Consider the following 55,758-nt stretch of genomic DNA (forward strand, 5'->3'; position numbering starts at 1 on the left):
ATTTCGTCTTCCACTGTTCGTTCCGGTTCCATTGCCTGCGGCGGCTCGGTTATGGCACGCTGTTCATCTGCTTTGCTCTCGACTATCGATGCGGCAGCGAGTTTCGGTGTTTTTGCTGTCTTCTTCGGCGGCGTGAGGCCGGCGGAGCGCAGCGCCTTGCCGGCTTCCTTCGATTCCTTGATGGCTGCTTCCAGCCGCTCCCTGAGGCGGACGACATCCTGCGCGTGGCGCTCAATCGCGGTTTCCTTGTCGGCATTGCCGGCGATCTCGCGGTTGAGTCGTTCTTCGAGACGCTTGTTCTTGTCGCTTTCCTGACGCAGCGATTGTTCGGCATCCGTAGCGCGCAGTTTTGCCGCATTCAGATCCTGACGCAGCGTATCGCGCTCGTCGCGCAATGTGTTGATGCGCAGCTTCAGGCTCTCGATTTCGGTTTCGCGGGCTGCCAGATCGATCCTGAGATTATCGGCATCGGCACCCATTTTCGTCATCCGTTTGCGCAAGCTGTCGATATCTGCTTCCTTCTCCGCGCTGGCCTGCTCGGCGGCGTGGATGCTCGATTTCAGCTGACTGATATAGCTCTCTTCATGGCGCAGGCGCGAGCGCAGTTCGCCTGCCTGCACTTCCAGATCGTCGATGCGTGTCTGTAATTCCGAGCTTGCGGCGGAAAGACGGCTTGCTTCCTGCTGAAGCTTGCCGTTCTGAATCTGCAGCGCAACGGTCTTATCGCGTTCCTGCGTCAGAGCATGTTCTGTCCGCGCGTTTTCGGCCGCGAAGAGCGCGCGTGCCATGTCCTTCTGCGCGCGCACTTCCTGCGGGCTCAAGGGCATGGTCGCCTTCAGACGTTTCTCGGTGAACCAGACGATGCGACGATGGATTGCCGGCGCTATGAGAAAGACCAGTAGAGCGGCCGTCAGAAAGCCCAATCCGAACAAGAGAGCAAATTGAATCACGACGCAGCCAGTATCCTGGAGTTATGTTCGATCTTGGTAAAATGATTAATCATGGGTTAGCCATGCGGGCAAGCATTTAACGCGGATATGGTTTATCGGCGCGGGGACGAATTTACGGAAAGAAAAGGCCCGCAACTGAAGCGGGCCAAGGCGTGCGCTGCTTGGGAGATCGTATCAGAGATCGGTTCAGAAAGGATTCCAGGTCGGGTTCGGCGTGACCTTCAGATAACCCATGTTGATGCCGAGGCGTGCGCCAAGGCCGGTGCGGATCGGAACGAGCACGATATTGTTGTTCTTGAGGACCGTCATGCCAAAGCCGGCAACCACGAAGGCCTGGCCGCTGACGCCGCCGAAGCGCGTATAAACGCTGTTGATGCTCGGCAGATCGTAGACCAGCATCATGACGCGAGTGCCCTGGCCGCCATAGTCGAAGCCGAGCGAAGGTCCCTGCCAGTAGAGCGGATGCTCGCCGGCATTTTTCGTGTTCAACTGGCCTTCGCCGTAGGTGAGGCCCGCCAGGAAGGCGCCGGAGCCTTCCTGGCCAAGGATGTAGCCGTTTGGCAGGCCATATTGCTGGAAGGCACGTTCGACCACCTTGGCAAGGCCGCCGCTGGTGGAGCCGAAGAAGGAGTGGCCGGCATCGACGATTTCCTGGGCCGAATACTGATTGGTGGGCGCGGCCGCAGCCTGACGGACCGGCAACGCGAAACTCACGAATGCGACAATGGCCAGAATCAGGCCGAGGCCGAGCGTTCTGGTGCCGGGGCTTGGCATTCTCTTCAGGATTTCATAGCGCATGGAAGTCTTCCGTTCATCATGGTCGGTAGTCGGGGCAGGTAAGCACGACGCATTCGAAAAATTGCGCCAAGCACTGCGCACCCCTTATCTCAGACTTTCCACCCCTCCATCGCCGGACGATTCGCGTGCGAAAAAGTCTGATGGTGATGAATGCATTTTGCGTCGATGGTCTTAACAATCGGTTTACCAAATATGGTGTCATTATGGCGCGCGGTACACTGGCTGCGAAACCCTCGAGCAACCTTACCGTGGCAAGGTGGACCTATTCGCTTTGCCCTGGCAGCATTCAGGAGACAATGAATGTCGAAAAATCCCAATCTCGCTCTGACCGGACCGGATCTGGCCGCGCTGCTGTGCAGCCGCGTCTGCCATGATGTGATCTCGCCGGTCGGGGCGATCAACAATGGCCTGGAGCTGCTCGACGAGGGTGGTGCCGACGCCGACGCGATGGATCTGATCCGCACCAGTGCGCTCAACGCCTCCGTCCGCCTCAAATTCGCCCGCCTTGCCTTCGGTGCGTCCGGTTCGGTCGGCGCGTCGATCGACACCGGCGAAGCGGAGCGGGCCGCAAAGGATTTCGCCGCGGCCGAGAAGAAGACCGAGGTCACCTGGATCGGCCCGCGTGCGATCATCGCCAAGAACCGCGTGAAGCTGCTGCTCAATCTCTTCCTGGTTGCCTATGGCGCCATTCCGCGCGGCGGCAATATCGAGGTGACACTCGAAAATCCTGAGTTCGACGCCAAGTTCACGATCGCCGTCAAGGGCCGGCTGATGCGCGTGCCGCCGAAATTCGCCGAGATCTGCTCAGGCACGCTGGAGGAGGCGATCGACGCACATTCGATCCAGCCCTATTACACGGTGCTTCTTGCCGAGGAGAGCGGCATGGAACTTTCCTACAATGCGACGCCGGAGGAACTGACCTTCGTTGCGACTATGGCTGCCCAAGCCGCGCAATAAGCGGGTCGATCCATCGACGTTTTCGCCCGCAGTCGGTCATCGGCTGCGGGTTTATTATTTCGTGTATCGAAAATTCTGTGCAATCTTGAGGTTGTTCGCGCAATTGATAATGTAACGGTAACGAATCCTTAGCTTGCTGCTCCTATCGTTTCAATTTGAAGCCGACATCGATGATGGCGGCTGGTGCCAGGGGAGCTCACACATGCAGCGGTTCATGATAACGGACACGTCGGATGTCGTACGCAAGGTCGGCAAACGAATCCTGTCTGAGCTGGATTTTCTCGTGAGCGAAGCCGGAGATTCGCGTGAAGCGCTGATGCGCTGCCAGGCCGAAATGCCTGACTATCTGATCGTCGATGCCGGCATGGAAGGGGCGCTTGAGCTCATCGCAAGCATCCGCGCCATGCCTGATGGCAAGGACGTGAAGATCTATTACTGCGTAATCGAGGCCGATCTTCGCAAGCTGATGGCCGGAAAGCGCGCGGGCGCGACGGATTTTCTGCTGAAGCCCTTCGATCGCAAGATCCTGACGGCCATCTTCGGCAATCGCGCCGCCGCCGCCTGATTTCAACGAGACACATCGAGACAAGGATAGCCGCCCTTCGAGACGGCTATTATTTTGCGCTCCATTGAAGCCAATAAAAATCCCGCCTGAAGAGGCGGGATTTCTGTGTGTCGGCGGTAAAGGCGGGGAGGCGGCTCAGGCGCTTTCGGCGAAATCGTTGCTGTCGGGCTCGCGCAGCACATAGCCGCGGCCCCAAACGGTTTCGATGTAGTTGGCGCCGCCGGCGGCGTTTGCGAGCTTCTTGCGGAGCTTGCAGATGAAGACGTCGATGATCTTCAGCTCCGGCTCGTCCATGCCGCCATAAAGGTGGTTGAGGAACATTTCCTTGGTGAGCGTCGTGCCCTTGCGCAGCGAGAGCAGCTCCAGCATCTGATATTCCTTGCCGGTCAGATGCACACGCTGGCCGCCGACTTCGACGGTCTTGGCGTCGAGGTTGACGATGAGTTCGCCAGTCATGATCACCGACTGGGCGTGGCCCTTGGAGCGGCGGACGATGGCGTGAATGCGGGCGACCAGCTCATCCTTGTGGAATGGCTTGGTCATGTAGTCGTCGGCGCCGAAGCCGAGGCCGCGAACCTTGTCCTCGATGCCGGCCATGCCGGAGAGGATGAGGATCGGCGTCTTGACCTTCGAGAGGCGCAGCGTGCGCAGCACTTCGTAGCCAGACATATCGGGAAGATTGAGATCGAGAAGAATGATGTCGTAGTCGTAGAGCTTTCCGAGATCCACGCCTTCCTCACCGAGATCGGTGGTATAGACGTTGAAACTTTCGGATTTCAGCATCAGCTCGATGCTCTGCGCTGTCGCGCTATCGTCTTCAATGAGTAGAACCCGCATAATTGTCCCCTTTACCGCCGCCGAAAGGTCGTCAGCCCCTTAACGCGATACCGATCAAATCACTGCTTGATTTGGAAGCTGCCATGTAATGGTTAACAAATTCTGATTCACTCTGGCAAGTCGTATCGAATTTATTAAATAATTTTTCCATTGCACTGTTTTCCAACGACAATCAGTAAAATCGACTCCTAAAGTATCGCATTAACAACCAACGCCAAGTGATTCATCCGACTCACCAATGCCGATATGCCGAATTCCGACCACGACATTTACCGAGCCTTAAATCATTGCGCCTATCATTAACGATGCCCGTAAACGAAAGGTTACCAGCGGTAGGCTTTTATTAAGATCGCTGGAAATTTTTTTAACCAAGCCGTCCCAAAGCGGTTCGGCAAACGGGAATATCGAGAGCCGGGGTCTCGCATCACGGGAGTAATGCGTATGAAGTCACGTGAGAGCCTTGTTCGCCTGAAAGAGTTTCAGGTGAACGAAAAACGCCGTCAGCTGCAGCAACTGCAGATGATGATGGCGGAATTTGACCGCATGACGAAGGAGCTGGAAAGCCAGATCGTCGTCGAGGAGAAGAAGTCCGGCATTTCCGATCCGAGCCACTTCGCCTACCCGACCTTTGCCAAGGCTGCTCGCCAGCGTGCGGACAATCTGCAGGTGTCGATCCGCGAGCTGCAGGTTCAGGAAGAAGCGCTGGAAAATTCGCTCGAGGAAATGCAGGCCGAATATGCCAAGGCTGCAGCTCTCGAAGAGCGGGATGGTCCAGCACGGGCACGCGCCTGAGATCGCAATTCCGTCGCTCCTTCGGATCAAGCATCCAGATGTTGCGGTGCTGGGTCCATCTTCGGAGTGTGAAAGGTATAGCGGCGGTACTGAAAGCTGCGCATGACTGGCCGTGACGGGGCCGGCCATGCGCAGCTTTTGCATTTTCGGGAGTAATCCGGCCGATTGGACGGATTATTGCCTGTGCGTCAGAGATTGACGACGTCGCGCCAATCTTCATGGCGTTGTGCCTGAGCCTTGAAGAAGGGGCAGAGCGGGATGATCTTCCAGCCGCCGCGCCGCGCTTCCTCGACGGCGTGAAGCGATAGCGCCTGGCCCACCCCCTTGCCACGCAGCGCGTCCGGTACACCGGTGTGATCGATAATGATCAGCTTGGGGGACGTGCGGGAAAAGGTCATCTCCGCCTCGTGGCCTTCGACGGTTGCGACATAACGGCCGCCGGATGCATTGTTTTCGTTGCGGATATCCATGATTTTCTCCCTTGTTGCGTCTTATGCAATAAGGATTGCATGTGATCCGACATCTGCCAACCTTCGAGATTGTTAACGGATCGTCTTCGTTTAAGTCGATGTCGGAAATGCGGATTCGGCAAGTCCTTAGCGCTAGGCAGCTGGACGCTAGGGGCGGCACTTCAACAAATAATTCGGGCCTCTTTTCAGAAAAGAGGCCCGAACACAAAATAGAATAAAGGTGGTACTGTCGCTGCTGTCAGTGGCGATACTGCTGTATGCGGGTCGTCCGGAGGCCAGCGAGGCCATGGGTATTGATGGACGACTGCCAGGAGAGGAACTCTTCGACGGTCAACGTATAACGTTCGCAGGCTTCTTCCAAGCTCAGCAAACCACCACGCACGGCGGCGACAACCTCTGCCTTACGACGAATGACCCAGCGGCGCGTATTCGGCGGCGGAAGGTCTGCTATCGTCAGCGGGCTGCCATCGGGGCCGATGACATACTTCACTCGGGGACGTATCATTTCGGTCATTGGACTCTCTACACACACTCAAGACCACGTGTGGCACTCTAGCTTGCCACATTTAAAAATTGCCTAAGCACATGGTAAGACTTTGCTAATAATTTTAATCAATGTGGCGAAGTGCTGATTTGCGTATGTTGCGCCTGAGCAAAACGGGCAAAAGCCCCTGTTATTTCAGGGGAAATTGCATTCATTCTATGATTTTTCGTCAGTGAAAACTTACGCTTTGGGGCCGAAATCTCGGCACGCGCTCTACTGTTCTCCGGCTCGGAAGCGGGGCCTAGAACTGTTTTTACTTGCAAAAATAAACTTACGCCGAGACGCTGTGCTTCTGTCCGCCCCAGCAGATGAAGTGCGGATTGGCGAAATCGGCATCCTCGCTCTGGTCAGTCTTGCCGTAGGTCAAAAGGCGGCCCTCGATCGTGACCGTCTTGCCGCCGGCTGCCCGCAACACGGCATCGCCGGCTGCGGTATCCCATTCCATGGTCCGGCCGAAGCGCGGATAGACATCGGCCTTGCCCTCGGCGAGCAGGCAGAATTTTAGCGACGAACCGATCGATGTGCAGCCGGAAACCGCATTGTCGGTGAGGAAGCCTTCGGTCTTGGCGTTGCTGTTGCAGCGGCTGGCGAGCGCGGTCAGCTTGGCCGGAGGTTCGCGCACGGCGATGGTCAGGCGGTCGGCAATGGAAAATTGCTCGTCGACGATCAGTTTGCGGGCACGGCCGGGCTCGCCGGTAAAAGCGACACCGAGCGCAGGTGCGTAGACGATGCCGATGATGGGAATACCGTTCTCGACATAGGCGATATTGACGGTGAACTCGTCACGATGTTCGATGAATTCCCGGGTGCCGTCGAGCGGGTCCACCAGAAAGAAGGCGCGGCCGCGTACGTCCGGAATCTTGCCGGCTGAAACCTGCTCCTCGGCAATGGCGGGGATATGGGGAAAATCGCGTTCGAGGTGCCTGAGGATGATGTTTTCGGCGCGTTCGTCGGCCAGAGTGACGGGGCTCATGTCCTGCTTCAAGGCAACAGCATAGCCGGCACGATAGACCTCCAGAATGGCCTTTCCTGCTTCGAGCGCTGCCTTTTCAAATGTTGCAAGCATGTGCTTCTTCGTCTTCCGCGCGCGATCCGCGCCTGAATTCTCCGGACATTATATATAGGAAGTTGCGATTGCGAAGTTTAGATTTCCGATGCGCCGACTTGTTTGCCTTAGCGCTTGCGCGAGGGCTTAGCAACAGTGCTCCATGTGGCGGGTTTCACATGCAGGCTTTTTCGCGGGTTGGCAGTGCATTCCTCTCAGAGCAGACACCGTCCATCACTGCGCATTCGGAAAAGAACATGTTCTGTTTGCGAAGCTTTTTCGCTCTTTCGGGTCTTGTCGTTTTTATTGCATATGCGAATGTGCCGCCGGGTAGTATCGGGATGAATGCATGCGTTATTCGGCTTATCAGCTTCTAAAACAGGCGTTTTCAGGCAATCGCCATTGGCAGCCGGTGTGGCGGACGCCGGAGCCGAAACCACATTATGACGTGATCATCGTCGGCGGCGGCGGGCATGGGCTGGCAACGGCCTATTACCTCGCCAAGGAATTCGGCATTACCAATGTCGCCGTACTGGAAAAGAGCTACATCGGCTCCGGCAATGTCGGCCGCAACACGACGATCATCCGCTCCAACTATCTGCTACCCGGCAACGAACCCTTCTACGAGTTTTCGATGAAGCTCTGGGAAGGGCTGGAGCAGGACTTCAATTATAACGCCATGGTGTCCCAGCGCGGTATCGTCAACCTGTTCCATTCCGATGGCCAGCGCGATGCCTATGCCCGGCGCGGCAATGCCATGCGCATGCACGGCGTCGATGCGGAACTGCTCAACCGCGAGCAGGTCCGCCGGATGATGCCTTACCTCAACTTCGATCATGCGCGCTTCCCGATCCTCGGAGGCCTCCTGCAGCGGCGCGGCGGCACGGCGCGGCACGATGCCGTCGCCTGGGGTTATGCGCGCGGCGCCGACAGCCGCGGTGTCGATCTCATCCAGCAATGCGAGGTGATCGGTATTCGCCGCGAAAACGGCATCGTCACCGGCGTCGAGACCAATCGTGGCTTCATCGGCTGCAACAAGCTGGCGCTTGCGGCCGCCGGCCATACATCGATCCTCGGCAATATGGCCGATCTGGAATTGCCGATCGAAACGCATGTGCTGCAGGCCTTTGTTTCCGAGGGGCTGAAGCCTGTCATTGATAACGTCATCACCTATGGCGCGGGCCACTTCTATATCTCGCAGTCGGACAAGGGCGGCTTGGTCTTCGGCGCCGATATCGATTACTACAGCTCCTATGCGCAGCGCGGCAATCTTGCGACCGTCGAGCATACAATGGAGGAGGGGGTGGCGCTTATCCCCGGTCTGTCGCGCGTGCGCGTGCTGCGCACCTGGGGCGGCGTTATGGATATGAGCATGGACGGCTCGCCAATCATCGATCGCACGCCCATCGAAAATCTTTATCTGAACTGCGGCTGGAACTATGGCGGCTTTAAAGCGACGCCGGCCTCGGGCTTCTGCTTCGCGCATCTGATTGCCAAGGGCGAAAGCCACGATGTCAGCCGCCTTCTGCGTCTTGACCGCTTCGAGCGCGGCTTTGCGATCGACGAAGGCGGCAAGGGTCCGCAGCCGAACCTGCATTGAGGGCACAATACCAATGGCAAGCTTGATCAACTGCCCGCATTGCGGCGTGCGACCCAAGGAAGAATTCTCCATTCGCGGCGCTTCCGTCGTCCGTCCCGCGCCGACGGCGCCGGATGAGGACTGGAACCGTTATGTCTTCATCCGCGACAACGAGCGCGGCCGGATTGAGGAATATTGGCATCATAGTGCCGGATGTCGCCGCTGGCTCGTCGTCGAGCGCAGCAATGTCACTCATGAGGTCTTTTCCGTTACCGACGCCGAAGACAAGGCGAAGGAGGCGGTGCGATGACGGCCTATCGTCTGTCGAGCGGCGGTCTCGTCAATCGCAGTCGTCCGCTTTCCTTTCAGTTTGACGGCAAGGAGATGAAAGGGCTGGAGGGCGATACGCTTGCCGCCGCTCTGCTCGCCAATGACCAGCTGCTGGTCGGACGCAGCTTCAAATACCATCGGCCGCGCGGCATTCTGACGGCCGGCTCGGCAGAGCCAAACGCGCTTGTCACCCTCGGCAAGGATGGCCGTACCGAGCCGAATACGCGCGCTACCGTTGCCGAACTTTATCAGGGCATGAGCGCTGTGAGCCAGAACCGCTGGCCATCGCTGAAACACGACTTCGGCTCGGTCAACAGCCTGCTCTCGCCCTTCCTGGGGGCCGGATTCTACTACAAGACTTTCATGTGGCCGGCTGCCTTCTGGGAGAAGGTCTATGAGCCGATCATCCGGCGCGCCGCCGGCCTCGGCAAGGCGGTCATGCAGGCCGATCCGGACCGCTACGAGAAGGCTTGGGCGCATTGCGACCTGCTTGTGATCGGCTCCGGTCCGGCGGGGCTCATGGCGGCTCTGACCGCTGCCCGCGCCGGCCTGCGTATCGTATTGGCCGACGAAGGTTTTAGACTTGGCGGCTCGCTATTGTCGGAAAAGCTGACGATCGGCGGCGCTTCCGCCGACGTTTTCGTGCAGGCGACCCTTGAGGAGCTACAGACCTTCGAGAACGTCACCCTGATGCCGCGTACCACCGTGTTCGGCTGGTATGACGACAATGTTTTCGGTGCTGTCGAGAAGGTGCAGAAACATGTGGCGATGCCATCACGCGACTTACCGGCCGAGCGTCTGTGGCGCATCGCCGCCAAGCGCGCCATCCTCGCCTCGGGTGCCGAAGAGCGGCCGCTGGTGTTCGGCGGTAACGATCGTCCCGGCGTGATGATGGCCGGCGCCATGCGCAGCTACCTCAACCGCTACGGCGTCGTTGCTGGGCAGAAGGTGGCGGTCTTCACCAATGGCGGCTCCGGCTATCGGACTGCGGCAGATCTCGCCGCGGCAGGCGTCGAGATTTCGGCAATCCTCGATACGCGCGCCGCTTCTGCCGATGCTGCCCCCCAGGGTGTGCGCGTGGTTCATGCGGCAAGCGTCCACGCGACCAAAGGTAAATATCGCATCAGCGGCATCATTGCAGACCGCGGCGGCTTGGATGAGCTGATCGCTTGCGATGCGCTGGCCATGTCGGGCGGCTGGTCGCCGATCATCCATCTTGCCTGCCAGCGAGGCGCCAAGCCGGTCTGGTCGGGCGAGAAGCAGGCCTTCATGGCGCCGATCGTCTCCGGCGAGCTGGAGATTGCCGGCTCGGCTGCGGGCATTGAGAGCGTTTCCGGCTGTCTTGCCGACGGGGCGGAAAAGGCGCGAAAAATCGTTGAAGGCTTCGGCCGCAAGGTGCATGGGGCCGAACTGCCCGAAGTGGATGGCGAATATGACCCGTCTTTCGCGGCGATCTGGCATGTGCCGGGCGCGAAAGACAAGGCATTCGTCGACTTCCAGAACGACGTCCATACCAAGGATCTTGGCCTCGCTTTGCGCGAAGGCTTCGGCCATGTGGAACATGCCAAGCGCTATACGACGAGCGGCATGGCCACGGACCAGGGCAAGCTCGGCAATGTCAACGCCGCCGGCATTATCGCCGGCATGCGCGGCGTCAGCCCGGCCGCCGTCGGCACGACGACCTTCCGGCCGTTCTATACGCCAGTCTCCTTCGGCGCGCTCGCGGGCACGGCGCGAGACAAGCATGCGCAGCCGGTTCGGGAATCGCCGCTGCATGGATGGGCGAAGAAGAACGGCGCAAGTTTTGTCGAAGCCGGCCTCTGGTATCGCTCGTCCTGGTTTGCCCGGCCGGGCGAGAAGGGCTGGCGCGACAGCGTGGACCGTGAGGTTCTGACCGTGCGCAACAATGTCGGGATCTGCGATGTGTCGACGCTCGGTAAGATCGAGATTTTCGGCAAGGATGCGGCGGAGTTTCTCAATCGCCTCTATTCCAACGCTTTCCTGAAACTGCCGATCGGCAAGGCGCGCTACGGCTTGATGCTGCGCGAAGACGGCATGGTTTTCGATGACGGCACGACGAGCCGGCTGACGCCTGATCATTTCTTCATGACAACCACGACGGCGATGGCCGGCGAGGTGATGACGCATATGGAATTCGCAGCGCAGACGCTCTGGCCGCAGCTCGACGTTCGCTTCGTATCCTCGTCCGATCAGTGGGCGCAGATGGCGATCGCCGGCCCGAAGGCGCGGCTGGTGCTGGAGCAGATCGTCGAGGACGATATTTCCGACGCGTTCTTCCCCTTCCTTGCCGCAGCCGAGGTCATGCTGAAGGCTGGGCTCAGGGCACGCCTGTTCCGTATCTCCTTCTCGGGTGAGCTCGCCTATGAACTGGCGGTGCCGGCCGGCTATGGAGAGGCGGTCGCCGATGCCATCATGGAGGCCGGCAAGGCACATGGCATCTGCCCCTATGGCGTCGAAGCGCTCAACGTGCTGCGTATCGAGAAGGGGCATGTCACCCATAACGAGCTCGATGGCCGCACCACGCCTGACGATGTCGGCCTTGGAAAAATGATGTCGACGCAGAAGCCGGATTTCATCGGCAAAAGGCTCTCTACACGTTTCGGCCTAACGGCCGCCGATCGCGGCCAGCTCGTCGGTCTGAAGCCGATCGATACGGCCAAGGAAATTCTCGCTGGAGCGCATATTTTGAAGGAGGGCGCGAGACCTTCGACCCTGAACGATCAGGGGCATGTCTCCTCGGCCTGCTTCTCGCCCGTCCTTGGCCATTCCATCGCGCTGGCTTTCCTGAAATCCGGCCGGGAGCGCATCGGCGAGCATGTGGTCGTCTGGGACGGATTGCGGGGTGAGGAAGTGGCGGCTGAGGTCTGCAGCCCCATCTTCGTCGATCTCGACAACAAGAAGCTTTTGGGGTGAGGGATCGATGAGCGTCGCGTTTCAGAACAGGCATGTGCTGGAAGATCATATTTCCGGTTTCGAGGCTGCCGCAAATCCGAATCATCTCGCCGTGGTGCGTCGTCCGGCCATCTTCTCCGTGCTCGCGAAGGCCGGCGATCAGAATGGTGTTCTGACGAGCCTGAAGGCGCTGAAGGATGTATCGGTTCGCAATGTCGGGCCGAGGGAATGGTTCGTTGTGTCGGACACGCTCGGCGCCGATAGCGTTGCGCGGGATCTCTTTACGCTCGATCCGGCGTGTGCCTCCTTCTTCGAGCAGAGTGATGGCCGCGTGCTGCTTCGCATCTCCGGCCCCAACGTTCGTCGCATCCTCGCCAAATGCGTCGCCGTTGATCTGCATCCGCAGCTCTTTGCCGAGGGGCAATCTGCCAACATGCTGTGCTGCCATGTCAGCGCCAATGTTGCCCGCACCGGCCCCGATCGTTTCGAAATCATCGTGCCGCGCTCCTATGCCGGCAGCGTCTTCGAAGAGATCATGGAGATGGGACGGGAGTTCGCGCTCACGGCCGGTTTCGCCGATTGAAAATCCTTATATCGTCTGATGTCGGATGGCGTGTCAGCCGGCTTGCGCTGCCCATAGCCGATGGCGCGATCCGAACAATTGCGATGGCGCAAACAGACATATCGGTTTCGCAGTTCGGGCTATTTGGGCTATCGGATAGCCTCTAGGGTTCCTCTCAAATACGGTCGGTCGCGCGGGAAGACACCCGGCGGCTTCGTGCCGAAAACAGGGGATCCCCAATGAAAAGCCATGCCAAGGTCGTCGTCATCGGTGGCGGTGTCGTCGGATGTTCGGTGCTCTATCACCTGACGAAATTCGGCTGGACGGATGTGGTGCTACTCGAGCGTTCTGAGCTGACATCCGGATCGACCTGGCATGCCGCTGGCGGCATGCATACGATCAACGGCGATCCGAACGTCGCCAAGCTGCAGAAATATACGGTCGAGCTCTATAAGGAGATCGAGGAATATTCCGGCCAGGACATCGGCCTGCACCTCACCTCCGGCCTGATGCTGGCGGCTACCCCGCAGCGCTTCGACTGGCTGAAGTCCATTCTCGCTAAGGGTCGCTACAACGGCCTGGACGCGACGCTGCTGACGCCGAAGGAAGCGCACGAGATGATGCCGCTCCTCGATCCCGATCAGTTCGTCGGCGCGCTTTACGATCCCGTCGAAGGCCATCTCGACCCCTATGGTACGACGCATGCCTATGCCCGCTCCGCCAAGAAGAATGGCGCGGAAATCTACCTTCACACCAAGGTGGAAGAGCTGGTGCAGCGCGAAGACGGCTTCTGGCGCGTCATCACCAATCAGGGTGAGATCATCGCCGAGCATGTGGTCAACGCCGCCGGTCTCTGGGCGCGCGAAGTCGGCCGTATGGTGGGGCTGGAGCTGCCGGTGCTCGCCATGGAGCATATGTACCTCATTACCGAGGACATGCCTGAGGTCATCGACTTCAACAAGACGACGGGCAAGGAACTGATGCACTGCGTCGATTTCGATGGCGAGATCTATCTGCGCCAGGAGCGGCAGGGCATGTTGATGGGCACATATGAAAAGGCCTGCCGTCCATGGTCGCCGCTAACGACCCCTTGGGATTTCGGTCACGAACTGCTGGCCGAGGATATCGAGCGGATCACGCCGGAACTGGAAGTCGGCTTCCGCCACTTCCCGGCCTTCAACAATGCGGGCATCAAGAAGATCATCAACGGTCCGTTCACCTTCTCGCCCGACGGCAACCCGCTTGTCGGGCCGGTACGCGGGTTGAGGAACTATTGGTCGGCCTGTGCGGTCATGGCCGGCTTCAGCCAGGGCGGCGGCGTCGGATTGGCGCTGGCCAATTGGATGATCTACGGCGACCCGGGCTTCGACGTCTTCGCCATGGATGTCTCCCGCTATGGCGACTACGCGACGCTCGCCTATACCAATGCCAAGGTGCGCGAGAACTATACCCGCCGCTTCTCGATCCGCTATCCGAACGAGGAACTTCCGGCTGCACGTCCGCTGCTGACGACGCCGATCTACGACAAGCTGAAGCAAGCCGGGGGCGTCTTCGGCGCTTACTATGGCCTTGAGCAGGCGCTATGGTTTGCTCCGCAGGGCGAAGTGGATCAATTCTCGTGGCGGCGTTCCAACGATTTCGACGTCGTTGGCGCGGAAGCCAAGGCGGTGCGCGAAAGCGTCGGCCTGATGGAAACGTCGGGTTTTGCCAAATATTCAGTCAAGGGGCCGGGAGCGGAAGCTTTCCTCGACACGCTGCTGACCTGCCGTATTCCGGCCGTGGGCCGCATGACACTGGCGCCGATGCTGAAGCATGACGGCAAGCTGATCGGCGATTTCACGCTTGCCAAGCTCGGTGAGGAAGATTTCCTTCTCATCGGTTCCGGCATTGCCGAAGCCTATCACATGCGCTGGTTCGAAAGCCTCCTGCCCAAGGACGGTTCGGTCGAACTGAATGCACTCGGTCTTTCGCTTCTCGGCCTTTCGATCGCCGGCCCGAATGCCCGCAAACTGCTGCAGAAGCTGACCCATGAGGATCTTTCCACGGCCGCCTTCCCCTTCATGTCGATCCGCCGCATGGATATCGGCATGGCGCCTGCCATCGTCGGCCGCGTCTCCTATACGGGCGACCTCGGCTATGAGATCTGGATGAAGCCGGAATACCAGCGCTATATTTTCGATCTTCTGATGCAGGAGGGCGCCGAGTTCGACATCCGGCTCTTTGGGTTGAGAGCGCTCAATGCACTGCGTCTCGACAAATCCTACGGCAGTTGGGCGCGCGAATACCGGCCGCTATATGGTCCGTTCGAGGCCGGGCTCAACCGGTTCGTCGCGCTGTCCAAGGAAGCCGATTTCATTGGCAAGGCTGCGGCTGCCAAGGAGAAGGCGGAAGGCGGAACCTTGCGGCTGTGCACGTTCATTCTGAGCGCGAGGGATGCCGACGTCATCGGCGACGAGCCCATTTATCACAAGGGCGCGGTTTGCGGCTGGGTGACCTCGGGCGGCTATGCGCACGCTTCCGGTCTTTCCGTTGCAGTCGGCTACGTGCCGAAGGAAATTGTCGACGAGACGCAGGGCTGGGCGATCGAATTGCTCGGCGAACTTCTGCCGGCAAGGCTTCAGGTCGAACCGCTGTTCGACGCAGACGGCGCCCGCATGCGCGCCTGAAGAGCGCCTTCACAAGGCAGCGGTGGATCACGAATGACCTGCCGCTGACGAGAGCTTTTCAATTTGGGCGCGGCAGAAGGCGGCTTTGGCTAATTTTGAGCCACGGACTGCCGCTTTCGTGTCATTTTTGGTCGAATTCGCATCAGCGCACCGCGATTTGAAAAGAATTTGTCAATTTCTTGCCTTTTTGGCTTCACATTTCTTTCGAAACCAGTATGGAATCGCGGCCATAGGCCTCCAGAAGGAGCCTAAAAAAGTAATAAGAGATGCGATCGTATGACGCCGCATCCAGGGGAAATGATATATGGATTATTTTATCCAGCAGCTCTTAAACGGGCTGACTCTCGGGTCGATCTACGGCCTGATCGCCATTGGTTACACCATGGTCTACGGCATCATCGGCATGATCAATTTTGCCCACGGTGACGTGTTCATGCTTGGCGGTTTTGCCGCTCTTATCACCTATCTAGTTCTCATTTCGCTATTTGCCGGCCTCCCGGTCGCCATCTTGCTTTTGGTGATGCTGATTGTCGCCATGCTGATGACGAGCCTCTGGAACTGGGTGATCGAGCGCGTCGCCTATCGGCCCTTGCGCGGATCGTTCCGCCTCGCGCCGCTGATCACGGCAATCGGCATGTCGATCGTTCTGTCGAACTTCATCCAGGTCGCACAGGGCCCGCGCAACAAGCCGATCCCGACACTGGTGGGTGATGTCTACAATTTCGGCGGCGTCTCGCTGTCGCTGAAGCAGATCATCATCTTCATCATCACCGTCGTGCTGCTGGCCGCCTTCTGGTACATCGTCAACAAGACGGCGCTTGGGCGCGCGCAGCGCGCCACTGAGCAGGACCGCAAGATGGCGGCGCTGCTCGGCATCAACGTCGACCGGACCATCTCCATCACCTTCATCATGGGGGCGGCGCTCGCTGCCGTCGCCGGCACGATGTATCTGATGTATTATGGCGTCGCGAACTTCACGGATGGCTTCGTGCCTGGTGTCAAGGCGTTCACCGCCGCGGTTCTGGGGGGCATCGGCTCGCTGCCGGGCGCTGTTCTCGGCGGTCTGATGATCGGCTTCATCGAGTCGTTCTGGTCGGGCAATTTTCCCATCGCGTATAAGGATGTCGCGACATACGGTATCCTGGCCTACGTGCTGATCTTCAAGCCGACGGGTATTCTCGGCCGGCCGGAAGTCGAAAAGGTATAACGCCATGGCAAATTCAAACTTCGTTGCAGGCAAGACCGCACCCGGCCTTGTCCAGAAAGGGATTACGGACGCCCTCTGGACCGCTGTCATATCCTTTGGCATGTTTGTCCTCTATATCGGTCTCAAGACCGATCAGAATATGGACAACAAGCTGATCATCGTGCAGCGCTGGGGCCTTCTGGCGACCATCGTTGCGATCGCTACCGTCGGCCGCTTCATCATGACGGTCTTCGTCCAGCCTTATCTGGCAGCGCGAAAGGCAGCCAAGGCCAAGGTCGTCCAGGTAGAGGGCGAACAAAGCTTCGTCTCCAAGCATTTCAACAAGATCGCCCTTGTGTTTCTGTTGATTTATCCGCTGGCGGCGGTGACAATCCTCGGGCCGCAAGGGGCGCTGACCTATGTGGACAATTTCGGCATCCAGATCCTCATCTATGTGATGCTTGCCTGGGGTCTGAACATCGTCGTCGGCCTCGCCGGTCTGCTCGACTTGGGATATGTCGCCTTCTATGCGGTCGGTGCCTATTCCTATGCACTGTTGTCGATGCATTTCGGCCTATCCTTCTGGCTGCTTCTGCCGATTTCGGGCCTTCTGGCAGCGCTTTGGGGGATGGTCCTCGGCTTTCCGGTGCTGCGCCTCAGGGGTGATTATCTGGCGATCGTGACGCTTGCCTTCGGTGAAATCATCCGCATCGTGCTGACCAACTGGACCGATGTGACGCAGGGAAGCTTCGGTATCTCCAACATCACCAAGGCATCGCTCTTTGGCCTCTATACTTTCGATATGAAGGACCCGCACAATTTCGTGCGTAGTTTCGGTCTGCCGATCTCGTCTGCCTGGTATAAGATTTTCCTGTTCTATGTGATCCTGCTGCTCTGCATGCTGACGGCCTATGTCACCATCAGGCTGCGCCGCATGCCGATCGGACGTGCGTGGGAAGCGTTGCGCGAGGATGAAATCGCCTGCCGTTCGCTCGGAATCAATACGGTAACGACGAAGCTGACGGCTTTTGCCACCGGCGCGATGTTCGGCGGCTTTGCCGGCTCCTTCTTCGCGGCGCGCCAGGGCTTCGTCTCGCCGGAATCCTTCGTCTTCCTCGAATCCGCAATCATTTTGGCGATCGTGGTCCTGGGCGGCATGGGGTCGTTGAAGGGTATCGCTATCGCGGCGATCGCCATGATCGGCGGCACGGAAGCGCTGCGTAATATGAGCTTCCTGAAGACTGGCCTGGTTTGGGGCGACACGACAATTATTCCCGGCTTCGGCCCGGATTTCACTCCGGAACTCTACCGCATGCTGATCTTCGGCCTTGCGATGGTGGTTGTCATGATCTTCAAGCCGCGCGGCTTTGTCGGTACGCGTGAGCCGACCGCCTTCCTCAAAGAGCGAAAAGCGGTCTCCGGCAGCTTTACCAAGGAGGGCCACGGCTGATGAACGCTGTGACCACAAACCCCAATGACGTTCTGCTGAAGGTCGATCATCTGTCGATGAAATTCGGCGGCCTGATGGCGATCAACGATTTCTCCTTCGAGGCGAAGCGAGGCGACATCACCGCCCTCATCGGCCCGAACGGCGCCGGCAAGACGACAGTGTTCAATTGCATCACCGGTTTCTACAAGCCGACGATGGGTATGATCAGCCTGCATCAGAAGACCGGTAAGGAATATCTCCTGGAACGGCTTCCGGATTTCCGGATCACGCGTGAAGCCAAGGTGGCGCGCACCTTCCAGAATATCCGCCTGTTTTCGGGCCTCACCGTGTTGGAAAACCTGCTGGTGGCGCAGCACAACAAGCTGATGCGCGCCTCCGGCTATACGATCCTCGGTCTGCTCGGCATCGGGCCGTATCGTTCCGAAGCCAAGAATGCGATCGAACTCGCGCGCTTCTGGCTCGAGAAAGCCGATCTCATTGATCGCGCCGACGATCCGGCCGGCGATCTTCCCTACGGCGCGCAACGTCGCCTGGAAATCGCCCGCGCAATGTGCACGGGGCCGGAGCTGCTTTGCCTGGATGAGCCGGCTGCCGGTCTCAACCCTCGCGAATCCCTGGTTCTCAACGAATTCCTGCGCAGTATCCGCAAGGATACCGGCACGTCTATCCTGTTGATCGAGCACGATATGTCGGTGGTTATGGAGATTTCCGACCATGTCATCGTCCTCGAATATGGGCAGAAGATTGCCGATGGCACGCCGGATGAGGTGAAGAACGATCCTCGCGTGATCGCTGCCTATCTGGGCGTTGAGGATGAGGAAGTGGAAGAGGTGATTGCCGAAGTCGAACACCTCCAGGAAGGTGAACATTGATGACGGGGCAGCCACTTCTCAAAGTTGCGGGCGTGGAAACCTATTACGGCAATATCCGCGCCCTTGCCGGGGTCGACATCGAAGTCAACCGTGGCGAGATCGTCAGCCTGATCGGTGCCAACGGCGCCGGCAAGTCGACGCTAATGATGACGATCTGCGGCAGCCCTCAGGCTCGTACCGGATCGGTCACTTTCGACGGCCAGGATATTACGCGCATGCCGACGCACGAGATCGCGCGGCTTCGCATCGCGCAATCGCCGGAGGGGCGGCGCATCTTTCCGCGCATGACCGTCTACGAAAACCTGCAGATGGGTGCGAGCCTCGATAAGCTCAAATACTTCAACGAGGACGTCGAGAAGATCTTCACGCTCTTCCCGCGCCTGAAGGAGCGTCAGTCGCAACGCGGCGGCACGCTTTCCGGCGGCGAGCAGCAGATGCTGTCGATCGGTCGTGCATTGATGGCGCGCCCGAAGCTGCTGCTGCTGGACGAGCCATCGCTTGGCCTAGCACCGCTGATCGTCAAGGGCATTTTCGAAGCGATCAAGGTTCTGAACCAGAGCCAGGGGCTGACCGTCTTCCTCGTCGAGCAGAATGCCTTCGCGGCGCTGAAGCTTTCCGACCGCGCCTATGTGATGGTCAACGGCCGGGTGACGATGAGCGGTTCCGGCAAGGAATTGCTCGCCAATCCGGAAGTGCGCGCCGCCTATCTCGAAGGCGGACATCATTGAGTTTCGTTTCGCGGGGAATTTGAGATGCAGGGACTTTTCTTCGACAGCGATACCGGCGGCCGCATGGTGATCCGTGCCGTTATCGTCATCCTGGGTTTCTGGACCGCGTGGCGCGCAGGCCGCGCCGTCGCTTCCAGCTGGGAAAACTATCCGATTGTCGTCGTCTACAGCTTTCTGATCGGCCTTGGACTGCAGTTTCTGCACCATGCGCTGTTCAATGGCCCGGTGTTCGACCTCACCATCTACATCATCGATGTCGTGCTTCTGCTTGTTTTTGCGACGGCGGGATACCGGTATCGTCGTACCGATCAGATGGTGAATAATTACTATTGGCTCTACGAAAGGACCTCAGCCTTTTCTTGGAAGAAGAAGAATTGACACTGGGCCTAAACTAGGCACAGTCTGCGTACAACCAAGAGCGTCATCCAGCCCATAAAAACAGATGGGAACGGGCCGGGTCATGCTTCCAGAGTTCGGAATGCAAGCGTTACCGGCGTGATGATTGGTGGGTATCGCGCAGGGCAGATTAAACGGAACCCGCTTAAAAATTGGGAGTAATAATATGAAGAAGTATCTTCTGTCGGCGGTGGCTTTGTCGGCGATGATCGCTTTCGGCGGCGCTGCGAAGGCCGATATCATTGTTGGCGTTGGCGGTCCGTTGACGGGCCCGAATGCTGCGTTTGGCGCGCAGCTTCAGAAGGGTGCGGAACAGGCAGCAGCCGACATCAATGCTGCAGGCGGCATCAATGGGGAAAAGATCAAGATCGAACTCGGCGACGACGTCTCCGACGCCAAGCAAGGCGTTTCGGTCGCCAACAAGTTTGTTGCTGACGGTGTGAAGTTCGTCGTCGGTCACTTCAACTCGGGCGTTTCCATTCCGGCTTCGGAAGTCTACGCTGAAAACGGCATCCTGCAGATCACTCCCGCTTCGACGAACCCGAAGTTCACCGAACGCGGCCTGTGGAACACGTTCCGTACTTGCGGCCGTGACGACCAGCAGGGCGAAGTTGCCGGCAAGTACATCGCCGACAATTTCAAGGGCGCCAAGGTTGCCGTCGTTCACGACAAGACCCCGTATGGTCAGGGTCTGGCCGATGAAACCAAGAAGAACCTCAACGCCGCTGGCGTGACGGAAGTCGTTTATGAAGGCATCACCCCCGGCGATAAGGACTACTCGGCCCTGATCGCCAAGATGAAGCAGGCTGGCGTCGATTTCGTCTACTACGGCGGTCTGCACACGGAAGCTGGCCTCATCATGCGCCAGATGGCCGACCAGGGTGTGAAGGCTCACTTCATGTCGGGTGACGGTATCGTCTCGAACGAGCTGGCATCGATCGCCGGCGACGCCGTCGACGGCACGTTGATGACCTTCGCACCGGATCCGCGCAAGAACCCGGCTTCCGCCGACCTTGTCGCCAAGTTCCGCGCTGCCGGCTACGAGCCGGAAGGCTACACGCTCTACTCCTACTCGGCTCTGCAGGTTATCGCTGCCGCCGCCAAGGCTGCCGGTTCCAACGATCCGATGGCTGTTGCCGATGCGCTGAAGGCAAAGGGTCCGTTCAAGACCGCTATCGGCGATCTGGGCTTCAACGCCAAGGGCGACATCACCCGTCCGGACTACGTCATGTACAAGTGGTCCAAGGGTTCCGACGGCAAGTACAACTACGACGAAATCTCGAAGTAAGCTTTGTAATGCCGGTTTTCCGGCATGAGCAAGACCTGAGAAGCCCGGCCACCGGCCGGGCTTTTTCATATTCGCGATATCGGTTCGCCATTTTCTTCAAGCCAAGGCTGCTTTAAATCTGCCTGATATCGGCAGGAGGATGACCGCATGAGCAAACCCCGTATTCTTGTGACCCGACGCTGGCCGGCCGCGGTCGAATCCGTGCTTTCCGAGCGTTTCGACACGACGTTGAACACGGATGACATCGCGCTCGACGCGGGGCAGCTGCGCGAGGCGCTGCTCGCCTATGATGCAGTCCTGCCGACCGTTTCCGACAAGCTTCCTGCAGCACTTTTCGAAGGTCAGGCGATCAGGACGAAGATTCTTGGCAATTTCGGGGTCGGGTTCAACCATATCGATATTGCCGCGGCAAAACAGAAGGGCGTGGTCGTCACCAACACGCCCGGTGTGCTGACTGATTGCACGGCCGATATTGCCATGCTGCTCCTTCTTTCCGTTGCGCGCCGCGGCGGCGAAGGCGAGCGTGAAGTCAGGGCCGGCGCCTGGAGCGGCTGGCGGCCAACACATCTGGTCGGCACCAAGGTCACCGGCAAGACCGTCGGCATTATCGGCTTCGGCCGCATTGGCCGTGCCTTCGCGCAGCGCTGCCATTTTGGCTTCGGTATGGATGTCGTCTTCTACAATCGCTCCGCCATCGATCCCATGGAGGCGGCTCGCTATGGCGCCGTCCAGTTGCAGACCGTAGAAGATGTTCTGGAAGTCTCCGATTTTGTCTCCCTGCATTGTCCAGGCGGTGCCGAGAACCGGCACCTGATGAACGCGGCCCGTTTCGCGGCCATGAAACCGGAGGCCTTCCTGATCAATACCGCAAGGGGCGATGTCGTCGACGAAGCGGCGCTGATTTCGGCGCTCGAGCGGGGGACGATCCGTGGCGCCGGCCTCGACGTTTATGAGGCTGAACCGCATGTTCCCGAGCGGTTGAGGGCGATGGACAATGTCGTGCTTCTGCCACATCTCGGCAGCGCCACGGAAGAAACGCGCACCGCCATGGGAATGAAGGTGGTGGACAATGTCACCGCCTTCTTTGCCGGGCGCGAGCCACCGGATCGTGTGATCTAGAGCATTTCCGCTTTTCTTGGAATCGCGGAAACGTTCTATCTTCTTGCTTCATGTAGTTCTGGACGCAAAACCGCTTCGCACCTTGCTGGAACTGCTCCAGGCTGACGCGCATCGTCTCCGCGCCAAGGATCAAACACATCCGTTGCAGAAGCTTGCCTTTCTTTTGAGCGTTTGACGAAAAATGCAGCTGATGCGGCTGATATAGGGCCAATATTGCACGGCGTCGAATAAGGCACAGGAATTGCTTGCGTTTATTGCTCGCCGGGCTTCAATGGCCGGGCTTGGCATGTGCGATGCGTGGAGAGGCTGATGGCAATGACGGTGGCAGGGACAAGACCGCAGAGGGCGCGGGGTCGCGGCCATCTTGCGGCGAAGTCGCTTGGCGGCCGCACGCGCCTTTCCGAGCTCTTTCAGGAGGGCGCGGCCAAGATCAGGCTGCCGGAAACTTTCGATCATTCCATGGAGGCCGTCATTATCAACACGGCCGGCGGCTTGACGGGCGGCGACCGCATGGATTGGAGTATTTCCGCCGCGCCGGGCACACGCATCGATGTGACCACGCAAGCCTGCGAGAAGATCTACAAGGCTTCGGCCGGTACGGCAGAGGTCGAAACGTCCATCAAGGTTGGCCACGGCGCCCGTGTCGATTGGCTGCCGCAGGAGACCATCCTCTTCGACCGCGCCTCGCTTTCTCGTATGTTGAATGCCGAACTTGACGATGCGGCCGAATTCCTTGCCGTCGAGGCGATCCTGCTTGGGCGCAAAGCCATGGGCGAGACGATGGAGCGGGGACTGTTTCGCGATCGCTGGCGCATCCGCCGCGGCGGGCGGCTGGTTCATGCCGAGGAACTGCGGTTGGACGGCGATGTGGCTGCATTGACGGCGAAGATGGCTGTGCTGGACGGTCAGGTCGCCTTTGCGACCTTGCTTTATGTCGGGCCGCTGGCCGAGACTTATCGCGGCCGGATCAGGCCGCTCCTCGAAACCCATATGGGGGGTGCCAGCCACTGGGGTGAGAAGCTTGTCGTGCGGCTTGTTGCCGCCGATGGCTTCGCGCTCAGAAAAATACTCATCCCGATCATTTCCGCCTTGCGCGACGGAGCGCCTGTGCCGAAAGTCTGGAATCTGTAAATTGAGCAAACAGCAATCACATAGGTAGGCGATGAACCTCACTCCGAGAGAAAAAGACAAGCTGCTGATTTCGATGGCGGCGATGGTGGCGCGGCGGCGGCTTGAGCGCGGCGTGAAGCTCAATCATCCCGAAGCCATTGCGCTGATTACCGATTTCGTGGTCGAAGGCGCACGCGATGGCCGCCCGGTCGCTGAGTTGATGGAGACCGGCGCCCATGTCATCACGCGCGATCAGGTGATGGAGGGCGTTGCCGAGATGATCCATGACGTTCAGGTCGAGGCGACATTTCCCGACGGCACCAAGCTCGTCACGGTCCACGAACCCATCCGATGAGGTTGCCATGCTGGAGCTGAGGCCAAATTGCGAATGCTGCGACAGGGATCTGCCGCCGGAAAGCCAAGACGCTATGATCTGCACCTTCGAGTGCACCTTCTGTGCTGAGTGCGTCGATACCGTATTAGGCGGCGTCTGCCCGAACTGCGGCGGTGACTTCGCGCAGCGTCCAATCCGCCCGGCGGCCTTGCTCGCCAAATATCCCGCTTCGACAAAACGTGTTCTGAAAGCTGAGGGATGTGCGCCCGTCCAGGCCGCATGAGGAGAGAACCATGATTCCAGGTGAAATTATTGCCGCAAGCGGCGACATCGAACTCAACGTCGGAGCGCCGACCACAACGCTTGAGGTTTCCAATACGGGCGATCGGCCGGTTCAGGTCGGCAGCCACTATCATTTCGCCGAGACCAATGCCGGGCTGTCTTTCGACCGCGATAAGGCAAGGGGCATGCGGCTCGATATTCCCGCCGGCACCGCCGTGCGCTTCGAACCGGGGCAGACACGCTCGGTCACCTTGATTCCGCTGTCGGGCAAGCGTGAAGTCTATGGCTTCCGCCAGCAGGTCATGGGCAAGCTCTAGCTTCTGGGGGTGTCGATGAAATTGCTTGCGCCCGCTGCCGTCGCTCTTGCTGCAGCCCTGATCTGCGGCCCTACCTTTGCGCAGAACAATCCGGATGAGCCGAAGATCGATTGCGCCAAAGCCGAGGCGCAGACGGACCTCAACATCTGCGCCGCTCTCGAGTTCGACACGGCCGACAAGGCGTTGAACGCGCAATATAAGAAAACGCGCGCTGCGATGGTCGCCATCGATGCGGATCTCGATAACGATATGAAGGGCGCTGAAAAGGCACTGGTTAAAGCGCAGCGCGCCTGGGTGGATTATCGCGACGGCGAGTGTGAGGCGCAAGGCTTTCAGGCCCGCGGCGGCTCGATGGAGCCCATGCTCGTCTCCGGCTGCAAGGCGGAGCTGACCAAGACGCGGACCAAGGAATTGAAGGATCTCGCTGATGGGCCGGAGGGTGGTCAGTGAATTCCAGGCGCCACGTGATGATCGTCGGCAATGGTGAGATTGCGGCCGGTGCAGCCGCTGTCATCGATGCCGCCGATCTCGTGATCCGTTTCAACGATTGCCGATCCATGGGAGCCGGCGGCAGCCGAACCGATGTCATCGCTGTCTGCAACACAGGCCGGCCGGCCCGCGCCATGCTCGGCTCGGCGGAGTGGCGCAAGAGCCCTGCTGTTGCTGCCGCATCGGAAATCTGGAGCGTGCGTGATCCAGACAAATTCTCTGAGCTGCGCGCATCTTTGGCGATCTCGCATCCCGAGCTCGACGATTTCTGCGACGATTATACAGATCAGTTCACCGCGTTCTGCCAGGCCACAGGTAAACAGCATGTGGTGATCGACCGAGCCATTCACGAAGGCGTCGATACGGCGCTGGCGGATTACGATCCCGGCTCCTACATCGTGCCGAGCAGCGGCATGATCGTAATCGCCGATGTGATGTCACGCCATCCAGACGACGATATTGCCATTACCGGTTTCAGCCACACAGGCTGGGAGGAACATCCGTTTGCCGCCGAAAAACAGCTGGTGGATGCCTATGTTTCCCTCGGTCGCCTCAGGCGCCTTGCCGCCACGAACCTTATCTCTGCCTCCGAAGGAGACTGAATCATGCCCTACAAGATTTCTCGTGCCGCCTATGCCAACATGTTCGGACCGACTGTTGGTGACAAGGTTCGTCTGGCAGACACCGAATTGTTCATCGAAGTGGAGAAGGATTTCACCACCTATGGCGAGGAGGTGAAATTCGGCGGCGGCAAAGTCATCCGTGACGGCATGGGACAGAGCCAGGTGACGCGCGCCGGCGGCGCTGTCGATACAGTCATTACGAATGCGCTCATCCTTGATCATTGGGGAATCGTCAAGGCGGATATCGGCCTGAAGGATGGCCGCATTGTTGCAATCGGCAAGGCCGGAAATCCGGATATGCAGCCCAATGTCAATATCATCGTCGGACCCGGCACGGAGGCGATTGCGGGCGAGGGGAAGATCGTCACCGCCGGCGGCATGGACAGCCATATTCATTTCATCTGCCCGCAGCAGATCGAGGAGGCGCTGATGTCGGGCGTCACCACCATGCTTGGCGGAGGCACGGGGCCGGCGCACGGCACGCTGGCAACGACCTGCACGCCTGGGCCGTGGCATCTGGCGCGCATGATCGAATCCTTTGACGCGTTTCCGATGAATATCGGCCTTTCCGCCAAGGGCAATGCCTCCGTTCCCGCCGCACTGGAGGAAATGGTGCTTGGCGGCGCCTGCGCGCTCAAGCTGCATGAGGACTGGGGCACGACACCGGCGGCGATCGACTGCTGCCTCAGCGTTGCGGACGAATATGATGTGCAGGTAATGATCCACACGGATACATTGAATGAAAGCGGCTTCGTGGAGGATACGATCGGTGCCATCAAGGGTCGCACCATTCACGCTTTCCACACGGAAGGCGCGGGCGGCGGCCATGCGCCTGATATCATCAAGATCTGCGGGCAGTCGAACGTCATTCCGTCCTCAACCAACCCGACGCGGCCCTATACGGTTAATACGATTGCCGAGCATCTGGACATGCTGATGGTCTGCCATCACCTGTCGCCGTCGATCCCGGAGGATATCGCCTTTGCCGAAAGCCGCATCCGCAAGGAGACGATCGCCGCTGAGGATATTCTGCACGACATCGGCGCCTTTTCGATCATTTCCTCCGACAGCCAGGCGATGGGCCGTGTCGGCGAAGTGGCGATCCGTACCTGGCAGACCGCCGATAAAATGAAGCGCCAGCGCGGCCGCCTGGCGCAGGAGGTAGGCGACAACGACAATTTCCGCGCGAAGCGCTACATCGCTAAATATACGATCAACCCGGCGATCGCGCATGGCGTCAGCCATGAGGTCGGTTCGATCGAGGTCGGCAAGCGCGCCGATCTGGTGCTCTGGAACCCGGCTTTCTTCGGCGTAAAGCCGGAGATGGTGCTGATCGGCGGCTCGATCGCCGCAGCACCGATGGGCGACCCGAATGCCTCCATTCCGACGCCGCAGCCGATGCACTACCGGCCGATGTTCGGCGCCTATGGCAAGAATCGCACGAATTCGTCGGTGACCTTCGTTTCCCAGGCGGCTTTCGATGCGGGGCTTGCCGGCAAGCTTGGTGTCGCCAAGACGCTGCTGCCCGTTCGGAACACGCGCGGCGGCATTTCCAAGGCATCCATGATCCACAACAGCCTGACGCCGCATATCGAGGTGGACCCGGAAACCTATGAAGTGCGTGCCGATGGCGAGCTTTTGACCTGCGAACCGGCAACCGTGCTGCCGATGGCGCAGCGATATTTTCTCTTCTGAGGATATTTCGGACGCCGATCATCGGGCAGAGATGAAAGCCCCGGTTTTCCGGGGTTTTCATATGCTGCGTACTAGGCGCAGCAATATCAATGACATGACGTGGTGGTGGTGCCATCGCGCATTTTTCTCGGCAAGTTGGATCTTACGGATGTAGTCTCCGGCTGTTCACAACTTGGGAAATATACCGCTTTTTAATCATTCCATTAAAGACCTGGAAGCGTCTTCACCCCTATCTCACATGATGGAAATAGTGGGCTGAGGAAGGTGAATCGCATGAAGCAATGGATTTCGCTGCAGGCCGAACTCGGTAACTTTCAGCAGCGACGTGCGATTTTTATTTTCGCGCTTAAGATGAGTTTTGTCGCGGTCATCATGTCGCTTGCCTTCATCCTGGTGCTGCTTTTCGTGATGCAATGGCTTGATCTTCTGCCGGTGCCGATTTTCGAGGCGATGCGCTTTGGTGTCTTGCTGGCATGGATCATCGGCGGCACCGTGTCCGGCGCGCTTGCGGTCCTGGTAGGTTTTTCCATCCACAGGCTCGCGGTCTCCCATGCCGAATTCGAGCGGTTGAGCCGCACCGACATGCTGTCCGGTCTGCTCAACCGCCGTGCCTTTACCGAGGCGTTGAATATGGCCGAAGACGGTGCCTCGCTTGTTATCTTCGATCTGGATCGGTTCAAGGCGATCAACGATCGTTTCGGGCATGCATCCGGTGATGCGGTGATCGTTGCGGTGTCGCGGCTATTTTCGGGTGCCTTCACCGGAGAAGACGTGATTGCGCGACTTGGCGGTGAGGAGTTCGGCGTCATCATCCATGGCGGCGATACGGCCGAGCGTATCGCGCGCGTTGAGGAGATCAAGGAGCAGATCGCCGAACAGTCGATCGCCATTGAAGGCGGGTCGGTGAAGATCACCATTTCCGCCGGGATTGCCGACATCGGCGGGGATCGTAAGGCGGAGGCCGTCTATGCCGCCGCCGATAAGGCGCTTTATCTTGCCAAGACGCTTGGCCGCAACCGTGTCATGCACGAGCGCGAGCGTCTGTCGCAGGTCTGGAATCGTTGCGCCTCCGAGCAGGAGCAGGTGGCAACGACGGATGTCAGGGAACTGCAACGCTATGTGCAGCGGATGTGAGGCTTCCACACGTCATTGATGCTTGCGCGGGCGGCGACAATTTTGCATGGTCTGCCAAAGTATAAATTGGAACAGCCATGCTACGCGTCACTTCCTATCTGCCGGCCGGCACCCCTTCCTCCAATCCGATCGATCGTGTCGTCCTGCCGCATGATCTCAGGCATCTGCGCCGCAAGCTCCTGCATCTTGAAAATGGCGAGATGGTCATGCTCGACCTCAAGGAGCCGGTGCTGTTTGCGAGCGGCGATCTGCTGGTGCGCGAGGATGGCGAGTTGATCGAGATCGTTGCCGCAGACGAAAAGCTTTTCGAAATCCGCCCACGCGACCGCCTACATCTGATCGAACTTGCCTGGCATCTCGGCAACCGGCATCTTTCCGCTCAGATTGAGGAAGAGCGTATCCTGATCCTGCGCGATCATGTGATCCGCGCTATGCTCGAAGGGTTGGGTGCGACTGTGACGGAAGTCAGCGAGCCTTTCCAGCCGGCACGCGGCGCCTATCACTCCCATGGCAACCATTCGCATGGCCACGACCACCATCATCCTGGCCAGGATCATCACCACCATTCGCACGATTGAACCGTGATGACCAACACTGCGGTTTCGGACGATGGCGACCTGCAGGCGTTGCTGCGGCTGATGGCATGGCTGTCGCCGGCGTTTCCCGTAGGATCGTTCGCCTATTCCGGCGGCCTGGAGCGTGCGGTACATGACGGCCTGGTGCGCGACAGCTCCGGCCTCAGCGAGTGGATTGCTGCGCTCATTGAGCATGGCTCCGCTTGGAATGATGCGGTGCTGCTAGTCGAGGCGCATCGGGCTGACGCGGATGGGCCGCGGCTTGCGGCCGTTGCGGAGCTTGCCGAGGCACTGGCCGGTTCGAAGGAGCGCCATAACGAGACCATGCTGCTGGGAGATGCCTTTCTTTCGGCCGCAGCCGCCTGGCCGCATGCGATCTTTTCCATGCTCCCGGCAAAGACGGCCTATCCGATTGCTGTTGGTGCCATCGCAGGCGCGCATGGCATCGCCGCCGAGAAGGCGGTTGCCGCCTTCCTGCATGCGCTGGCCTCGCAGATGGTATCCGCCGGCATTCGCCTCGGCGTCAGCGGGCAAAAAGATGGAGTTGCCATTCTGGCGCGACGTGAAGGTCTCTTTGCGGATGTCGCGCGACGCGCCGCCCAATCCAGCCTTGAGGATCTCGGAGCTGCGACCGTGCAGGCGGATATTGCGAGCTTGCGGCACGAAACCCAGAGCACGCGGCTCTTCAGGTCATGATGGGCGTCACCAGGAAGATATTGAAATTGAGGCATCGCCTACGTCATTCGCCGCTGTGCGGCCGCCCGACGCTTCGCTATGCTATCACTTTATCGGAGTTGCGAGCATGAAATCGAGACATGGACCCTTGCGCGTTGGGATCGGCGGCCCCGTCGGTTCCGGCAAGACGGCGCTGACGGAGAAGTTGTGCAAGGCGATGCGTGAGGACTATTCCGTCGCCGTCGTTACCAACGACATCTATACGACCGAGGATGCGGAAGCGCTGGTGCGGATGCAGGCGCTGCCGTCGGATCGTATCGTCGGCGTCGAAACCGGTGGCTGCCCGCACACGGCCATCCGCGAGGATGCGACGATTAATCTGCAGGCTATCGCCAGCCTCAACGAGCGTCTCCCCGACCTTGACGTCGTCTTCATAGAATCCGGCGGCGACAATCTGGCTGCAACCTTTTCACCCGATCTTGCCGATATCACCATCTATGTGATCTCGGTGTGTCAGGGAGAGGAGATTCCGCGCAAGGGCGGTCCCGGCATCACCAAATCCGACCTTCTGGTCATCAACAAGAAGGATCTGGCGCCCTTCGTCGATGTCGATCTCGAGGTGATGGACCGTGATGCGACCCGGATGCGCCAAGCTCGCCCCTTCGTGTTTTCAGACATGAAGCGCGGCGACGGGGTTAGCAAGATCGTCGATTTCCTAAAGGAACAGGGCGGCCTTTGAGCCACCCCGTCCTTATTTCCATATCCGCTGCGACTGATTTATTCTGCCGCGAAGGGCGGCAGCTTTAGGACATTCGTACCCACGGATCTGCTTCTGCCGTCTTTGTTCTCGATGGTTTCAAGCCGCTCTTCCAGATTGGCGAGCGACTGGCGGTTTTCATTGACGGCGACGGCCAAGCCTTCCTTGGTGATGACCTCGTCATCCACATCCTTCCTGCCGACAAGTCTGCCGAAGAGATAGCCGAGCAGGCGGGACAAGTCGTCCATGATGAGGAAGAAGGACGGCACGACCACCAGGCTGAGCACCGTGGAAACGATGATGCCGCCGATCACGGCAATCGCCATCGGTGCGCGGAAGGAGCCGCCTTCGCCGACGCCGAGGGCAGATGGCAACATGCCGGCCGACATGGCAATCGAGGTCATGATAATCGGACGGGCACGCTTGCGGCCAGCCTCGACGACGGCTTCCAGCCGCGGCATGCCCTGATGCATCATCTCGATGGCGAAATCGACCAGCAGAATAGCGTTCTTCGTCACGATACCCATCAGCATCAGAATGCCGATCATGACGGGCATGGACAGCGCGTTGCCGGTTATGATCAAGGCCAGTGCCACGCCGCCGATCGCTAGTGGCAGCGAGAGCAGAATGGTGAAGGGCTGGATCACATCCTTGAACAGCAGGATCAGCACGGTCAGAACAAGCATGAGGCCGAGCAGCATGGCGTTGCCGAAGCTCTGCTGCATTTCCTTCTGGACTTTTGTATCGCCGCTTTCCGCCAAATGCACGGTTGCCGGGATCTTGGCGTTGTTGACGATTTCGAGGAAATGCTCGGATGCCGTATCCAATGCCACACCTTGCGGCAGGTCGGCGCCGATGGCGACGACGCGGAAGCGATTGTTGCGCTTGATGGACGACAGGCCTTCGGAATAGTCGATGTCGGCCACGCTCGACAGAGGTACGGTGTTGCCGGTGGCAGTCTTGATACGCAAGGCGCGGATCGCCGCCAGGTCTCGGCGCATGCCGAGCGAGGCCTGAACGCGGATCGGAATCTGGCGGTCGTCGAGCGAGATCTTCGCGAGCGAAGCGTCGATGTCGCCGATGGTGGCAACGCGGATCGTGTCGGAAATCATCTGCGGCGTGATGCCGAGGCGCGCGGCCTCGTCTTTGCGCGGATAGATCTGCAGTTCAGGCCGCGGCAGGGCGCCGTCAGCGCTGACATTGGCGAGCGCCGGGTCGGTACGCAGCTTGGCTTCCAGGATGCCGACTGCCTGGTTGAGATCCTTCTCGCTGCGCGAGAGGAAGTTATAGGTCAGGTCGCGGTCGCCACGATCGTTCAGCTTGGTGATGCGGACGTCGGGAATGGAGCTCAGCTTTGCAAAGACTTCCTTCTCGATGTCCCATTGCGGGCGTATGCGCCCGTGGACGGTGACCTTCGGCAGGTGAGGGCCGATGACAGGGAGCGAGCCGAGGACGTCGTTCACCAGCTTCTTCACCAGCGACTGATCGAGCTTGCCGAGTGTCAGCGTTACAGTGGCGCGGCGCAGTTCCAGATCGCCCTTCGGCGAGGCGCCGCCGAGCACGAAGACGCTTTCGACACCATCTATGCTTTTCACGCGCCGATAGATTTCGTTGGTTGCCTGTTCGGTATCATCGAGCCGGGCGTTCGGCGGCAGTTCTGCCGACAGAACGATACGCGAGGCGTCTTCCGGCGGGATGAAGCTGCCGGGAACGAACATGATGAGAGCGAAGACCGAGGCGATCGAGAAGGCGAAGGCGGCAAGCAGCGTCGGATAACGTGTGTACCACTTCTTCGTCGTCAGCCGCACCAGCCAGCTATAGCCACGCATGAAGCGGCCGTCATTGTCGTGATGATCGTCGACGCCATCTTCGGCGCGCATCAGATAGGCGGCCATCATCGGCGTGATCAGACGCGCTACGAGCAGCGAGAAGAACACCGAGAAGGCGACCGTCAGACCGAACTGAATGAAGTACTGGCCCGGAATGCCCGGCATGAAGGAGACCGGCACAAAGACCGCGATGATGGTGAAGGTCGTCGCGATAACTGCAAGACCGATTTCGTCTGCAGCATCGATGGCAGCGCGATAGGGCGTCTTGCCCATCTTGATGTGGCGGGCAATGTTCTCGATTTCGACGATGGCGTCGTCGACGAGAATACCGGTCGCCAGCGTCAATGCCAGGAAGCTGACGAGGTTCAGCGAGAAGCCGATCTGGTTCATGATCCAGAATGTCGGGATCGCGGAGAGCGGCAGAGCAACCGCCGATATCAGCGTTGCGCGCCAGTTCCGCAGGAACAGGAAGACGACGATGACGGCCAGTATGGCGCCTTCGATCAGCGTGTGCATCGCCGATTCATAGTTACCATAGGTGTAGTAGACGGAGTCGTCGATCATCTCGATCGAAACGTTCGGGTTCTCGGCACGCACCTTGTCGAGCGTGTCGGCCACTGTCTTTGCGACCGTCACCTCGCTGGCGCCCTTGGCGCGGAATACGCCGAAGGTGACAACGGGGGCGCTGTTGAAGCGCGAAAAGGACTTCGGTTCCTGATAAGTGTCCTTGATGGCGCCGAGATCGGAGAGCTTGACGAAGCGGCCGTTGGTCAGAGCGATCGTCGTATCGGCGAGCTGGGCGACATTGCGGGCGTCGCCGAGCACGCGGATTGCCTGCTCACTGCCGGCAACTTGGCCGCGGCCGGAGCCGAGATCGATATTGGTGCCGCGAAGCTGCTGGCTCACCGAAAGCGCTGTTATGCCATAGGCGTTCAGCTTGTTCGGATCGAGCTCGATGCGCACTTCACGGTCGGCGCCGCCATAGCGGTCGACGCGGCCGATGCCTGCCTTGCCCTGCAGCGCGCGCTTGACCGTATCGTCCACGTACCAGGACAGCTCCTCAAGCGTCATGTTCGGCGAGGATACGGCAAAGCTCTGAATCGCTTGGCCGACGACATCGACCTTGGAGACGATCGGCTCGTCGATGGTCGACGGCAGATTGCCGCGGATGCGGTCGATCGCATCCTTGGTATCCTGAACGGCCTGCTCGGTCGGCACTTCCAGGCGGAAGACGACGACGGTCTGCGATTGGCCGTCCGTGACGGTGGATTGGATTTCATCGATGCCGTTGATGCTGGCGACGGCGTCTTCGATCTCCTTCGTCACCTGCATTTCGAGCTCGGCGGGCGAGGCGCCGCTCTGCGTCACGGTGACATTGACGATCGGCACGTCGATGTTCGGGAAGCGGGTGATGGGCAGATTGAAGAAGGCGTGCGCGCCTACCACCATCAGCAGGAAGAAGCCGAGGAGCGGGGCGACCGGATTTCGAATGGACCAGGCGGAGAAGTTCATCTTGCCGTTCTCGCTCAGTTGGAGGCTTGCGACGCGTCGCGCACAGGGGTGATATGGTCGCCATCGCGAACATAGGCACCGGCCTTGGCGACGACGTCATCGCCCGCTTTCAGGCCTTTGAGGATCTCGACATAGCCAGCGTCCTGAATGCCTGTCTCGACAGTCACGAACTTGACCACGCCATTCTCGACCTTGCGGACGGACGAGCCGTTTTCCTCGCTATTGACGGCCGTGAGTGGCAGGGCGACGCTATCTTCCTGGCGAATGATGATCTCGGCGCTGCCATACATGCCGGCGCGCGCCTTCTCGCCATCGTCGATCGTGATATGCACCGCGCCGAGGCGGGTGACGGGGTCAACGATCGGGGCGACGAGACGGACAGTTCCGGCAAGCTTCTCGCGGCTGCCGGAAAGCGCGATGGCCGCCTTCTGGCCGATCGTGATCTTGGTGATATCACTCTCGGAGACATCGACCACCAGTTCGAGTTGGCTGTCGCGGATGATGGTGAAGAGCGGGTCGCCGTTACCGTTCGCGATAGCCCCCACACGGGCATCGCGCGATGCGACGGTGCCTGCCACCGGGGTTTTGATGCCGGTGCGGGCAAGTTTCAGATCCGTATCGGCGATCTGACTATCCGTGACCTTGAGATCGGCCTCCGCAACGGCGATCGCCTGTTCGGCGGAGACCACGCGCGCCTTGTTGGCGGCAGCCGAAGCATTGGCCTGCTCTACCGAGGAGGTCGACATGGTGCCTTTGGCGCCCATGGCAACGGCGCGCACGCGCTGCAATTCGGCCTCTTCGGCGTTGGCGCGGGCTTCGGCGAGCTGTGCGTGCAATTGTGCCAGGCTTGCCTCGCCTTTGGCCCGCGTCGCCTGCATTTGGCTCTTCTGCAGGACCAGCGCGTCGTCGTTCAGCGTGGCAAGTGTGCTGTTCGCCGTCACCTTGTCGCCTACATCTGCGTTGAGAGAGCGGATCGAGAGACCGTCCACCTGCGGCTGGATGTAGACCTCTTCGACGGCCTTTACCGTGCCGGTCGCGACGACCTTGTCGGTCAGGTGGCGCATTGCGGCTGTGGTGATGACGATTGCGGGCAAATTTTGCTTCGGCGTGGTAACGGCAGCCTGCTCTGCCATGGCAGCGGGAGCGGCCAGCAGGGAAAGCAGAATGGCAGTCGTGCTCAGAAGTCTAAACGGCGTGAAGGCCATGCGTCCGGTTCCAGTTCGGCATTGGTCAAAGGGATTTCGCTGTTTTCCGTCGCGAGCACGGGAGATCACTGCATGCGAGCCGGCTTCCCCGGCGAATGACTGCATAATTCCTTAAATCGAATCGATCTAAGGATAAAATTATGCAGCAGATTTAAAGTGTTACAGCGACCTTTGCGCGTCATATTTGTCGCGCGGCGCTGTAATATCCGTCTGTCATGCCTTGCAGGTCCTCATCCTAAAATCGCCCTTGTAGATGGGAGCAGTTTCCAATTCTCGCAAGATCACGAGAAAATGATTTCGCGGGCATTTCTATCGTCTACAACCATGCGAAGCAATCACGGCATTGTGATGTCAGCATTCGAATAATTGATAGGCGAAGGCTTTTCAGGCAATTCCTGCGAGAAAGCCAGCCTTTTGTGGCTGCTGTTACAAAATGAAAAAAAAACGCGCGAGGCCGGCAACCTCGCGCGTTCGATGGTTTGAGATGATCTAATATTATTTCAAAGCAGCGTCCGTGATCTCATGCGTATAGGCGCCGGATGGCTTCTTGCTGATGATCTTCTGATTGAGCAAGGCTTCGACCGTACGATCGTAAGTCTTCATGTCGAGCTTACCGTTGCCGATGAGCTTGGCGACTTCGCCTGCCATGCGCTTCTGATGGTTTTCATCCTGGCCGCCATTGTCCATGACGATTTCGGCGGCTTCGTCCGGATGCTCGACGGCATATTTCCAGCCCTTCAGCGAAGCGCGGACGAACTTCACCATATCGGCCTTGAATTTCGCATCCTTCAGCTTGTCTTCCTTGACGTAGAGGCCGTCTTCCAGAAGGTCGTTGCCGAGCTTGGTATAGTTGAAGACGGTCAAGTCCTCGGCCTTGAAGCCGGCATCGATCGCCTGCCAGTACTCGTTATAGGTCATGACGGAGATGCAGTCGGCCTGCTTCTGGACCAGGGGCTGAACGTCGAAGCTCTGCTTCAGAACGTTGACGCCATCCTTGCCGCCGTCGGTCTTCAGGCCGAGTTTGTGCATCCAGGCGAAGAAGGGATATTCGTTGCCGTAGAACCAGACGCCGAGGGTATGCCCCTTGAAATCCTTCTCCGTCTTGACCGGGCCATCCTTCGGGCAGATCAGCTCCAGACCGGATTTTTCGAAGGGCTGCGCGATGTTGATGAGCGGCACGCCTTTTTCGCGGGCAACCAGCGCACCGCCCATCCAGTCGACGATGACATCGGCGCCGCCGCCGGCGATCACCTGTTCCGGAGCGATATCAGGGCCGCCCGCCTTGATATCGACATCGAGACCTTCTTCCTTGTAGAAGCCTTTGTCCTTGGCGACGAAATAGCCGCCGAACTGAGCCTGGGCTACCCATTTCAGCTGCAGCGTCAATTTATCCGCCGCCATCGCGCCCTGGGTGGCGGCAAGCGTCATGGCACTTGCCATCAATGCAAACATTATTTTTTTCATGTCTTCACCCTTTCCCTCTGAAGTTATGCCTCGATCCCTTTGAAGAGATCCTGGATTACGCCTGCCCACCACGGATAGACGGATGCCAGAACGTCACCATTCGTTCGATGATGGCGACGATGCCGTAAAAGACCGAGCCGGAGATCGCGGCCACTGCGATCTCAGCCCAGACCATATCGAGGTTCAACCGGCCATTTTCGGTTGAAATGCGAAAGCCCATGCCCGACATGGGCGTGCCGAAGAACTCCGCCACGATGGCACCAATCAGAGCCAGGGTCGAGTTGATCTTCAGCGCGTTGAAAATAAAGGGCGCGGCGGCCGGAAGCCGCAGCTTGAAGAGTGTCTGCCAGTAGCCCGATGCGTAGGTGCGCATCAGGTCGCGTTCCATGTTGCCGGCGGCAGCAAGGCCCGTCACCGTATTCACCAGCATCGGGAAGAAGGTCATGACGACGACGACGGCTGCCTTGGACTGCCAGTCGAAGCCGAACCACATGACCATGATCGGTGCGATGCCGATGATCGGCAGGGCCGAGACCAGGTTGCCAATCGGCAGTAAGCCCCGGCGCAGGAAGGCGAAGCGGTCTGCGAGAATGGCGACGATGAAGCCGCTGGCGCAGCCGATGGTGTAGCCTATCAGGACCGATCGAAAGATCGTCTGCTGCACATCGATCCACAGCGTCGAGACGGAACCGGCAATGCGGGCGCCGATTGCGCTTGGCGGTGGCAGGAGGATGAAAGGTATGCCGGCGCCGCGCGTCACCGCCTCCCAGACAATGATGATCCAGGCGCCGAAAATCGCAGGGATCAGCAATCGCAGCATATAGCTGCCGGCTGACGAATGCGCGGGAACGCCGGAGAGGATGGAGACGCAACGCCAGGCGAGCAGCCAAGCAGCCGCGAGCAGAATGAAAAACGCTGCCTCCGCATTGCCTTCGTTGCCCGATAGTCCGGAAAGCAGCAGCCATGCGGCGGCGTGAGCGGCAAAGAAGAGAATAGCGGCACCGAGGTCCGCCGACAAATTCGTCAATGAAATAGTGGCTGCACCGGCGATGAGAATGAAAATGACGAAGGTCGTGCCGCTGCTGACAGGGGCCGCGGTATCGGCTGAAAACAATGGTAGCGTCGCGATTGCCGCAAGACAGAGGAGCAATGCGAGGATGCATTGCCAGGAAAAATGGAAGGTCTTCATGCTGGCCGGCCCCCCATTGCACGATCGACGATCCGCGCGATAATGCTGACCATGGCGATAAGCACTGCGGCGAGGATCGAGCCGGCCACGAGTGCCGCCCAGATTTCGATTGTAAGGCTCTGATAGGAGCCGGCGAGCAATTTCGCACCGATGCCGGCGACCGCGCCCGTCGGCAGCTCGCCGACGATCGTTCCGGTCAGGCTGGCCGCAATCGCAACCTTCATCGAGGTGAAGAGGAATGGGACGGATGCGGGGATGCGCAGCTTCCAGAAAGTCTGCATCGCGCTGGCATTATAGGTGCGCATCAGATCGAGATGCATGACCTCTGGCGAGCGCAATCCCTTCACCATGCCGACGGCGACGGGAAAGAAGGATAGGTAGGTCGAGACCAGCGCCTTCGGGATAAGGCCGGTCACACCGATGGAGCCCAATACGACGACGACCATAGGCGCGATGGCAAGGATCGGGATCGTCTGTGACGCGATGATCCACGGCATGAGGCTGCGATCGAGGGCGACGACATGGACGATGCCGACGGCAATGAGGATGCCCAGGATCGTCCCGAATGCGAAGCCGACAGCCGTGGAGGACAGGGTCACCCAGGCATTGTAAACGAGGCTTCGATTGCTGGTCAGGGCGCGAAGAAAAGTGTTTTCGAAGACATTCTGCGCCACTTGATGCGGTGCCGGCAGGATGGGCTTGGGCTGGGCGAGGGTTTTGCCGATGAATTCCACCATCGTCGGCGTCACGTTTCCGCGCCGATCCATATCGCGTTGGAACGGTGCGTTGAGAGCGACGGCGAAGACATACCAGAGCAGGATGATCGCCAGGACGATCGTTGTGACCGGCAGGAACTTGTGCTTGAAGAACTGTTCCTTTTCCATGTTCATGCCCTCCCCGTGCACGGGGACAGGTTTAGGGTGAGGGGCCGTCGCGCGACGGAGCTATCCATCATCCTATTCCTCATAGCTGTGCCCCGCTCTCAGTCCTTCCCGGACGCGGTGAGCGATTTCCAGGAATTCCGGCGTTTCGCGAATATCGAGTGGCCGCTCTGCCGGAAGCGTCGATTCGATGACATCGGTGACGCGGCCCGGGCGAGGCGACATGACCACGATCTTCGTCGAGAGATAAACCGCTTCCGGAATGGAGTGGGTGACGAAGCAGATGGTCTTGTTCGTCTGCTTCCAGAGTTTCAGAAGCTGTTCGTTCAGGTGATCGCGGACGATTTCGTCCAGCGCGCCGAAGGGCTCATCCATCAATAGCAGGTCGGCATCGAAGGCCAGCGCGCGGGCGATCGAGGCACGCTGTTGCATACCGCCTGAAAGCTGCCAGGGGAACTTGTGCTCGAAGCCGTTGAGATTGACCAGTTCCAGCGTCCGCGCGATGCGCTTGGCCTGCTCTTGCTTGTCATAACCCATGATCTCAAGCGGCAAAGCGATGTTCTTCTCGATCGTGCGCCAAGGATAGAGGGCTGCGGCCTGAAAGACATAACCGTAGGCGCGGGCCTTGCGGGCGTCTTCCGGCGACATGCCGTTGACGCTGATATCGCCCGAGGTCTTTCGCTCGAGATCGGCAATCACCCGCAGAAAGGTGGTCTTGCCGCAGCCGGAGGGGCCGATGAAGGAGACGAAATCGCCCTTGCGAACATCGAGATCGACATTGCTTAACGCATGCACCGGCCCGTCATTCGTATCGTAGGTGAGACAGAGATTCCGCGCGGAGACGACGGAGGAAGCGGATGACGTCATTAACACCTACCAGTCCTGTTTTCGCCGCATGTTTGAGGCGGATTGCGTGTTATCCTGTCTGGCATTGCCGCAGTCCGGAGAGGCGAGGGCGCCTTGTGGCTGCTGCACCGAGGGGAGCAATGCCATGAATGTCTCATCGAAGCCCACCTGCCATGTCGTGCGGCCCGGCAACACCTATGCCGGAAAGCAGGGCTTCAGCTATTTCGAAGGGATTGCCGCCGAGACAGTGGGCTCGACGGGGATCTGCATGCATCTCCTGACGATTCCGCCCGGCGCCCGCGCCAAGGCGCATCTCCACGCCTCGCATGAGACGGCGATCTACGCGATTTCCGGGGAGACGCATTGCTGGTTCGGCGAACGGCTGGAAGAGCACGTCATCGTGCGAGAGGGTGAGATGTTTTATATTCCGGCCGGCGTTCCGCATCTTCCGGCCAATCTCAGCGACCGGCCGGCGACGGCGGTTATCGCCCGCACCGACCCCAACGAGCAGGAAAGCGTCGTCCTGCTGCCGGATCTGGAGCTGTACGTGCCGCGCTAGAGCCGTTTCGCTTTTCTTCGAATCGCGAAAATGCTCTATCTCTTTGTTTTTACGAAATTCCGGACGGAAAACCGCTACGCAGTTTTCCTGGAATTGCTCTAGGCGGCCGATGAGCCGAAGCGCCGTGCCCAAGCGTCATACCCCGCTGGCGGGGATGCCGCTGCGCTGCACCTTGCGCGGCGCGGTGACCTCTTTCCAGGTCGAAAGCGCGCGGTTGACGGCGGTGAAGGGATCGCGCCTGACGAACTCGCCATGGCCCTCCTTCGTCTTCACCGTGCCTTCCTCGATGGCGACCACGCCCCGCGTCAGCGTATAACGCGGCAGGCCGGTTACTTCCTTGCCCTCGAAGACATTGTAGTCGATCGCCGACTGCTGCGTCTTGGCGGCAATGGTCTTCGAGCGCTTCGGATCCCAGACGACGATATCGGCATCGGCGCCGACAAGGATCGCGCCCTTCTTCGGATAGATGTTGAGGATCTTGGCGATGTTGGTCGATGTGACGGCGACGAATTCGTTCATCGTCAGGCGGCCGGTGTTGACGCCGTAGGTCCAGAGCATCGGCAGGCGATCCTCAAGGCCTCCGGTGCCGTTCGGGATCTTGGTGAAGTCGTTGAGGCCGAAGCGCTTCTGCTCGGTGGTAAAGGCGCAGTGGTCGGTCGCGACCACCTGCAGCGAGCCGGAGGCAAGGCCGGCCCAGAGGCTGTCCTGATGTTGCTTGTTACGGAAGGGCGGCGACATGACGCGGCGGGCGGCATGGTCCCAATCCGGATTGGCATATTCGCTTTCGTCGAGCGTCAGGTGCTGGATCAACGGCTCGCCATAGACACGCATGCCCTTCTGACGGGCGCGGCGGATGGCTTCGTGCGCCTGTTCGCAAGAGGTATGGACGATGTAGACGGGCGAACCGGCCATGTCGGCGATCATGATGGCCCGGTTCGTTGCCTCACCTTCGACCTCGGCCGGGCGGGAGTAGGCATGCGCCTCCGGACCGTTATTGCCTTCGGCCAGCAGCTTTGCCTGCATCTGCGCGACCACATCGCCGTTTTCGGCGTGAACGAGCGGCAGGGCACCAAGTTCGGCACAGCGCTGGAAGGAAGAGAACATCTCGTCGTCATCCACCATCAGCGCGCCCTTATAGGCCATGAAATGCTTGAAGGTGTTGATGCCCTTGTCGCGGACGATGGCTTCCATCTCGTTGAAAACCTGTTCGCCCCACCAGGTGATCGCCATGTGGAAGGAATAGTCGCAGGTGGCGCGGGTGGACTTGTTGTCCCACATGGTCAGCGCCTCGAGCAGCGACTGGCCGGGTGAGGGGAGCGCGAAGTCGACGACCATGGTCGTGCCGCCGGCAAGGGCAGCGCGGGTGCCGCTCTCGAAGTTGTCGGAGGAATAGGTTCCCATGAACGGCATTTCGAGATGCGTGTGCGGATCGATGCCGCCGGGCATCACATAACAGCCGGAGGCATCGAGCACTTCGCTGCCCGAGAGATTCTGCCCGATTTCGACGATCTTGCCGCCTTCGACCTTCACGTCCGCCTTATAGGTCAGGTCGGCCGTGACGATGGTTCCACCCTTGATGACTGTGCTCATGGCGCATGCTCCAGATGTGTTAGGTTCCGATGCTGGGAATCGTGGCCGTCAAGCCACGATCTCCGCCGTCTCGACGACTGCGTGGAACAGCACATCCGCGCCGGCGGTCGCCCATTCCTTGGATATTTCTTCCGCCTCGTTGTGCGAGAGGCCGCCAACGCAAGGGCACATGACCATGGTGGCGGGGGCGACCTTGGCAGCCCAGCAGGCATCGTGACCGGCGCCGGAGATGATGTTCATATGGCTGTAGCCGAGTTTCTCGGCCGCGTTGCGCACGGAAGTGACGAGCTTCGGATCGAAGGTTACCGGTTCGAAATGGCCGATGGCTTCGACCGTGCAGCCGACACCGAGGGCATCGGCGATCTTCTTGCCTTCGGCTTCGATCTTGGCACGCATGCGATCGAGTTTTTCCTTATCGGGCGTGCGGATGTCGACGGTGAAGACCACCTTGCCCGGTAGGACGTTGCGCGAATTCGGCGAGAAGAAGACCTGGCCGACGCCGCCGACGGCACCCGGCTGGTTTTCCATCGCGACGCTCTGCACCATCTCGATGATCCGCGACATGGCAAGGCCGGCATTGACGCGCAGATTCATCGGCGTCGAGCCGGTATGCGCTTCCTTGCCGGTCAGCGTGAATTCCAGCCACCAGAGGCCCTGACAGTGCGTGACGACGCCGATGGTCTTCTCTTCGGCTTCGAGGATCGGGCCCTGCTCGATGTGATATTCGAAATAGGCATGCATCCTGCGGGCGCCGACTTCTTCGTCGCCCAGCCAGCCGATGCGCTTCAGCTCTTCGCCGTAGGTCTTGCCGTCCGGATCCTTGCGGCCATAGGCATAGTCCAATGTGTGCACGCCGGCAAAGACGCCGGAGGCGAGCATCGCGGGTGCAAAGCGCGCCCCTTCCTCGTTGGCCCAGTTGGTGACGACGATCGGGTGCTTGGTCTTGATGCCGAGGTCGTTCATCGTGCGGACGACTTCGAGCGCTGCGAGCACGCCAAGTACACCGTCATACTTGCCGCCTGTCGGCTGGGTGTCGAGATGCGAACCGACATAGACGGGGAGCGCAGCCGGGTCGGTGCCGGCGCGGGTGGCGAACATGGTGCCCATCTTGTCGACGCCGACCGTCAGGCCGGCCTTGTCGCACCAGGTCTTGAAAAGGCTGCGTCCTTCGGCATCGGCATCGGTCAGCGTTTGGCGATTGTTGCCGCCGGCAATGCCGGGGCCGATTTTCGCCATGTCCATCAGCGTATCCCAAAGGCGATCGCCATTGATACGCATGTTTTCTCCTGGCGCTGCCACCATGATGCAATCCTCACCTGTTTGTCCTGGGGCACGCAAGGTGCATGCCCGAAATTGTTCCCGTTGGTCTTATTTCAAATTCCGGAGCGTCGTCTTGTTTTTCTTGCCCGGAAATCGCCAGTTGCCTTTAGAAGACATCTGACAGATAATTTGACCGATTGGTAAACATTACAACTTCCGTGGCGCGGCTCAAGACGAAAAGCACGAAAAATTCCGATAAAATTTCAGGCGATTGCCGAAATCCGATGCATCGACAGGGTGAATGAGGGAACGGCCGAAAGGCTTGGATTTCAAGGAGAAACAGAGCAGATATGGCCATCCCCAGAGCCGCCAGGACGCAGCGTCGCACCCGTATTCAGGAAGAGAAAGAGGAAATCATACTGGAAGCCGCGCTCGACGTATTTTCCGTCAGCGGTTTTCGTGGCTCGACCATCGACCAGATCGCCGAAGTCGCCGGCATGTCGAAGCCCAATCTCCTTTATTATTTCCGTACCAAGGAGGCGATGCATCGGGCCTTGATCGACCGGGTGCTGTTTACCTGGCTGGAGCCGCTGCGCGCTTTCGATGCCAACGGCAATCCCGAAAGCGAAATCCGCTCCTATATCCGCCGCAAGCTTGAGATGGCTCGGGATTTTCCGCGCGAAAGCCGGCTTTTTGCCAATGAAATGCTGCAGGGCGCGCCGCATGTGGAGGACGAGCTGCGCGGACCTCTGAAGGCCCTCGTCGACGAGAAGGTGGAAGTTATCCGTGCCTGGGCGAAGGCCGGCAAGATCGCCAAATGCGATCCCTATCACCTGATCTTTTCGATCTGGTCGACCACGCAGCATTACGCGGATTTCGACGTACAGGTGCGCGCCGTTCTTGGTGACGAGCATTCGGGCGAGGGGCGCTTCGAGGATGCCGCCCGCTATCTGGAACAGCTTTTCGTTGACGGGCTTCGGATTCGTCATAGCTAAGCGGCGGCGCGATCCCGGAAGCATAGCGCTGCATATCGCAGGTGAACGAGTTAAAGTTCCCTAATTCGACCCGACGGACCTTGGTTACGAAAAAGGCGGCCGCTGTAAGCCGCGACCGCCTTTTGAATGCTTGCGGACTTTACCGTTATTATTCCGCCGCCTGGCGAGCCATCGGATTGTTCGGATGGGTCGTCCAGTTGGCGTAGTTCGGGTCAACGACCTTGCCGGTGCGCTTGTCGAGGCTGCCTGCCGGCAGTTCTTCCATGGTGATGCAGTTCTCGACGGGGCAGACATTGACGCAGAGATTGCAGCCGACGCATTCCTCTTCCATCACCTCGAAGCGCCTGACGCCATCGACGAAGTTGGTGATCGCCTGGTGCGAGGTGTCCTCGCAGGCGATGTGACAGCGGCCGCACTTGATGCAGGCGTCCTGGTCGATCTTCGCTTTGGCGATGTAGTTGAGGTTCAGATATTGCCAGTCGGAGACATTCGGTACGGCGCGAGCGATAACATCGTCCAGGTTGCGATGCCCCTTCTCGTCCATCCAGTCGGAAAGGCCCGTGATCATCTCCTCGACGATCTTGAAGCCGTAGGTCATGGCCGCCGTGCACACCTGCACGTTGCCGGCGCCGAGCACCAGGAATTCCGCCGCATCGCGCCAGGTGGTGATGCCGCCGATACCCGATATCGGTAGGCCGTAGGTTTCCGGATCGCGGGCGATTTCGGCCACCATGTTGAGCGCGATCGGCTTGACGGCCGGGCCGCAATAGCCGCCGTGGCTGCCCTTGCCGCCGACAGTCGGGTTCGGAGCGAAATTGTCGAGGTCGACCGAGACGATCGAGTTGATCGTGTTGATCAGCGAGACCGCATCCGTGCCGCCGGCCTTGGCGGCGCGAGCGGGCTTGCGGATATCGGTGATATTCGGCGTCAGCTTGGTGATGACCGGCATGCGCGTGTATTGCTTGCACCAGCGCACGACCATTTCGATATATTCCGGCACCTGTCCGACTGCGGAACCCATGCCGCGTTCGGACATGCCGTGGGGACAGCCGAAATTGAGCTCGATGCCGTCGGCGCCGGTTTCCTCGACTAGCGGCAGGATCGCCTTCCAAGCCTGTTCCTCACAGGGCACCATGATCGAGGCGATGAGCGCGCGATCCGGCCAGTTCATCTTCACCTGCTTCATTTCGCGCAGGTTGGTGTAGAGGTCGCGGTCGGTGATCAGCTCGATGTTATTGAGGCCGAGCAGACGGCGGTCGGCGCCCCAGATCGCGCCGTAGCGCGGGCCGTTGACGTTGACGACAGGTGGGCCTTCTTCGCCGAGCGTCTTCCAGACTACGCCGCCCCAGCCCGCCTTGAAAGCGCGCTCGACGTTGTAGGCCTTGTCGGTCGGCGGCGCGGAAGCCAGCCAGAACGGGTTTGGGGATTTGATACCAACGAAATTATTGCGGAGATCTGCCATGTCGGTTCTCCTTTCAGGCGACTGCAGCGGCCGCCTTGGCGGCAGCGAGCGCACGGTTGATGGATTCGGCCGCGTCGCGACCCTGTGCCACGGCCGAGACCGTCAGGTCATCGCCGCCAAGCACGCAGTCGCCGCCGGCCCATACGCCTTCGATCGAGGTTCGGCCTTCGCCATCAATGGCGATGCGGCCGGATTCCATACGCAGCGCGCCGAGGCCTGAGGCTTCGAACGTCTGGCCGATCGCCTTGAAAATCTGGTCGGCGGCGATGACGCCGACATCGCCGGTACCAACGAGCTTGCCGTCACGCAGCTCGGTATATTCCACCTCGATACCGGCGACTTTGCCGTCCTTGTCGAGGATGCGCTTCGGGGCGAGCCAATGACGGATGATGACGCCCTTGGAGGCGGCCAAGTCCTGCTCGAATTCCGAGGCATTCATGTGTTCCTTGCCGCGGCGATAGCAGATCGTCACTTCTTCGGCGCCAAGCAGTTTTGCCTGCACAGCCGCGTCGATTGCGGTCATGCCGCCGCCGAGAACGACGACGCGGCGGCCGATGGCAATATCGGCTTTGTTGCCGGCCTGACGAAGGTCGGCGATATAGGCAACCGCATCGGCGACACCATCGAGATCCTCGCCTTCGGCACGGAGCGCGTTGACGCCGGCAAGGCCGAGGCCAAGGAAGACGGCGTCATATTGCTGAGAGAGGTCGGAAAGGCTGAAATCGCGGCCGAGCGCCTGGCCGTTCTTCACCTCGATGCCGCCGATCGCAAGCACGTAATCGACTTCCTTCTGAGCGAAATCGTCTACCGCCTTATAGGTGGCGATGCCGTATTCGTTGAGGCCGCCGGCCTTTTCTCGGGCGTCGAAAATGGTGACGTCATGGCCGTTGACCGCGAGGCGGTGGGCGCAGGCGAGGCCTGCCGGGCCGGCGCCGATGACGGCGATCTTCTTGCCGGTTGAAGCGGCGCGCGAATAGAACTGCTTGTTTTCAGCCATCGCCGTGTCGGTTGCGTAGCGCTGCAGCCGGCCGATCTCGACCGGGCGCTCTTCGGCAGTGTTGCGTACGCAAGCCTGCTCGCAGAGCTGTTCGGTGGGACAGACGCGGGCGCACATGCCGCCGAGGATGTTCTGATCGAAGATCGTCTTGGCAGAGCCGATCGGATTACCCGTCGAGATCTGGCGGATGAACATCGGAATGTCGATGGAGGTGGGACAGGCCGTCATGCACGGCGCGTCGTAGCAGAAATAACAGCGGTCGGATGCGACCAGCGCCTCATGCTTGGTGAGGCGCGGATGAAGATCGGAAAAGTTTGCATCATATTCGGCGGGCGTGAGCCTGCCTTTATGAATCCCAGTTTCCAGTCGTCCCATTGAAGTTCCCTCTTATAGTAAACGGCTAGTACTGGAACGGTAACTCAGCTTAAAAAATTTATCAAATGGTAAAATTTTGGAGGCAAAGCGTGCCGCTTGGTATTCTTCAGCCTGGACGGACTAACTCAGGAGGGCGCCAGATCATTGCTTTAAGCATATGATTTAAATAGATTTTTTACTTTCATGGAGCCGGGGCGCATAGAGATCGGGGTGCGATGAGGATGACGAGCACCCGCCTATGGGCCGATAAGCGTCATCTCTGCGGTCGCGCTGAAATGTAAAAGACCGATGAATTTTTTTGGGTCTGCATGGAACCAAGGCCGTGCAGCATCGTTATGTCGGTGTCCTGACGATGATCGCATCTCCCGATGCACGCCCAATACGTCTCAGGACTTTTACTCACGGTCCCCTCCCGATGAGTGCAAAGCAGCCAGTGCGTCGCCCTCGCACTGGCTGTTTTATTTTGTCGCTGTTATCAGCCTTAGCGGCGTCTCAGGATTTCATATTCAGTTTCGGGAATGGTGATCCGATAGCCGATGCTTCCGTCGTCAATGGCGAAGTCGGCGCGGCCGTTCATGGATGTCGGTACGACGCGCTCAAGCACCGTTCGGCTAAAGCTGTTGTCTTCGAACTCGTGATCGGAGGGTGTGTAGAATCGTTCCGACCATGCCACTTCGATCGCCTTCTTGCCGTCGAGTTCGGCTTCCCTGCAGTTCAGCGTGATGCTGGTTGCACCGGTCGAGATGGCGCCGTGAGATGCGGAATTGACGATGAGCTCATGCAGAGCAAGGCCCAGATGCACGGCCGCATTGGGCGTCAGATGAGCGTTGATGCCATAGATCGGCATGGGAACGCCGGCATCGGGCCAATAGGGTGCGAACTGCTTTTCCGCCAGTTCGAAGAGATAGGCGCCCCGCCAGCTGGAATCGGTGATGAGATCCTGCGAATTCGACAGGGATTGCAGGCGGCCGCGGAACTTGATCAGGAAATTATCGACGGAAAGCGTGTGGCGGGCGGTCTGCGTGGCGATGCCCTGAATGATGGCGAGCAGGTTCTTGGAGCGGTGCGACAATTCGCGCAGCAGCGACTTCAGCACTTTCTCGCGGTGGCGGCTTTCGGTGATCTCCGAGATGACCGACAGCACGCCTTGTGGCTTGCGCCCGCCGACTCGCTCCATTTTTAGTTCATAGATGCGTATGCCGTCGCCGCTGGCGATCTCGACCTCGGCGGTTGCCGGCCTGCCGCTGTCGAGTACGCCGCGCTTCAATCGGGAAAGATGCTCGCCGTCCTTTTCGCCGAAGAGATGTGAATCATTCCCGCCTATGACGACAGACGGCTGCAGATGATCCGGCAGATTGTCGGCATAACGGATCAAGAGATTTACATCCTGAAACAGGACGGACACACTGGCGCTCGCAAGCGCCCGCTCCATCAGAGCGGCCTTGCCTTCCAAACTTAAAGGCGCGCCGGGTAATGGTTCAGACGTATTCACCGGCTTGCCTTTCACACGCATTTCGGGAACCCCGCCGATAGGGCGTTCCCACTCGTAACAACCTGAACCGACCTATAGAATCATCCCGGATAATAGTCGGTAAACCGGCCGCTTCGCACACAAACGCCCGGTCAGGGTCTTTGTTCCGCCGTAGGGGTTTCACTTGAATCAGGCAGCCACCTTTGTGGTTTCGTTAAAGAACAGTGCCTGGCTGATGAGGGCCTTCACCATGTCTGGATTGAAAGGCTTGGTCACAAGGAATGTCGGCTCCGGCCGTTCGCCCGTGAGCAGCCGCTCCGGGAAGGCGGTGATAAAGATCACCGGGATGCTGGCAGTCTTGAGGATGTCGTTGACGGCATCGATGCCGGAGCTGCCGTCGGCAAGTTGGATGTCGGCAAGCACCATGCTCGGTTTCGTTGCATTGTAGAGCGCGACTGCTTCCGCGTGTGTACGGGCGATGCCGGTGACGCGATGGCCGAGGCTTTCCACCATCTGCTCGATATCCATCGCGATCAGCGGTTCGTCCTCGATGATCATGATATCAGTCGCCACCTGGCGGGAGATTTCCTGGGAGGCAGTGTCAAGCAGGTGCATCGCGTCGCTTTCCGAAACGTCGAGGATATCGGCGATCTCGCCGAGGCGGAAACTTTCAACGGAGGCAAGCAGGAATGCCTGTCGTGCGAGCGGCGAAACCTTGGAGAGGTTCACGGTGGCGCGCTGTTCCCAGGCAAAGGGAGAGGCCGGTTCAGTAATCTGAAGTGTTACGGAACCGAACAGCTTGGTGAACAGTTTATAGAGTGCGACACGATCGCTGTCCGTGTCCGGAAAGATGGATATGTCGGCGATGATGGCTTCCAAAACCGCAGCAACATAGGCGTCCCCCGACGTCTGCGTTCCGGTCAAGGCACGTGAATAGCGCCGCAAGTAAGGAAGGTGCGGCGCAATGCGTGTGGAAAGTGTCATCAATGGCTCCCGCCTTTTATAACATTCTAATTAAATACAGCCTAAAGGCCGCAACAACTAAGAAAACGTCAGTTGAGTAAAAAAGTTCCTCTTTGTCGGAACTTTTTTTAGGCAGTCGCATTACAATGCTTACAATCAGTGGACTTCAACCTTTACGATTCGTTAGGCATTGTTTTGATTGGGGTCGATCGGTCTTCCGGACGGGAGATTAGGGCGTCTTATCCATGAACGCGAGAAAAGTGAAAAGCGAGCAGGTTAAATGACTATCCAGAATCACGAGGACGCAGACAAGAAGACATCGGACCTGCGCGCGGTGGATATCCTCGATCCCAATAACCAGATCGGCAACCGATTGCGCTCGTTTTATGCCGCCGTGCAGGATGAGGCTATTCCCGATCGCTTTCTCGACCTCTTAGAGAAGCTCGATCGGGCGGAAAGCATGGCCTCGGCAAAGGTCTCCGAATAGGAGGGCGCGCCATGGAAACGCAAACGAGCTTCAAGCGCGAACTTCTCGCAGCCCTTCCGAGCCTCCGGGCCTTCGCCATTTCGCTGACCGGCCGTCACGACCGGGCGGATGATCTTGTCCAAGATACGATCATGAAGGCGTGGGCCAAGCAGGATCATTTCGAAATGGGCACCAACATGAAGGCCTGGCTCTTCACCATCCTGCGCAACGAGCTTTACAGCCAGATGCGCAAGAGCGGCCGTGAGGTGCAGGACAGCGACGGCGTGTTCACGGAATCGATGGCGACGCACCCGCCGCAATATGGCGCTGTCGACCTACAGGACTTCCGCAAGGCCCTGGATCAGCTGCCGCCGGATCAGCGCGAAGCCATCATCCTTGTGGGGGCGTCGGGATTTTCCTATGAGGAAGCTGCCGAGATTTGCGGCTGCGCGGTCGGCACCATCAAGAGCCGCGTCAATCGCGCGCGCCAGCGCCTGCAGGAATTGCTGGATATTTCCGGCGAGGCAGATTTTGGTCCGGACGCCACCTCGGCACCGCTGACATCAAAGGCATTCGCTTTCTAAAGCAGTTCCAGCAAAAGTGCGAAGCGGTTTTGCGTCCGGAACTGCGTAAAAACAAGAAGATAGAGCGTTTTCGCGATTCGAAGAAAAGCGGAAATGCTCTAAGAAAAGGCCCGGCGCTATCGACCGGGCCTTTTATTGTTACAACTTATTTATGGCTTCACGAGCTTCGCGCCAAGTTCCCGGCAAGGCGACGATTTCGCTTTGCGGCGTTTGTCGATTTGGAAATGTCGGATCAATCGTCTTCGTCGCGCGCGCCGAACAGATTTCCGAAGAGAAGAGCGGCGGCGATGGCCGCAGTCATTAGCGGTTGCTTGCGCACGAGGCCGAGCGCTGCTGCCGCCATCGATTCCATCGCCAGCAAACGTTCTCGGGCCTGCCGTTTCTCCTGCTGATTGATGATGGCCATAATGACGAGGACGATCAGCCCTAGCAGCAGGGCACCTGCGGCAATCAGCAGGGCAGAAACCGCCCCGCCATAGATCGTTGCCAGCCAGATGGCTGCCGCTATAAGCGCGAAGGCATAGGCCGTCAGAAGGAGGAGAGCCGCGATCACGATGAAAATACCGTTGCGCTTGGTTCGCGCAACGGTGCGGTTGAATGTGCCTGACAGGAGCAGGCCGAGAATCGGGGCGATCATCCCGCCACCCTAGCGGCGAGACAGAAGCAGAGCGACGGCCAGGCCGAATGCAGCCGCCGCGCCGATGGTGGCGACGGGATGCTGACGCACGGTCCTGCGCACTTCGCGCGAACCTCTCGTATAGCCGCGCTGCAGATCGCGCAGCAGCTCCTCGCCGCGAACCGTCAGATCGTCCAAATTGGATTCGGCGGTCGCGCGCAATTTCTTACCATGCCTCGCGCCGCTTTCACCGATCAGCTTGGCAAAGGCTGCAACTTCTTCGCGCAGCGACTCGATTTGATCTTCGATGCTTGCCTCGACATCATGCAGGCTGCTGCCATTACGCTTGCCGCGCGCCGAATGAAGGATGGATGTAGCCATGTTCAGCTCCCTTTCGCTTTGCTTCGGCGCCCGAAGGCACCTCTTATTCGCGATAATCGGAGGTCTTTTGACACACCGATAGTGTTCGGAACATCGTTTCCGATCACTCGCTCTCAACGCGCGGATGCAACAAAAGGTTCCAGAAGCCGCCGGATCGGGAGTTCTCAGCCGTCGAGCGCGCTGTGTGCGAGGACGAATGGAGCACCATCGGCCGGAACGCGATTGACCTGCAAGTTGCAGCCGAATACGTCCTGAAGATGCCGATCGGTCAGCACCTCCTTGACTGAACCCTTCGCCTGCAGCCGGCCGTTCTTCAGCAGAACCATCCGATCGGCAAAAAGTGCAGTGAGATTGAGGTCATGCATGACGGCAACGACCCCGCCGCCACGCCGGCAGAATTGCCGGGCTAGCGTCATGATGGTGAGCTGATGGCTGATGTCGAGGCTGGAGACCGGCTCATCGAGAAGCAGCCAGCATGGCCTGCCGTCTATGGTGGGCTCGGAAATCTGACAGAGCACCCGGGCGAGCTGCACGCGTTGCTGTTCGCCGCCGGAAAGCTCCTGATAGAAGCGCCCTTCGAAGCCGTCGAGATCGACGGCGACGAGCGCCTCTGTCGCGGTGCGGTCAGCCTGCTCCGGATGACGGTTGCGGCCGCTTGTCAGGCCCATGCGGACAATCTCGCGGACCGTAAAAGGGAAGGAGATCGAGCTTGCCTGCGGCAGCACGCCCCGCATTTCGGCAAGTTGCCAGGCCTTGAGGCCGGCAATCTCAGTGCCGTTCATTCGGGCGCTGCCGCGATAGGCGAGTTCGCCGGAAATGGCTTTCATGGTCGTGGTCTTGCCGGAACCGTTCGGCCCGCAGATTGCCGTTAGCGTTCCGGCCTCGGCCGTGAAGGATATGTCCTCAACGACCGGTTTGCCGGCAAGCCGGACGCTCAGATTGGAAACGTCGATCATCGCAGGCTCACAGGCTAAGGCGCGAGCGCTGCCTGAGCAGCATCCACAGGAAGAACGGACCGCCGACGCCGGCCGTCAGAATGCCGATCGGCAACTCTGCCGGGGAAACGATGGTGCGGGCAACGACATCGGCAATGACAAGCAGCGAGCCACCAAGCAAGGCCGAAGCCGGAAGCAGGAAGCGATGGTCCGGCCCGATCACCATGCGCAGAATGTGCGGCACGATAATGCCAACGAAGCCAATGCCGCCGCTGACAGCGACGGATGCACCGACCGCCGCGGCCACGCTGACGATGGCGATATTCTTCAGCCGCTGCACCGATATCCCCATGTGGAAAGCGGCCGCCTCGCCGAGCGTCAGCGCGTTCAGTCCGCGTGCCATGAAGGGAAGGGGTAGAAGCGAAAGGACGATGATCGGGCTGGCACCTGCGACCTTGCTCCAGGTCGAGCCCGCCAGCGATCCCATGCTCCAGAAGGTCAAGTCGCGCAACTGCCGGTCGTCGGCCATGTAGATGAGGATTCCGGTTGCCGCCAGCGCAAGCGAACCGAGCGCGATGCCGGCCAGCAGCATGGTTGCGATCGATGTCTGTCCGTACCGGGTCGCGACTTTATAAAGCAATATCGTCGTTGCCAGACCGCCGATGAAGGCGGCGATCGGCAGGGAAAAGATCCCGAAGAGATGTGCGAGAGGGGCGAGCACGCCGCCACCGAGGACGATCATCGCGACCGCACCGAGGCTGGAACCCGCAGACACGCCGATCAGGCCGGGATCGGCGAGCGGATTGCGGAAGAGGCCCTGCATGACTGCACCCGAAACCGCCAGCCCGCCGCCGATCAGGAAGCCGAGGACGGCGCGAGGCACGCGGATATCGAAAATGACGATGCGGTCGCGGATGCTGAGCGTACTTTCCGCGCCGCCGCTCAGCATGTTCGCTATTAGGTCGATGACCGAAGCATTCGACGCGCCTGTCGTGATCGAAAACAGAAAAGCAACGGCCGAAACCATGACCAAGCCGGCGATGACGAGGATCGCAAGTGCGGTGCGATCCCCTTGGTGGCGGTGTGCCGTGGCTTGCGACATCTGCTTCAATCCAGCCATGGCATCGTTGAATGCCACGTCAGCCTCCGTAGATCGCCGCATTCAGCTCGCGGATGGCGCTGGCCGTGCGTGGTCCGAAACCGAGCAAATGCAGGCCGTCCATGCGCACGACTGCCTTGTGGCTCGCGGCTGGCGTCAAAGAAATAGCCGGTTGCTTCAGAAGATCCTCGTTCGACATCGACAGCGGGCCCTCGCGATCCATGATCAGGATGACGTCAGGCTTGGCTTCGATGATCGCTTCGTCCGTCACCGACTTGTAGCCGGAGAAGCCGTTGATCGCATTGATGGCGCCGGTCAGCTTGATGATGCCGTCGGCGGCCGTGTCGCTGCCCGACGCCATGATCTTGCCGTTCTGGTTGCTGAGCACGAAGAGGACGCGCTTGCGCTCGGCCCCCGGGCGCTTGGCGGAATCGTTGATCGCGGCATCGAGATCGGCGGCGACCTTATCTTCCAGGGTCTTGGCCTTGTCCGGCACGCCAAGCAGCGCGCCAACGACTTCGATCTTCTTCAGGATGCCGTCGCGATCGTAGGTCTGCGGTACGGTCTCGAAGGGCAAGCTGGCATTGCGCAGCACGGCCAAGGCTTCCGGCGGGCCGGAACCTTCCACCGCAATGATGGCTGTGGGATTGACGGCCAGAATGCCTTCCGGCGATAAAGCGCGCATATAGCCGACATCGGGAAGTTTGGTCGCTTCCGTGGGATAAAGGCTGGTGGAATCGCGCGCGATGAGCCGCTTCTCCTCGCCGAGCGCATAGACGATTTCCGTGACATCGCCGCCGATTGAGACGAGGCGCGAGGTATCGATCTTCGGTGCCGCCTCGGCAGCGTGTGCTTGCCGCACGAAGCTGCCGAGCCCGGCGATCGGGTTGGCCGGCACGAGCGGCAGGGCCATCACCACCATGGTCAGGGCGATTTCCCACGGCCTGATGTGCTTCAAGTTCTTAAACATCGTCATGAGCATCTCTTATGCGGCGACGCTGGCGCCCGATCTCGTCAGGTTTTCCAGGATAGCGCGCCAATTGCGGCGCTCATCGAAGCCTTCCTTCCGCTTGCCGAAGAACTGAATGATCATCTCGCCCTTGGCATTATAGGCCTCGAGCGAGGTGACGTGGCCGTCCTTGGTCGGCTTGCGCACGACCCATGCCTCGGCGATGTGGTCCTGACGCAGATGCAGATGGAAGGTCGGGTCCATGACGTTGATCCAGGGACCCATAGTCTGCACGTTGTAGATCGGGCCGGAATGGATCTGCACGGTGCCTTCGTTGGCGACGAAGCACATGATCGGCAGGCCCTCGCGCACGCAGGCATGCATCATTTCAGTGACGGCACCGGCATCCAGTTTCCATGCGTAATCATCGCCGACGGTGCGGATCGCGTCCTGGCGGCCGATCTTCAGCTTTTTCAGCATGCCGAAGAATTCGTGCGTATCGGTCATGCGGCTCCAATGGTCGCGCAGCTCGTCGCGGCTGACATCGCCGTCCGTCGCGCCATTGTCGTAACCTGAACGATCCTCGGCGAATTCCTGCGACTGGTCTTCGATGCGCAGCTCGGCGACCATCGCGTGATAAGCCTCGACATTCGAATCGGGGCGCAGATGTACCTTGTGGACGGCATCACCGGCCTTGTCGAAGAATTGCAGGCTCAGCCTCTTCTGGTCGCCATCTGTCTTGGTGACGGCGAAGCCATGCACCCAGCGCTTCGGGAAGATGCGCAGGTCGATGTTGTCGCCAAGCACGATCGCCGCCTGTGCGCCGAATTTCATGTTCTCATAAACGCCGATCTTTTCGTGCACGGCGCTTTCGTTGCGCGACAGGGCCATGATCTCGCCAAGCGAGGCGATCCGCTCGAGAAAACGCTCGACGCTGGCGTCGATACGAATGGCCGAAATACCGACTTCGGCCGCAACCAGCGCCGCTTCGGAAATATCGAGGCGGGCAGCGATGTCGCGCTCGCGCATCTTCGGGTTCTCGGCGCGGAAAGCGCGAATTTCGGCGGGAGTCGGGCGGCTCGTCTTATTCATCTGTCATGCCTATTTGTTGAGTATGAGTTTGCCTTGGCGCGTAATCTTCATGCGGTAGATGACGCCTTCATGCTTGATCATGATTTCGGTCTGGCCCCGGAAAATATCCGTGCTCTCGACAATTCGTATCTGTGGTGCGGCCATGCATTGCACCGGCGGCGTAGGGGTCTTCTCAGCAATCATCCTGTTTAGTTTTGCCTGAAATTCATCTGGGGCCGAACCGTTGTGCGGCCAAATTTATCTTGACTCTCTTACTCATGGTTTCATAAACACACAATAGGATACCTATAGAGTCAAGTTTAAATTTTAGACGATACACGCCAAGGCCGCGCTGGTCGGGCGGGCGGCGTCAAGCACATACAGGAGACATGCCGATGCTGACGAAAACGATCTTGGCGCTCGCCGCCTCGGGGCTGTTTGCTGCGGCATCTTCTGTTTCTGCTTTCGCTCAGGATGCGAATTCCGCGGCACTCGCATCGGCTGCGCACAAGCTCACCGTCGAACTCAATGCATTGGCTCCCTCGCAGAAGGGATGCCTGATGACCTTCGTTGCCGAAAACGATATGGCAGCGCCGATCAACAAGATCTCGTTCGAGCTTGCCTTCTTCAACGACAAGAATGCCGTCGACCGCGTTACGGTGCTTGATTTCCGCGATCTGCCGCTCGGCAAGAAGCGGGTGCGGCAATTCGATATGCCGGGCGTCAAATGCGAAACGGTCTCGCGCATCATCATCAACGACACGCCGGTCTGTGACGGCCCGGCCGCCGGCGAATGCAAGGCCGCATTGACGACCCGCTCGCAGACCGCAGTTCCCTTCGAGGGCTGAAGCCATGGCAATACGCTCGGCGAAAGTTTCCATGGAGCGCCGCGCCAATGGCGGCTTGAATGACAACTATCCGAGTGTGTTGCCCGGCCACGAACTGACCGGCCTCGAGGGTGTGCCGCGACCGCCGGCCGGCGAGGCTGTGGTGCATTACAGCCGCTTTACGCAAATCAGCT

Annotated in this window: 57 protein-coding genes (2 of these 57 cut by a window edge); 32 read left to right on the forward strand and 25 right to left on the reverse strand. The window is 59.4% G+C overall.

Annotated features, from left to right (window positions below; all coding sequences use genetic code 11):
* Both AC13QE_RS21490 and AC13QE_RS21495 read right to left on the reverse strand, forming a co-directional pair.
* Window positions 1-950: the 5' portion of a hypothetical protein gene (locus AC13QE_RS21490; RefSeq protein ID WP_488485172.1), read on the reverse strand. 262 nt of this gene lie to the left of the window's left edge; 950 of the gene's 1,212 nt are visible here — the first part of the coding sequence; the start codon lies at window positions 948-950; its stop codon lies off the left edge, out of view.
* Window positions 951-1,136: 186 nt separating this feature from the next.
* A complete protein-coding gene (locus tag AC13QE_RS21495) occupies window positions 1,137-1,748 on the reverse strand; it encodes a DUF1134 domain-containing protein (protein ID WP_112334931.1) in 612 nt (203 codons plus the stop codon).
* A gap of 300 nt (window positions 1,749-2,048) precedes the next feature.
* Here AC13QE_RS21495 and chpT point away from each other — a divergent pair, with 300 nt between their 5' ends.
* A complete protein-coding gene (chpT, locus tag AC13QE_RS21500; protein ID WP_132717356.1) occupies window positions 2,049-2,705 on the forward strand; it encodes a histidine phosphotransferase ChpT in 657 nt (218 codons plus the stop codon).
* A 202-nt stretch (window positions 2,706-2,907) separates the two neighbouring features.
* On the forward strand, window positions 2,908-3,270 hold the full coding sequence (locus AC13QE_RS21505) for a response regulator (protein WP_015340858.1): 363 nt from the start codon (window positions 2,908-2,910) through the stop codon (window positions 3,268-3,270).
* Between the two features lie 135 nt (window positions 3,271-3,405).
* On the opposite strand, the gene ctrA is transcribed toward AC13QE_RS21505, so the two are convergent.
* Entirely contained in the window at window positions 3,406-4,107 is a 702-nt protein-coding gene (gene ctrA, locus AC13QE_RS21510; protein WP_004116994.1) for a response regulator transcription factor CtrA, read from the reverse strand.
* A 441-nt stretch (window positions 4,108-4,548) separates the two neighbouring features.
* Here ctrA and AC13QE_RS21515 point away from each other — a divergent pair, with 441 nt between their 5' ends.
* Entirely contained in the window at window positions 4,549-4,899 is a 351-nt protein-coding gene (locus AC13QE_RS21515) for a hypothetical protein (RefSeq protein WP_015340857.1), read from the forward strand.
* 188 nt (window positions 4,900-5,087) lie between these two features.
* On the opposite strand, the gene AC13QE_RS21520 is transcribed toward AC13QE_RS21515, so the two are convergent.
* The 3 genes from AC13QE_RS21520 to cysQ all read right to left on the reverse strand — a co-directional run bounded on the left by AC13QE_RS21520 (window position 5,088) and on the right by cysQ (window position 6,979).
* Window positions 5,088-5,369 carry a GNAT family N-acetyltransferase gene (locus AC13QE_RS21520; protein ID WP_132717355.1) on the reverse strand — a complete coding sequence of 94 codons (282 nt, stop codon included), beginning with the start codon at window positions 5,367-5,369 and terminating at the stop codon, window positions 5,088-5,090.
* Between the two features lie 238 nt (window positions 5,370-5,607).
* On the reverse strand, window positions 5,608-5,883 hold the full coding sequence (sciP, locus tag AC13QE_RS21525) for a CtrA inhibitor SciP (protein ID WP_004107124.1): 276 nt from the start codon (window positions 5,881-5,883) through the stop codon (window positions 5,608-5,610).
* 301 nt (window positions 5,884-6,184) lie between these two features.
* The gene (cysQ, locus tag AC13QE_RS21530) at window positions 6,185-6,979 is read right to left on the reverse strand and encodes a 3'(2'),5'-bisphosphate nucleotidase CysQ (protein WP_488485173.1); all 795 of its coding nucleotides are present in this window, start codon (window positions 6,977-6,979) and stop codon (window positions 6,185-6,187) included.
* Between the two features lie 328 nt (window positions 6,980-7,307).
* Between cysQ and AC13QE_RS21535 the strand changes: the two genes are divergently transcribed.
* From AC13QE_RS21535 to ureG, 23 genes are all read left to right on the forward strand, one after another.
* A complete protein-coding gene (locus tag AC13QE_RS21535) occupies window positions 7,308-8,558 on the forward strand; it encodes a sarcosine oxidase subunit beta family protein (RefSeq protein ID WP_015340853.1) in 1,251 nt (416 codons plus the stop codon).
* Between the two features lie 13 nt (window positions 8,559-8,571).
* A complete protein-coding gene (locus AC13QE_RS21540; protein WP_488485174.1) occupies window positions 8,572-8,847 on the forward strand; it encodes a sarcosine oxidase subunit delta in 276 nt (91 codons plus the stop codon).
* The gene (locus tag AC13QE_RS21545; protein ID WP_488485175.1) at window positions 8,844-11,801 is read left to right on the forward strand and encodes a sarcosine oxidase subunit alpha family protein; all 2,958 of its coding nucleotides are present in this window, start codon (window positions 8,844-8,846) and stop codon (window positions 11,799-11,801) included. Before AC13QE_RS21540 ends, AC13QE_RS21545 begins: the two co-directional genes overlap by 4 nt.
* 7 nt (window positions 11,802-11,808) lie before the next feature.
* Entirely contained in the window at window positions 11,809-12,363 is a 555-nt protein-coding gene (locus AC13QE_RS21550; RefSeq protein WP_488485176.1) for a sarcosine oxidase subunit gamma, read from the forward strand.
* 218 nt (window positions 12,364-12,581) lie between these two features.
* A complete protein-coding gene (locus AC13QE_RS21555) occupies window positions 12,582-15,008 on the forward strand; it encodes a GcvT family protein (protein ID WP_488485177.1) in 2,427 nt (808 codons plus the stop codon).
* Between the two features lie 304 nt (window positions 15,009-15,312).
* The gene (locus tag AC13QE_RS21560) at window positions 15,313-16,215 is read left to right on the forward strand and encodes a branched-chain amino acid ABC transporter permease (protein WP_132717348.1); all 903 of its coding nucleotides are present in this window, start codon (window positions 15,313-15,315) and stop codon (window positions 16,213-16,215) included.
* A 4-nt stretch (window positions 16,216-16,219) separates the two neighbouring features.
* On the forward strand, window positions 16,220-17,644 hold the full coding sequence (gene livM / locus AC13QE_RS21565) for a high-affinity branched-chain amino acid ABC transporter permease LivM (protein WP_488485178.1): 1,425 nt from the start codon (window positions 16,220-16,222) through the stop codon (window positions 17,642-17,644).
* Window positions 17,644-18,516, forward strand: coding sequence for an ABC transporter ATP-binding protein (locus AC13QE_RS21570; protein WP_488485179.1), 873 nt, complete (start codon window positions 17,644-17,646; stop codon window positions 18,514-18,516). The genes livM and AC13QE_RS21570 overlap by 1 nt, the downstream gene beginning before the upstream one ends.
* Entirely contained in the window at window positions 18,516-19,244 is a 729-nt protein-coding gene (locus tag AC13QE_RS21575; RefSeq protein WP_132717346.1) for an ABC transporter ATP-binding protein, read from the forward strand. Before AC13QE_RS21570 ends, AC13QE_RS21575 begins: the two co-directional genes overlap by 1 nt.
* A gap of 24 nt (window positions 19,245-19,268) precedes the next feature.
* Window positions 19,269-19,622: a DUF6867 family protein gene (locus AC13QE_RS21580; protein ID WP_488485180.1), complete on the forward strand. Its 354-nt coding sequence runs from the start codon at window positions 19,269-19,271 to the stop codon at window positions 19,620-19,622.
* Between the two features lie 184 nt (window positions 19,623-19,806).
* Window positions 19,807-20,928, forward strand: coding sequence for a branched-chain amino acid ABC transporter substrate-binding protein (locus AC13QE_RS21585; protein WP_015340842.1), 1,122 nt, complete (start codon window positions 19,807-19,809; stop codon window positions 20,926-20,928).
* Between the two features lie 147 nt (window positions 20,929-21,075).
* On the forward strand, window positions 21,076-22,047 hold the full coding sequence (locus tag AC13QE_RS21590; protein WP_488485181.1) for a 2-hydroxyacid dehydrogenase: 972 nt from the start codon (window positions 21,076-21,078) through the stop codon (window positions 22,045-22,047).
* A 309-nt stretch (window positions 22,048-22,356) separates the two neighbouring features.
* Window positions 22,357-23,178, forward strand: a complete 822-nt coding sequence (locus AC13QE_RS21595) for an urease accessory protein UreD (RefSeq protein ID WP_488485182.1) — start codon at window positions 22,357-22,359, stop codon at window positions 23,176-23,178.
* 31 nt (window positions 23,179-23,209) lie between these two features.
* Window positions 23,210-23,512 (forward strand): urease subunit gamma, encoded by a 303-nt coding sequence (locus tag AC13QE_RS21600; RefSeq protein ID WP_015340839.1) that lies wholly within the window; start codon window positions 23,210-23,212, stop codon window positions 23,510-23,512.
* Between the two features lie 7 nt (window positions 23,513-23,519).
* Window positions 23,520-23,774 (forward strand): DUF1272 domain-containing protein, encoded by a 255-nt coding sequence (locus AC13QE_RS21605; protein WP_132717342.1) that lies wholly within the window; start codon window positions 23,520-23,522, stop codon window positions 23,772-23,774.
* A gap of 10 nt (window positions 23,775-23,784) precedes the next feature.
* Window positions 23,785-24,090 (forward strand): urease subunit beta, encoded by a 306-nt coding sequence (locus AC13QE_RS21610; protein ID WP_112334914.1) that lies wholly within the window; start codon window positions 23,785-23,787, stop codon window positions 24,088-24,090.
* 15 nt (window positions 24,091-24,105) lie between these two features.
* A complete protein-coding gene (locus AC13QE_RS21615; RefSeq protein ID WP_488485183.1) occupies window positions 24,106-24,540 on the forward strand; it encodes a lysozyme inhibitor LprI family protein in 435 nt (144 codons plus the stop codon).
* Between the two features lie 17 nt (window positions 24,541-24,557).
* Window positions 24,558-25,181: a Urease operon accessory protein gene (locus AC13QE_RS21620; RefSeq protein WP_488485218.1), complete on the forward strand. Its 624-nt coding sequence runs from the start codon at window positions 24,558-24,560 to the stop codon at window positions 25,179-25,181.
* A gap of 3 nt (window positions 25,182-25,184) precedes the next feature.
* Window positions 25,185-26,897, forward strand: a complete 1,713-nt coding sequence (ureC, locus tag AC13QE_RS21625; RefSeq protein WP_112399199.1) for an urease subunit alpha — start codon at window positions 25,185-25,187, stop codon at window positions 26,895-26,897.
* Between the two features lie 273 nt (window positions 26,898-27,170).
* On the forward strand, window positions 27,171-28,031 hold the full coding sequence (locus AC13QE_RS21630; RefSeq protein WP_488485184.1) for a GGDEF domain-containing protein: 861 nt from the start codon (window positions 27,171-27,173) through the stop codon (window positions 28,029-28,031).
* Between the two features lie 77 nt (window positions 28,032-28,108).
* Window positions 28,109-28,609: an urease accessory protein UreE gene (gene ureE, locus AC13QE_RS21635; protein WP_112411496.1), complete on the forward strand. Its 501-nt coding sequence runs from the start codon at window positions 28,109-28,111 to the stop codon at window positions 28,607-28,609.
* Between the two features lie 6 nt (window positions 28,610-28,615).
* On the forward strand, window positions 28,616-29,302 hold the full coding sequence (locus AC13QE_RS21640; RefSeq protein WP_488485219.1) for an urease accessory protein UreF: 687 nt from the start codon (window positions 28,616-28,618) through the stop codon (window positions 29,300-29,302).
* A 106-nt stretch (window positions 29,303-29,408) separates the two neighbouring features.
* Window positions 29,409-30,020: an urease accessory protein UreG gene (gene ureG / locus AC13QE_RS21645; RefSeq protein ID WP_132717337.1), complete on the forward strand. Its 612-nt coding sequence runs from the start codon at window positions 29,409-29,411 to the stop codon at window positions 30,018-30,020.
* A 38-nt stretch (window positions 30,021-30,058) separates the two neighbouring features.
* Here the strand turns inward: ureG and AC13QE_RS21650 are convergent, their stop codons facing one another.
* From AC13QE_RS21650 to AC13QE_RS21675, 6 genes are all read right to left on the reverse strand, one after another.
* A complete protein-coding gene (locus AC13QE_RS21650; protein ID WP_488485185.1) occupies window positions 30,059-33,379 on the reverse strand; it encodes an efflux RND transporter permease subunit in 3,321 nt (1,106 codons plus the stop codon).
* A gap of 14 nt (window positions 33,380-33,393) precedes the next feature.
* Window positions 33,394-34,584 (reverse strand): efflux RND transporter periplasmic adaptor subunit, encoded by a 1,191-nt coding sequence (locus AC13QE_RS21655; protein ID WP_488485186.1) that lies wholly within the window; start codon window positions 34,582-34,584, stop codon window positions 33,394-33,396.
* Between the two features lie 495 nt (window positions 34,585-35,079).
* On the reverse strand, window positions 35,080-36,048 hold the full coding sequence (locus AC13QE_RS21660; protein WP_488485187.1) for an ABC transporter substrate-binding protein: 969 nt from the start codon (window positions 36,046-36,048) through the stop codon (window positions 35,080-35,082).
* A 55-nt stretch (window positions 36,049-36,103) separates the two neighbouring features.
* Complete coding sequence (locus AC13QE_RS21665; RefSeq protein WP_488485188.1) at window positions 36,104-37,237, reverse strand: ABC transporter permease; 1,134 nt, start codon at window positions 37,235-37,237, stop codon at window positions 36,104-36,106.
* The gene (locus tag AC13QE_RS21670; protein WP_132717332.1) at window positions 37,234-38,121 is read right to left on the reverse strand and encodes an ABC transporter permease; all 888 of its coding nucleotides are present in this window, start codon (window positions 38,119-38,121) and stop codon (window positions 37,234-37,236) included. The genes AC13QE_RS21665 and AC13QE_RS21670 overlap by 4 nt, the downstream gene beginning before the upstream one ends.
* 72 nt (window positions 38,122-38,193) lie before the next feature.
* On the reverse strand, window positions 38,194-38,985 hold the full coding sequence (locus tag AC13QE_RS21675; protein WP_132717331.1) for an ABC transporter ATP-binding protein: 792 nt from the start codon (window positions 38,983-38,985) through the stop codon (window positions 38,194-38,196).
* A 124-nt stretch (window positions 38,986-39,109) separates the two neighbouring features.
* Here AC13QE_RS21675 and AC13QE_RS21680 point away from each other — a divergent pair, with 124 nt between their 5' ends.
* Window positions 39,110-39,523: a cupin domain-containing protein gene (locus AC13QE_RS21680; RefSeq protein ID WP_132717330.1), complete on the forward strand. Its 414-nt coding sequence runs from the start codon at window positions 39,110-39,112 to the stop codon at window positions 39,521-39,523.
* A 135-nt stretch (window positions 39,524-39,658) separates the two neighbouring features.
* Here AC13QE_RS21680 and hydA read toward each other — a convergent pair whose 3' ends face one another.
* Both hydA and AC13QE_RS21690 read right to left on the reverse strand, forming a co-directional pair.
* The gene (gene hydA / locus AC13QE_RS21685; protein WP_488485189.1) at window positions 39,659-41,113 is read right to left on the reverse strand and encodes a dihydropyrimidinase; all 1,455 of its coding nucleotides are present in this window, start codon (window positions 41,111-41,113) and stop codon (window positions 39,659-39,661) included.
* Between the two features lie 48 nt (window positions 41,114-41,161).
* Window positions 41,162-42,415 carry a Zn-dependent hydrolase gene (locus AC13QE_RS21690; RefSeq protein WP_488485190.1) on the reverse strand — a complete coding sequence of 418 codons (1,254 nt, stop codon included), beginning with the start codon at window positions 42,413-42,415 and terminating at the stop codon, window positions 41,162-41,164.
* A gap of 308 nt (window positions 42,416-42,723) precedes the next feature.
* On the opposite strand from AC13QE_RS21690, the gene AC13QE_RS21695 reads away from it, so the two are divergent.
* Entirely contained in the window at window positions 42,724-43,368 is a 645-nt protein-coding gene (locus AC13QE_RS21695; protein WP_015340820.1) for a TetR family transcriptional regulator C-terminal domain-containing protein, read from the forward strand.
* A 148-nt stretch (window positions 43,369-43,516) separates the two neighbouring features.
* On the opposite strand, the gene preA is transcribed toward AC13QE_RS21695, so the two are convergent.
* The 4 genes from preA to AC13QE_RS21715 form a co-directional block, all read right to left on the reverse strand.
* Window positions 43,517-44,830: an NAD-dependent dihydropyrimidine dehydrogenase subunit PreA gene (preA, locus tag AC13QE_RS21700; RefSeq protein ID WP_488485191.1), complete on the reverse strand. Its 1,314-nt coding sequence runs from the start codon at window positions 44,828-44,830 to the stop codon at window positions 43,517-43,519.
* 13 nt (window positions 44,831-44,843) lie between these two features.
* Entirely contained in the window at window positions 44,844-46,202 is a 1,359-nt protein-coding gene (locus tag AC13QE_RS21705) for an NAD(P)-dependent oxidoreductase (RefSeq protein WP_488485192.1), read from the reverse strand.
* A gap of 481 nt (window positions 46,203-46,683) precedes the next feature.
* Window positions 46,684-47,715, reverse strand: coding sequence for a sensor histidine kinase (locus AC13QE_RS21710; RefSeq protein ID WP_488485193.1), 1,032 nt, complete (start codon window positions 47,713-47,715; stop codon window positions 46,684-46,686).
* A gap of 147 nt (window positions 47,716-47,862) precedes the next feature.
* Window positions 47,863-48,657 carry a response regulator gene (locus AC13QE_RS21715; RefSeq protein ID WP_015340816.1) on the reverse strand — a complete coding sequence of 265 codons (795 nt, stop codon included), beginning with the start codon at window positions 48,655-48,657 and terminating at the stop codon, window positions 47,863-47,865.
* 259 nt (window positions 48,658-48,916) lie between these two features.
* Here AC13QE_RS21715 and AC13QE_RS21720 point away from each other — a divergent pair, with 259 nt between their 5' ends.
* Together AC13QE_RS21720 and AC13QE_RS21725 are read left to right on the forward strand one after the other, a co-directional pair.
* Window positions 48,917-49,123, forward strand: a complete 207-nt coding sequence (locus AC13QE_RS21720) for a NepR family anti-sigma factor (RefSeq protein WP_112334893.1) — start codon at window positions 48,917-48,919, stop codon at window positions 49,121-49,123.
* An 11-nt stretch (window positions 49,124-49,134) separates the two neighbouring features.
* The gene (locus tag AC13QE_RS21725; protein ID WP_112334892.1) at window positions 49,135-49,686 is read left to right on the forward strand and encodes an RNA polymerase sigma factor; all 552 of its coding nucleotides are present in this window, start codon (window positions 49,135-49,137) and stop codon (window positions 49,684-49,686) included.
* Between the two features lie 232 nt (window positions 49,687-49,918).
* Here AC13QE_RS21725 and AC13QE_RS21730 read toward each other — a convergent pair whose 3' ends face one another.
* The 7 genes from AC13QE_RS21730 to hemP all read right to left on the reverse strand — a co-directional run bounded on the left by AC13QE_RS21730 (window position 49,919) and on the right by hemP (window position 54,941).
* Entirely contained in the window at window positions 49,919-50,323 is a 405-nt protein-coding gene (locus tag AC13QE_RS21730; protein ID WP_112334891.1) for a hypothetical protein, read from the reverse strand.
* Window positions 50,324-50,332: 9 nt separating this feature from the next.
* Complete coding sequence (locus AC13QE_RS21735) at window positions 50,333-50,683, reverse strand: glycine zipper domain-containing protein (protein WP_015340813.1); 351 nt, start codon at window positions 50,681-50,683, stop codon at window positions 50,333-50,335.
* Window positions 50,684-50,847: 164 nt separating this feature from the next.
* Window positions 50,848-51,639, reverse strand: coding sequence for a heme ABC transporter ATP-binding protein (locus AC13QE_RS21740; RefSeq protein WP_488485194.1), 792 nt, complete (start codon window positions 51,637-51,639; stop codon window positions 50,848-50,850).
* 7 nt (window positions 51,640-51,646) lie between these two features.
* A complete protein-coding gene (locus AC13QE_RS21745; protein ID WP_488485220.1) occupies window positions 51,647-52,738 on the reverse strand; it encodes a FecCD family ABC transporter permease in 1,092 nt (363 codons plus the stop codon).
* Window positions 52,739-52,757: 19 nt separating this feature from the next.
* Window positions 52,758-53,693 carry a heme/hemin ABC transporter substrate-binding protein gene (locus tag AC13QE_RS21750; RefSeq protein WP_488485195.1) on the reverse strand — a complete coding sequence of 312 codons (936 nt, stop codon included), beginning with the start codon at window positions 53,691-53,693 and terminating at the stop codon, window positions 52,758-52,760.
* A 9-nt stretch (window positions 53,694-53,702) separates the two neighbouring features.
* Window positions 53,703-54,758 carry a hemin-degrading factor gene (locus tag AC13QE_RS21755; protein WP_488485196.1) on the reverse strand — a complete coding sequence of 352 codons (1,056 nt, stop codon included), beginning with the start codon at window positions 54,756-54,758 and terminating at the stop codon, window positions 53,703-53,705.
* 9 nt (window positions 54,759-54,767) lie between these two features.
* Window positions 54,768-54,941, reverse strand: coding sequence for a hemin uptake protein HemP (hemP, locus tag AC13QE_RS21760; protein WP_015340808.1), 174 nt, complete (start codon window positions 54,939-54,941; stop codon window positions 54,768-54,770).
* A gap of 191 nt (window positions 54,942-55,132) precedes the next feature.
* On the opposite strand from hemP, the gene AC13QE_RS21765 reads away from it, so the two are divergent.
* Window positions 55,133-55,585: a hypothetical protein gene (locus tag AC13QE_RS21765; protein ID WP_488485197.1), complete on the forward strand. Its 453-nt coding sequence runs from the start codon at window positions 55,133-55,135 to the stop codon at window positions 55,583-55,585.
* 4 nt (window positions 55,586-55,589) lie between these two features.
* On the forward strand, window positions 55,590-55,758 hold the 5' end (the start) of the coding sequence (gene tolA, locus AC13QE_RS21770; protein ID WP_488485198.1) for a cell envelope integrity protein TolA. 1,076 nt of this gene lie beyond the right edge of the window; 169 of the gene's 1,245 nt are visible here — the first part of the coding sequence; its start codon is at window positions 55,590-55,592; its stop codon lies off the right edge, out of view.

This window comes from Martinezella sp. CNPSo 3957, assembly GCF_057784395.1.

Bases quoted from the DNA above. Each gene is read 5' to 3' on its own strand.
- AC13QE_RS21690 (WP_488485190.1), bottom strand. From the start codon at position 42,415: ATGGTGGCAGCGCCAGGAGAAAACATGCGTATCAATGGCGATCGCCTT.
- AC13QE_RS21550 (WP_488485176.1), top strand. From the start codon at position 11,809: ATGAGCGTCGCGTTTCAGAACAGGCATGTGCTGGAAGATCATATTTCC.
- AC13QE_RS21725 (WP_112334892.1), top strand. From the start codon at position 49,135: ATGGAAACGCAAACGAGCTTCAAGCGCGAACTTCTCGCAGCCCTTCCG.
- AC13QE_RS21570 (WP_488485179.1), top strand. From the start codon at position 17,644: ATGAACGCTGTGACCACAAACCCCAATGACGTTCTGCTGAAGGTCGAT.
- AC13QE_RS21680 (WP_132717330.1), top strand. From the start codon at position 39,110: ATGAATGTCTCATCGAAGCCCACCTGCCATGTCGTGCGGCCCGGCAAC.
- AC13QE_RS21735 (WP_015340813.1), bottom strand. From the start codon at position 50,683: ATGGCTACATCCATCCTTCATTCGGCGCGCGGCAAGCGTAATGGCAGC.
- AC13QE_RS21730 (WP_112334891.1), bottom strand. From the start codon at position 50,323: ATGATCGCCCCGATTCTCGGCCTGCTCCTGTCAGGCACATTCAACCGC.
- AC13QE_RS21600 (WP_015340839.1), top strand. From the start codon at position 23,210: ATGAACCTCACTCCGAGAGAAAAAGACAAGCTGCTGATTTCGATGGCG.
- AC13QE_RS21590 (WP_488485181.1), top strand. From the start codon at position 21,076: ATGAGCAAACCCCGTATTCTTGTGACCCGACGCTGGCCGGCCGCGGTC.
- livM (WP_488485178.1), top strand. From the start codon at position 16,220: ATGGCAAATTCAAACTTCGTTGCAGGCAAGACCGCACCCGGCCTTGTC.
- AC13QE_RS21750 (WP_488485195.1), bottom strand. From the start codon at position 53,693: ATGACGATGTTTAAGAACTTGAAGCACATCAGGCCGTGGGAAATCGCC.
- cysQ (WP_488485173.1), bottom strand. From the start codon at position 6,979: ATGCTTGCAACATTTGAAAAGGCAGCGCTCGAAGCAGGAAAGGCCATT.
- preA (WP_488485191.1), bottom strand. From the start codon at position 44,830: ATGGCAGATCTCCGCAATAATTTCGTTGGTATCAAATCCCCAAACCCG.
- AC13QE_RS21715 (WP_015340816.1), bottom strand. From the start codon at position 48,657: ATGACACTTTCCACACGCATTGCGCCGCACCTTCCTTACTTGCGGCGC.
- AC13QE_RS21620 (WP_488485218.1), top strand. From the start codon at position 24,558: ATGATCGTCGGCAATGGTGAGATTGCGGCCGGTGCAGCCGCTGTCATC.
- AC13QE_RS21515 (WP_015340857.1), top strand. From the start codon at position 4,549: ATGAAGTCACGTGAGAGCCTTGTTCGCCTGAAAGAGTTTCAGGTGAAC.
- AC13QE_RS21545 (WP_488485175.1), top strand. From the start codon at position 8,844: ATGACGGCCTATCGTCTGTCGAGCGGCGGTCTCGTCAATCGCAGTCGT.
- AC13QE_RS21660 (WP_488485187.1), bottom strand. From the start codon at position 36,048: ATGAAAAAAATAATGTTTGCATTGATGGCAAGTGCCATGACGCTTGCC.
- hydA (WP_488485189.1), bottom strand. From the start codon at position 41,113: ATGAGCACAGTCATCAAGGGTGGAACCATCGTCACGGCCGACCTGACC.
- AC13QE_RS21535 (WP_015340853.1), top strand. From the start codon at position 7,308: ATGCGTTATTCGGCTTATCAGCTTCTAAAACAGGCGTTTTCAGGCAAT.
- chpT (WP_132717356.1), top strand. From the start codon at position 2,049: ATGTCGAAAAATCCCAATCTCGCTCTGACCGGACCGGATCTGGCCGCG.
- AC13QE_RS21615 (WP_488485183.1), top strand. From the start codon at position 24,106: ATGAAATTGCTTGCGCCCGCTGCCGTCGCTCTTGCTGCAGCCCTGATC.
- AC13QE_RS21580 (WP_488485180.1), top strand. From the start codon at position 19,269: ATGCAGGGACTTTTCTTCGACAGCGATACCGGCGGCCGCATGGTGATC.
- AC13QE_RS21655 (WP_488485186.1), bottom strand. From the start codon at position 34,584: ATGGCCTTCACGCCGTTTAGACTTCTGAGCACGACTGCCATTCTGCTT.
- AC13QE_RS21560 (WP_132717348.1), top strand. From the start codon at position 15,313: ATGGATTATTTTATCCAGCAGCTCTTAAACGGGCTGACTCTCGGGTCG.
- AC13QE_RS21495 (WP_112334931.1), bottom strand. From the start codon at position 1,748: ATGCGCTATGAAATCCTGAAGAGAATGCCAAGCCCCGGCACCAGAACG.
- AC13QE_RS21640 (WP_488485219.1), top strand. From the start codon at position 28,616: ATGACCAACACTGCGGTTTCGGACGATGGCGACCTGCAGGCGTTGCTG.
- AC13QE_RS21740 (WP_488485194.1), bottom strand. From the start codon at position 51,639: ATGATCGACGTTTCCAATCTGAGCGTCCGGCTTGCCGGCAAACCGGTC.
- AC13QE_RS21540 (WP_488485174.1), top strand. From the start codon at position 8,572: ATGGCAAGCTTGATCAACTGCCCGCATTGCGGCGTGCGACCCAAGGAA.
- AC13QE_RS21675 (WP_132717331.1), bottom strand. From the start codon at position 38,985: ATGACGTCATCCGCTTCCTCCGTCGTCTCCGCGCGGAATCTCTGTCTC.
- AC13QE_RS21520 (WP_132717355.1), bottom strand. From the start codon at position 5,369: ATGGATATCCGCAACGAAAACAATGCATCCGGCGGCCGTTATGTCGCA.
- hemP (WP_015340808.1), bottom strand. From the start codon at position 54,941: ATGATTGCTGAGAAGACCCCTACGCCGCCGGTGCAATGCATGGCCGCA.
- AC13QE_RS21670 (WP_132717332.1), bottom strand. From the start codon at position 38,121: ATGGAAAAGGAACAGTTCTTCAAGCACAAGTTCCTGCCGGTCACAACG.
- sciP (WP_004107124.1), bottom strand. From the start codon at position 5,883: ATGACCGAAATGATACGTCCCCGAGTGAAGTATGTCATCGGCCCCGAT.
- AC13QE_RS21650 (WP_488485185.1), bottom strand. From the start codon at position 33,379: ATGAACTTCTCCGCCTGGTCCATTCGAAATCCGGTCGCCCCGCTCCTC.
- AC13QE_RS21765 (WP_488485197.1), top strand. From the start codon at position 55,133: ATGCTGACGAAAACGATCTTGGCGCTCGCCGCCTCGGGGCTGTTTGCT.
- AC13QE_RS21505 (WP_015340858.1), top strand. From the start codon at position 2,908: ATGCAGCGGTTCATGATAACGGACACGTCGGATGTCGTACGCAAGGTC.
- AC13QE_RS21605 (WP_132717342.1), top strand. From the start codon at position 23,520: ATGCTGGAGCTGAGGCCAAATTGCGAATGCTGCGACAGGGATCTGCCG.
- AC13QE_RS21710 (WP_488485193.1), bottom strand. From the start codon at position 47,715: ATGCGTGTGAAAGGCAAGCCGGTGAATACGTCTGAACCATTACCCGGC.
- AC13QE_RS21695 (WP_015340820.1), top strand. From the start codon at position 42,724: ATGGCCATCCCCAGAGCCGCCAGGACGCAGCGTCGCACCCGTATTCAG.
- AC13QE_RS21575 (WP_132717346.1), top strand. From the start codon at position 18,516: ATGACGGGGCAGCCACTTCTCAAAGTTGCGGGCGTGGAAACCTATTAC.
- ureG (WP_132717337.1), top strand. From the start codon at position 29,409: ATGAAATCGAGACATGGACCCTTGCGCGTTGGGATCGGCGGCCCCGTC.
- AC13QE_RS21555 (WP_488485177.1), top strand. From the start codon at position 12,582: ATGAAAAGCCATGCCAAGGTCGTCGTCATCGGTGGCGGTGTCGTCGGA.
- AC13QE_RS21595 (WP_488485182.1), top strand. From the start codon at position 22,357: ATGGCAATGACGGTGGCAGGGACAAGACCGCAGAGGGCGCGGGGTCGC.
- AC13QE_RS21720 (WP_112334893.1), top strand. From the start codon at position 48,917: ATGACTATCCAGAATCACGAGGACGCAGACAAGAAGACATCGGACCTG.
- AC13QE_RS21665 (WP_488485188.1), bottom strand. From the start codon at position 37,237: ATGAAGACCTTCCATTTTTCCTGGCAATGCATCCTCGCATTGCTCCTC.
- AC13QE_RS21585 (WP_015340842.1), top strand. From the start codon at position 19,807: ATGAAGAAGTATCTTCTGTCGGCGGTGGCTTTGTCGGCGATGATCGCT.
- ctrA (WP_004116994.1), bottom strand. From the start codon at position 4,107: ATGCGGGTTCTACTCATTGAAGACGATAGCGCGACAGCGCAGAGCATC.
- AC13QE_RS21705 (WP_488485192.1), bottom strand. From the start codon at position 46,202: ATGGGACGACTGGAAACTGGGATTCATAAAGGCAGGCTCACGCCCGCC.
- AC13QE_RS21755 (WP_488485196.1), bottom strand. From the start codon at position 54,758: ATGAATAAGACGAGCCGCCCGACTCCCGCCGAAATTCGCGCTTTCCGC.
- AC13QE_RS21630 (WP_488485184.1), top strand. From the start codon at position 27,171: ATGAAGCAATGGATTTCGCTGCAGGCCGAACTCGGTAACTTTCAGCAG.
- ureC (WP_112399199.1), top strand. From the start codon at position 25,185: ATGCCCTACAAGATTTCTCGTGCCGCCTATGCCAACATGTTCGGACCG.
- AC13QE_RS21745 (WP_488485220.1), bottom strand. From the start codon at position 52,738: ATGGCTGGATTGAAGCAGATGTCGCAAGCCACGGCACACCGCCACCAA.
- AC13QE_RS21610 (WP_112334914.1), top strand. From the start codon at position 23,785: ATGATTCCAGGTGAAATTATTGCCGCAAGCGGCGACATCGAACTCAAC.
- ureE (WP_112411496.1), top strand. From the start codon at position 28,109: ATGCTACGCGTCACTTCCTATCTGCCGGCCGGCACCCCTTCCTCCAAT.